Here is a 53,623-nt window from a genome sequence, read left to right as displayed (position 1 = left end):
ATCAGCAGCCCGCCGGCGGCCTGGCGGGCCAGCAGCGGCAGGCGTTCGAGCAGCGCCGGCAGGCGTTCCAGCAGGCGCCGCGCCTGTTCCGCCGCCTCGCCCTGCAACGGCCGCGGCGGCTCGCCCAGGCGTTTGCCGGCTTCGCGCAACTGTTCGGCGATGCGCAGCGCCCAGCCCTGGGTGCTGGCTTCGTCGCTCTCGCGGCTGCCGAAGGCCGGATCGTCCGACTCGGCGGCCAGTACGCTGTGCATCTCGCCGAGCCGGGCGCCGAGGTTGGCGGCGAAGCCGCGCAGTTCGGCGAGGCTGTCGTATTGCCCTTCGAGCGCCTCGCTGGCCGCGGATATCTCGTCGCGCACGGCGCGCTCCAGGTTGTCCAGGGTCCAGTTCCAGGCGTCGCCCTGGTTGTTCAGGTAGCCCTGCAGGATCATCAGCGTGCGCGGCTCGCCATCCGCGCCGACCCGCCGTACCTCGCCGAGCAACGGGGCGATGCCGGGGTAGCCGTGGCGGGTCAGGTAGCCGCCGACCTCGATTTCCGGGTGCAGCCCCGGAAGGATCTTGCGCAGCACCTTGAGGACCATGCGCTCGCCGAAGCGGATCGAGCTGTTGGACTGCTCCACCGAGAACGGCAGGACGTCTTCGTCGGCGATGTCGTCCAGTTCCGCCAGTCCCGCCGCCGGGACGAACTGGATCTCGCCGTCGCCGTGGGCGATCACCGCCTCGGCGCGGAGTTGCGCGAGGACCCTGCGGGCGAACAGCGGCAGGCTGGCGGCGTCGGTCAGCAGGCCGACCTTGCGCCCGCGTCGCAGGCGCGCCAGGGCCAGCAACTGCGGCAGGCTGTCGCCGCGCTGGTCGGCGTCGAGGAAGCCCAGCGGCAACTGGTAGCGCAGCCCGTCGATCTCCACTTCGCACAGCGCACAGCGCGGCTCCGCCTCGTCCAGCGGAACGATGTAGCAGAGCCGTGGCTGGCCTTTCTCGCCGGCGAACCAGCGGCGCTTCGGCAGGTAGGCCGGCAGCGTCTCGCCTTCCAGGATGTTCCGCGATGCGCCCTGCAGCAGCTCGCCGAGGCGCTGCTTGACCACCAGGGTCGGCAGCTCCGGCAGGCGCTCGTCGGCGGCCACGTGCCAGCTCGGCATCTGTGTCGCGTCGGCCAGGTAGAACCAGTAGAAGCCATAGGGCGGCAGGGTCAGCAGGTAGGTCAGCTCGCCGATCGGCGGGAACGACATGCCGCCGATCATCTCCACCGGCACCTTGCCGGCATGGCTGGCGAGGTCCAGTTCCACCGCCTGGGCCGCGCGCGACAGGTTGGCCACGCAGAGGATGCTGTCCTGCCGTTCGCCCTCGGCGTATTCGCGCAGGTAGGCGAGGATCCGTCGGTTGCTCGGCGCGAGCATCTTCAGGCTGCCGCGGCCGAAGGCCTTCTGCTGGCTGCGCACGGCGAGCAGGCGGCGCATCCAGTTGAGCAGCGAATGCGGGTCGCGCGCCTGCGCCTCGACGTTGATCGTCTGGTAGCCGTACAGCGGGTCGAGGATCGGCGGCAGCACCAGCTTCGCCGGGTCGGCGCGGGAGAAGCCGCCGTTGCGGTCCACCGACCACTGCATCGGGGTCCGCACACCGTCGCGGTCGCCGAGGTAGATGTTGTCGCCCATGCCGATCTCGTCGCCGTAGTACAGAGTCGGCGTGCCCGGCATCGACAACAGCAGGCTGTGCAGCAGCTCGATGCGCCGCCGGTCACGCTCCACCAGCGGCGCCAGGCGCCGGCGGATGCCCAGGTTGAGGCGCGCGCGGCGGTCGGCGGCATAGTGGTTCCAGAGATAGTCGCGCTCGTCGTCGGTGACCATCTCCAGGGTCAGCTCGTCGTGGTTGCGCAGGAAGATCGCCCACTGGCAATTGGCCGGGATGTCCGGGGTCTGGCGCAGGATGTCGGTGATCGGATAGCGATCCTCCTGGGCGATGGCCATGTACATGCGCGGCATCAGCGGGAAGTGGAAGGCCATGTGGCATTCGTCGCCCTCGCCGCCATCCTCGCCGCCGAAGTATGGCCGGGTGTCTTCCGGCCACTGGTTGGCCTCGGCCAGCAGCATGCGGTCGGGATAGTGCGCGTCCAGCTCGGCACGGATGCGCTTGAGCACCTGGTGGGTTTCCGGCAGGTTCTCGCTGCTGGTGCCGTCGCGTTCGATCAGGTAGGGAATCGCGTCCAGGCGCAGGCCGTCGACGCCCATGTCCAGCCAGTAGCGCATCACCCCGAGCACCTCGCGCAGGACCTGCGGGTTGTCGAAGTTCAGGTCCGGCTGGTGGGAATAGAAGCGGTGCCAGTAGTACTGCTGGGCGACCGGGTCCCAGGTCCAGTTGGACTGCTCGGTGTCGATAAAGATGATCCGCGTACCCTGGTATTTCTCGTCGCTGTCCGACCAGACGTAGTAGTCGCGGGCGCGCGACCCCTTCTTCGCGTGGCGGGCGCGGATGAACCAGGGATGCTGGTCGGAGGTGTGGTTGATCACCAGCTCGGTGATCACCCGCAGGCCGCGTCGATGGGCCTCGGCGATGAACCGGCGGGCGTCGGCGAGGCTGCCGTAGTCGCTGTGCACGCCACGGTACTGGGCGATGTCGTAGCCGTCGTCGCGGCGTGGCGACGGGTAGAACGGTAGCAGCCAGAGAGTGTTCACGCCGAGGTCGGCGATGTAGTCGAGCTTCTCGATCAGCCCGGCGAAGTCGCCGATGCCATCGTTGTTGGCGTCGTAGAAGGATTTCACGTGGACCTGGTAGATCACCGCGTCCTTGTACCACTGCGGGTCGTTGAGAAAGACCGGTTTCTCGCGTCTGGCCATGGGCTTCTCCTTATGCGTCGACGCGCCGCACGCGCCAGATGCCGAACGGCAGGTGCCAGGGTTCGATGCGCATCCACTGGACCTTGCCGTGCCAGACCCAGCGATGCCCGTTCATCAGATCCTCGCCCTGGAGGCTGGCGTCGTCGGGCAGGCCGAACTCCCACAGCGGCAGTTCGAAATGCGCCTCCTGGGCTTCGTGCGGGTCCAGGCAGACCGCCACCAGGATGAAGTTGGCGAGGTCCGCGGTGCGCTTGCCGAAATACAGGATGCGGTCGTTCCAGGCGTTGTAGGCCTGGAATCCGAGGTGCGTCTGCAACGCAGGGTTTTCCCGGCGGATGCGGTTGAGCCGGGCGATCTCGGCGACGATGTTGCCCGGCGCCTGGTAGTCGCGCGGACGCAACTGGTATTTCTCCGAGTCGAGGTACTCCTCCTTGCCCGGCAAGGCCGCCGCCTCGCACAGCTCGAAGCCGGAGTACATGCCCCACAGCCCCGAACCCATGGTCGCCAGGGCGGCGCGGATGAGGAAGCCGGGGCGGCCGGAGCGTTGCAGGAACCAGGGATTGATGTCCGGGGTGTTGACGAAGAAGTTCGGCCGGTAGCAGTCGCGCCAGGGTGGCTGGTTGAGTTCGGCGAAATACTCCGCCAGTTCCTGCTTGTCGTTGCGCCAGGTGAAATAGGTGTAGCTCTGGCTGAAGCCGACCTTGCCCAGGCGCGCCATCATCGCCGGACGGGTGAACGCCTCGGAAAGGAAGATCACCTGCGGATGGCGGCCGCGCACCTCGGCGATCAGCCACTCCCAGAATGGCAGTGGCTTGGTGTGCGGGTTGTCGACGCGAAACAGCGTCACGCCCTGCTCCACCCAGCCCAGCACCACGTCGCGCAAGGCTTCCCACAGGCTCGGCAGGGCCTGTTCGGCGTAGAAGTCGACGTTGACGATGTCCTCGTACTTTTTCGGCGGGTTCTCCGCGTAGCGCAGGCTGCCGTCCGGGCGCCAGGCGAACCAGCCGGGATGCTCGCGCAGCCAGGGGTGGTCGGGGGAGCACTGGATGGCGAAGTCCAGCGCCAGTTCCATGCCGTGCTCGCGCACCGCAACGAGCAGCCGGCGGAAATCCTCGCGGTCGCCCAGTTCGGGATGGATCGCCTCGTGGCCGCCCTCCTCGCTGCCGATCGCATACGGGCTGCCGGGGTCGCCGGCCTCGGCACGCAAGGAATTGTTGCGGCCCTTGCGATGGGTGCGGCCGATGGGATGGATCGGCGGGAAATAGAGAACGTCGAAGCCCATCGCGGCGATCTGCGGCAGGCGCCGGATCACGTCGTCGAAGGTACCGTGGCGTGTCGGATCGCCGCTTTCCGAGCGAGGGAACAACTCGTACCAGCTGGCGAAGCGCGCCAGCGGTCGCTCCACCTCCACCGGGTATTCGCGGCTGCGCACCAGGTGCTCGCGCGGGCCGACCAGACGCAACAGCTCGCCGGTCTGCGCCGCCAGCCATAGCGCCACCCGCTCCTCGACGCTCTGGCAGGCCTGCAGGCGTTCGGCCAGCGGCGCACAGGCGGCGGCGATCTCCGGACCGCCGCGCTCGGCGCAGCGCCGTAGCAGTTCGTCGCCCTCGCGCAGCTCCAGGTCCAATGGCAGGCGTGCGCCATGCTTGGCGCGCAATTCGCGGCGGTAGCCGGCGAAACGGTCGAGCCAGGCCTCGATACGGAAGTACAGGCGGCCGCAGGGCGGCGTGCGCAACTGCGCACTCCAGAAATCGTTGCCTTCGGGCAGCAGCGGCAGGCGCCGCTCCGCGGTTTCCCCGACACGCCGCCAGACCACCTCGGCACCGAGTACCTCATGGCCATCGGCGAAGATTCGCGCGGCCAGGCGCAGGTCGCGGTCGCTCTCGGTCTTCGCGGGATAGGCGCCCTCTTCCACCACCGGGCTGACCGACTCGATGGCGATACGGGGCTGCTGGATGGCGATGACCAGCGGATCATCGTCGCTGTTGCGGACAATCGAACTCATCGAGGCGCGCTCCTCCGGGACGTGGGTTCGGCGATGGGTCGCGAGGCTTCCGCCGGCCTCGAATGGCCGGCGGCGCGGACGGTCATTGGTTCCGAGCCCGCCGGCGACCGATTGGTTCAGGTTGATTTACCCAGCGGTTCGCCTCAGGCCTTGCGCCGCGAACGCGAGGCAGCGGGCTTGGCCCGACCCTTCGCGGCGACCGCGGCCTTTTCGCGGCCCTTGTCCTTGCCGCCGCCGGCGCGGGAACGCAGGCTGCGCTTGAGCAGGTCGGTGAGATCGATGATGTCGGCGCCCTTGCCGGCCACCTCCTCCTCTTCCTCCACCGCGTGCAGCTGGCCCTTGGCGGCCTTTTCCTCGACCAGCTTCATGATCTTGTCGCTGAAGCTGTCCTTGTATTCGTCCGGCTCCCAGTGGGAGGCCATGTCCTCCACCAGGCGCTTGGCCATCTCCAGCTCGCGCTTGTCGAGTTTCGCCTCGGTGACGCTTTCGTCCAGCTCCAGGCCATCCAGGCTGCGCACCTGCGACGGCCAGCGCAGGGTGATCAGCACCAGGGCATCCTCCAGCGGCCGCAGTAGCGCCAGGTGCTGGCGGGTGTGCAGGACGACGTTGGCCAGGGCGACCTTGCCGGTGCGCTCCAGGGTCTCCCGGAGCAACGCGTAGACCTTGCCTCCGCGCCGGTCGGGGGCCAGGTAGTACGGGGTATCGAAGTGCTGCAAGGGAATTTCCTGGCTGTCGACGAAAGCGAAGATCTCGATGGTCTGGGTCGACTTGGGATGCGCCGCGCGGATTTCTTCTTCGCTCAGCACCACGTAGCGGCCCTTTTCGTACTCCACGCCCTTGACGATATTCTCGCGCTCGATCTCCTTGCCGGTGACCTTGTTCACTCGCTTGTAGCCGACCGGCTCCATGCTGCGCTGGTCGAGCCAGTCGAAATCGATGCCCTGCGACGAGGTCGCCGCCGACAGGCTCACCGGGATATGCACCAGGCCGAAGCTGATCGCGCCTTTCCAGATCGCACGGGCCATGCCGGTTTCCTCCTCTTGTTGGTTACAGCGTGCCGCCGTCCGCGTAACGCACGCGGCCGTCGGCGGCGATGTCGGTGATGCGCTGGAGCAGGTTGTCGGCGGCGGTCTCGGCGTCGCTCAGGCAACTGCAACCCGGGGTCACTACCCACAGCACGCGTACCGCCGCGCCGCGCCGCTTGGGCTGATAGAGGATCAGGCCGACCGGCTGGCGGCGCTCCTGCATCGCGTCGGTCCAGGCGATACAGGCGTCGAAGTCCTTGAACATGACGGAACTCTCCTCAATGGCTATCGGAGGATGGCGGCGAACGGTTCAGGCAGGCCAGGACATGCAGCACCAGTAGCGCCAGGATCGTCCCGAGCACCGCGGTACCCTGGTGACCGAGTCCGACCGCGACGCCTATGGCGGTGCTGGCCCAGAGTCCCGCCGCGGTGGTCAGGCCCCTGACCCGGCTTTCCCGTCCGGCCTTGAGGATGGTGCCGGCGCAGAGGAAGCCGATGCCGGCGACGGTGCCCTGGATCACCCGGCTCAGCGCGTCCGCCCCGCCCCCCTGCAATTGCAGCGGCATGACGAACAGCGCCGCGCCGAGGGTTACCAGCATGTGCGTGCGCAGGCCGGCGGCCTTGCCGCTCTGCTCGCGCTCGTAGCCGAGTACCGCACCGAGCGCCGCCGCCAGCAGCAGGCGCAACGCGGCGCGGGCGGTCTGCTCGAAGTCGGCGAGATCGGCGAACTCCTCGCCGAGGATCTTCCACAGCGTCTCCCAGGCGCTCATCGGCGTGGTATCCCGCTGTAGCGCAGGGCACCGCAACGCAGGCAGCGCTCGCAGTCGAAGGTTTCCTCACCCAGTCGCAACGCCGGTTGCCGGCACCAGTCGCAACCGCCGATCAGGCAACGCAAGGTCATCCGGGTCCTCCCGCCGAATCGCTCGGCCAGCCGCCCTTTCCAGCTGTGACCGACGAGACGACGGGAAGGTGCGATCGGATTCGCCAGCGGCGCTCCTCAGGCGGGGATCGCCTTGGTCGCCGCCTCGCGCTGCCAGATCCGGTGCTGCATCAATGCCTGGCGCAGGCCGGGGAAGACATCGGTGGCCGTGGCGCCGAGCACCACGCCGGGGTCGCCAGGCAACGAAAGCTGGCTGGCCAGCGCCTGGGCATCGCCGGCGAAGGCCACTGGCTTCAGGTGCTTGTAGGCTTCCAGCAGGTAGTGCAGGCCGCGTCCGTCAGCGCCGATGGCCTGGCTGCTGGCCGCGCCGCCAGGCACGAAGACCGCGTCGAAGGCTACCGACGGCAGGCCGTCCCAGGTTCCCTCCGGGTTCAGTTCGGCGCCGTTTTCAGCCTGCACCGGCGAAGCGCTGGGCGCGATCAGCTTGGCGTCCGCGCCCTCCTGGCGGAGGGCGTCGCGCAGGTCGCTGACGTCGCTCTCGGCGACGCCATCGGCGATCAGGATCGCCACCTTGCGCGAACGGATGTCGCCGGACAGCAGGTTCATCTGACTCAGCGCCGGCGACGGCTTCGGCTGCGGTGCCGGGTTGGCCGGTGCGGCGAGCTGCACGCCGACGTTCGCCGCGACCCTGGCGGCCAGTTGCGGATCGATGTTGAGGAGTATCTGGTTGACCTCGCGCTCCCGGATCGATTGCCGCTCGACCTTGGACAGTTCGAAGCTGTAGGCGGCGACGATATGCGCCTGCTCGGCCTCGCTCATGCTGTGCCAGAACAATGCGGCCTGGCTGAAATGATCGGCGAAGGAGTCGGCACGCTTGCGCAGCTTGCTGCCGCTGACCGCCTCGTGGTAGGTGGAGAAGCCGCCGTTGCGCGCCGCCGGCGGGGTTTCCTTCGGCCAGCCGCCGTCGATCGAGTTCGGTTCGTAGGAAGCCCGGCCGCGGTTGATGGTCTGCCGGTGCGGCGCGTCGCGCTGGTTGTTGTGGAACGGACACAGCGGGCGGTTGATCGGGATCTCGTTGAAGTTCGGCCCGCTCAGGCGCAGCAGTTGGGTGTCGGTATAGGAGAACAGCCGACCCTGCAACAGCGGGTCGTTGGTGAAGTCGATTCCGGGGACCACGTGGCCGACGTGGAACGCCACCTGCTCGGTCTCGGCGAAGAAATTGTCGGGGTTGCGGTTGAGTACCATCCGCCCCACCACCCTTACCGGCACCAACTCCTCGGGCACCAGCTTGGTGGGGTCGAGCAGGTCGAAGTCGAAGCTGTCCTGCTGGTTCTCCGGGATCACCTGCAGGCCCAGCTCCCATTCGGGATAGTCGCCCTTCTCGATGTCCTCCCAGAGGGTCCGCCGGTTGAAGTCGGGGTCCTTGCCGGCGAGCTTCTGCGCCTCGTCCCAGACCAGTGAGCAGGTCCCGGACTTCGGTCGCCAGTGGAACTTGACCAGCACACTCTCGCCGGCCGCGTTGACCAGGCGGAAGGTGTGCACGCCGAACCCCTGCATGTTGCGGTAGGCGATCGGAATGGCGCGATCGGACATCAGCCACATGACCATGTGCGCCGACTCCGGGGTCAGCGAAACGAAGTCCCAGAAGGTGTCGTGGGCGGACGCTCCGGTAGGAATCTCGTTGTGCGGTTCGGGTTTCACCGCATGGACGAAGTCGGGGAACTTGATCGCATCCTGGATGAAGAACACCGGCATGTTGTTGCCGACCAGGTCGAAGTTGCCTTCGTCGGTATAGAACTTCACGGCGAAGCCGCGTACGTCACGCACCGTATCCGCGGACCCGCGCGGACCCTGCACGGTGGAGAACCGCACGAAGACCGGGGTACGCTTGCCCGCCTCGGCGAGAAAGCCGGCCTTGGTCAGGTCGCTGAGGTCCTCGTAGGCCTCGAAGTAGCCATGCGCCGCCGAGCCACGGGCGTGGACCACGCGCTCGGGAATGCGCTCGTGGTCGAAGTGGGTGATCTTCTCGCGCATGATGAAGTCTTCGAGCAACGACGGTCCGCGCTCGCCGGCCTTCAGGGTGTTCTGGTTATCGGCGATGCGGGTGCCGGTATTGGTGCTCAGGGCCTCTCCGGTGGCGTCCTCGCGATAGGCCTCCAGCTGTTCCAGCTTGGCGTTGCTGTTGCCACGGTCGACGGTGTCGGTGCCGGCCGCCTGGCTGCGCTGCTCGTTGTTCTGCTCGCTCATCGGTTTCCTCTCCTCATCCTGGGCATGAAAATGGGGCGGATGCCTCCCTGCTCCGCCCCATTCACTTCACTGCGCGGTTATCAGTTCCCGCCGTGGCTGCGCTGGCCACCTTTCTTGCCAGCCTCGGAGGCCCGCTGCGGATCGTTCTTGAAGTTGCCGCCGCTGGCCTGGCCGCCCTTCTTGCCGGCCTCCGAAGCACGTTTCGGGTCTTCCGCGAAGTTGCCTTTACCGCCTTGATGCTGTGCCATTTCTATTTCCTCCGAATAATCTCTTCAGAACAGATTTCATGGACGCATGCGTTGCGCATGCCCTAACTCTGAGAGGCTGTTTCGCCAGTGGTTCAGATTATTTTCAACGAATGAAAGCGAAGCGTTTTGCCAGCATGTTTCGGGGGCAATCCATAGGATTCCAAGATTCTTGCCTTATTCCATTGCCAGCATTGACAGGAATCCCCGAATTGCGTCAGATGAAAGCCCGCACATCTCGGAGGAGCACCATGAAACCCTACGAGCATCCGGCCTACAGCGATCCCGTGGTAAGCAACGAAGAGCCCGATCGCGATTGCCATGAATGGAATTTCGAACCGGGAGACAGCGATCAGGAACCCTACCCCGAATATCATGGAGCGAATACCGAAGAAGGCCCAGGTGGAGGCACTTAATTATTCTTTTCTATTGCAGTACCTGATATTCCGATAGACCCATTCAATAATTAATCGTCGAACTTTAAAACAAATGGAACTCGCCATGGAAAACAGTGACGAAGTGCGATTCCAGCACTATTTCATTTCTCTCGTCGAACAGGTGGCGAAACCGCTTTTCGTCGATTCCTGCGAAGAGGCGCGCAGCTACGGCCTGGACTGCAACGTGGACCTCGACCTCGACGAGGATGGCCATCCTCGCCTGCGCCTGGAAGCCGGCGAGCCGGGAGGCGAGAAAAGCCACTACAGCCTGCTGGCGATTCCCGGCGAGCGGGTCATCCATCGCCAGTACCTGGCCGGGGCCCAGGAATGGCACAGCCTGCCGGCCGAGCTGGCGTCGATCAACCCGATGGTCCTGGACAGCGAGCTGGCGGTATTCTTCCGCCGCGCCTTCGACCTTCGCCTGGAGGGCCCCGAACGCCGTCACCCGGCCGGCTTCTGGTAAGGCCCTTCATAGCTTCCAGATATCCCGGGCGTATTCACTGATCGTCCGGTCGGCGCTGAACCAGCCGATCCGCGCCACGTTGAGCAACGCCGAGCGCCACCAGCGATCGGGCTCGCGCCAGACTTCCTCGACCCGGCACTGCGCATGCCAGTAGGCCTCGAAGTCGGCGCAGAGCATGAAGCGGTCGTCGTGCACCAGGCCGTCCACCAGCCCTTCGTAGCGGCTGCGGTCGTCGGCCGAGAACAGCCCGCTGCGGATCGCCTCCAGGGCTTCCTCCAGCCGCGGCGAGGCCGCGATCACCCCGCCCATCTCCAGCTCCCCGGCTTGCCGGCGCTGCTCCACCTGCTGGGCGCTGAGGCCGAAGATGAACATGTGTTCCAGGCCGATCCGCTGGCTCATCTCGACGTTGGCGCCGTCCAGGGTGCCGATGGTCAGCGCGCCGTTGAGGGCGAACTTCATGTTGCTGGTCCCGGAGGCCTCGAGCCCGGCGGTGGAAATCTGCTCGGAGAGGTCCGCCGCGGGAATGATCGCCTCGGCCAGGCTGACGTTGTAGTTGGGCAGGAACACCAGCTTGAGCAGGCCGCGCACGGTGGGGTCGTCGTTGATGGTGCGGGCGATGTCGTTGGCCAGCTTGATGATCAGCTTGGCCTGGTGGTAGCTGGCGGCAGCCTTGCCGGCGAAGATCTTCACCCGCGGCACGCGGTCGGCGGTCGGGTCGTTGCGGATCTCCTGGTACAGCGCCACGGTGTGCAGCAGGTTGAGCAACTGCCGCTTGTATTCGTGGATACGCTTGATATGCACGTCGAACAGCGCTTCCGGTTCGATCGCCACGCCGAGGCTGTCCAGCACCAGGCGCGCCAGGGCGGTCTTGTTCTGCCGGCGCTGCTCGGCGAAGCGCGCCCGCAGGCGGGCGTCCTCGACGTGCGCCTCGAGGTCCGGCAGGCGCCGTTCCGGGGTGTCCAGCAGGTCGGCGCCGAGGGTCTCCACCAGCAGCTCGGTCAACCCCGGGTTGGCCTGGAACAGCCAGCGGCGGAACGACACGCCGTTGGTCTTGTTGCTGATGCGCTGCGGGTAGAGACGATGCAGGTCATGGAACACGGTTTCGCGCATCAGCTCGGTGTGCAATGCCGATACCCCGTTGATCTGGTGCGAACCGAGGAACGCCAGGTTGCCCATGCGCACCCGTCGGCCGTGGCCCTCCTCGATCAGGCTGACCGAACGCAACAGGTCGAAGTCGTGGATGTCCTGGGCACGCAGCGCGTCTATATGGAAGGCATTGATCAGGTAGATGATCTGCATGTGGCGCGGCAGCAGGCGCTCCATCAGCGCCACCGGCCAGGATTCCAGGGCTTCCGGGAGCAGCGTGTGGTTGGTGTAGGACAAGGTCGCCACGCTCAGCGCCCAGGCGTCCGGCCAGGCCAGTTGGTGCACGTCCACCAGTTGCCGCATCAGCTCGGCGACGGCGATCGCCGGGTGGGTGTCGTTGAGCTGGATCGCCACCTGTTCCGGCAGGCTACGCAGGTCGTGATGATGGCGCAGGTGGCGGTCGAGCAAGTCCTGCAGCGAGGCGGAGACGAAGAAGTACTCCTGGCGCAGGCGCAGTTCCTGGCCGGCCTCGGTGCTGTCGGCCGGATACAGCACCCGCGAGATGCTCTCCGCCTTGACCACGTCGACCACCGCGCCGATGTGGTCGCCGGCGTTGAAACGGTCCAGTTGCAGGTCTTCCTCGGCGCGGGCGCGCCACAGGCGCAGGGTATTCACGCTGGCACGCCGCCAGCCGACGATCGGCGTGTCGTAGGCGATCGCCCGGATCCGCTCGTCCGGCCGCCAGATGGCTCGGCCACTGTGCTCGTTGTCGACCTGCACGCTGCCGCCGAAGTCGATGTAGTAGCTGACCTCAGGTCGTTCGAACTCCCAGGGGTTGCCGAAATCCAGCCAGGTCTCGGTCTGCTCCTGCTGCCAGCCGTCGGTCAGCACCTGGCGGAACAGGCCATGCTCGTAGCGGATGCCATAGCCATGCGCGGGAATGTCGAGGCTGGCCATGCTTTCCATGAAGCATGCCGCCAGGCGTCCGAGGCCGCCGTTGCCGAGCGCCGCGTCCGGCTCCAGGGCGACGATCCGCTGCAGGTCGACGCCCAGCTCGGCCAGGGCCTGGCGGGTTTCCTCGAGCAGCCCGAGGTTGCCGAGGTTGTCCAGCAACAGGCGACCGATGAGGAACTCCAGGGACAGGTAGTAGACCCGCTTGCGCGCGGGCGCTTCGCCTTGCGGGGTGGCCTCCTCCCAGTGGTCGATGATGTGGTCGCGTACCGCCAGGGCCACCGCTTCGAACCAGTCGTGCGGGCAGGCGGTGGATGGGTCGCGGCCGACGCTGTAGCGCAGTTTGGCGAGGATGCTGGCTTTCAGGGTCTGGACCGCACTTGGGGTCTGGTCTTGGCTGTCGGGCATCGCCGGGCTTCCTTCCGGCCCGCCGCTGCTGGCCGGTGCTTGCGGGGTTTTCTCAGGCGCTCTTGCGTACCGGCACGGCGGCGGCCGCGCTTTCCTGGCGCAGGCGGTCGAGCAGGTCGTGGCCGGCCAGGGTCAGGTGGTGGACCACCCATTGCTCCTGGCCGGTCCAGGAATGCTGGACGCTGCCGCAGAGCAGCTGCGCCTGGTTGAGCAACTGCAAGTGGTAGGCCACCGCCTCGCGGCAATGACCGGGTAGCTCGCGTGCTTCCCAGTGCTGGCCGAAGCCAAGGCTTTCCAAATGCTCCAGCAGATCCCTGATCAACCCCCAGTCGCGTTTCATCGGCATGCTCCTTGTCTGCGTCGCGGCCGGCCGTTCCGGCTACCTAGAAGCGGAGTCGCGGGCGCGGCGATGGTTCATTCTTTTTCGCCGGCGGCTGGGGGCCGCTCGTCCACGAAAGGGAACCCCTGGCCGATATCGGCTTCTGTAACCCGTACAGAGTCGTTACAGATTCGTTGCCAGAAACCGATGCGAGCCCGTCATGACCATGCTTCCCCTGCGCCAGATCGAACGCATCCTCAACGCCAGCACCTGTTCCTCGCGTTTCCGCTGCCGCAGGGCCGCCGACGGCAGCCTCACGGTGACCGTTGCCAGCGCGCGGCGGCCAGCCGCCGCGGCCACCACGGTCGCCGGCGTCAGCCAGGAGGAGTGCCGTTGCGAACGGTCGGTGCGCGAACTGGCGCGAGAGCTGGAGCGCAGCTTCACTGAGCAGTGACCTTTCCCGTATCCCGGCAGGAGCGCTCCGATGCAGGCTTTCATGGTTCATTTCTCAGACGCCGGACAACCCGGCCGGACCGTGCTCACCACTTTCGCGCCAACCCTCAGCACCAGCGAGGCGCACGTTCGCCTGCAACTCTGCTATCCCCTGCTGTTCCCGCAGCGTCTGAGCGCGGTGCGGGTCTACCCCCTGCTGCCGGCGGCGGCACGCGAGTGAACGCGGCCGCCGCGGCGCCTCAGCCGTTGACCACGGTACCGCCGTTGACGTGCAGCACCTGGCCGCTGACGTAGGACGAGTCGTTGCAGGCCAGGTAGACGTAGCTGGCGGCCAGTTCCTCCGGCTGGCCGGGCCGGCCCATCGGCGTCTCCGCGCCGAAGTGGGCGACCTTCTCGTCGCTGAAGGTGGACGGGATCAGCGGCGTCCAGATCGGGCCCGGGGCCACGGCGTTGACGCGGATGCCGCGGTTGACCAGGTTCATCGACAGCGAGCGGGTGAACGAGGTGATCGCGCCCTTGGTCGAGGAATAGTCGATCAACTGGGGGTTGCCCTTGTAGGCGGTGATCGAGGTGGTGTTGATGATCGCCCCGCCCTTGCCCATCAGCGGCAGGGCCGCCTTGGTCAACTGGAACATGCCGAAGATGTTGGTGCGGAAGGTCTTCTCCCACTGCTCTTCGCTGATGTCCTCCAGGCGCGCCTGCGGATGCTGCTCGCCGGCGTTGTTGACCAGCACGTCGAGGCGCCCCCATTTCTGCCTTAGCGTGTCCACCACCTGGCGGCAGAAGCCGGCGTCGGCGACGTCGCCGGCGAACGCCAGGCACTGGCGGCCGAGCGACTCGATGATCTCGCGGGTCTTCGCCGCGTCTTCGTTCTCATCCAGGTAGACCAGCACCACATCCGCCTTCTCGCGGGCGAAAGCCACCGCCACCGCGCGGCCGATGCCACTGTCGCCGCCGGTGACCAGGGCCACCTTGCCCTCCAGCTTGGCCGCCGGACGGTAATCGGCGGAAACGAACTCCGGCTTCGGCTGCATCTCGCTTTCGTGGCCGGGGCGCTGGTCCTGGTGCTGCGCCGGCAGGGTCTGTCGCTGTTCGCTCATGGTGGTTTCCTCTCTGTCGGGCGCCTCAGGCGCGTTCGCCGCGCAAGGCGCGTTGATGGAATTCGGGCAGGCGCCGCAGCGCCCAGCGGGTGGCTTCCCGGCGCATCCGCGCGGGGTCGCCGTGGAAGCGCTCGCGGCGCGAGAACAGGGCGAGGCCGGCGGGTAGCTGGAAGGCCCAGGCGAAGCACACGGTGCCGGGCGGGATGCCGTCCTTCGCTTCGCTGCCGAGCAATCCCGTGACCGCCAGCGCGGCGCTCGCCGGACTGCGTTGCAGGGCCGCCCTGGCCATGGCCTCGGCGACCTCCACGCTGGTCAGGTTGAAACGCTCCAGCCAGTTCGGGTCGAGCCCCAGCAGGGCGAGCTTGGCCGCCGGCGAATAGACGACGAAGCCGCCTTCCATCACCTTGCCGCTGCCGGCCACCGCCGACAGTTCGGCGCTGATCTGTCCGGCGGTACAGGATTCCGCGGTGATCAGGCTGAGGTCGGCGCTGCGCAGGTAGGCCACCAGGCGGGAAGCTTCGTCCGCGAGCAGCACGTCGGGCATGGCACGCTCCTCAGGGCGAGATCGGGTCGCTGGCGGGAAAGGTCTCCTTCAGCGCGTCGTCCAGCTGGCGATCCTCCGCCACCTGGGGCCGGGTGGTGCCGCCACAGGGGCAATCGGCGTCGCGACACGGCTCGCCCTGGGGGTGGCCGCTGGCGCAGGCCGCGCAGCAGTAATGCTGGCCGTCGCGTTCGACGGCATCGGCGCCGGGCCGGCAGGTGCATTTGGGACAGGCACAGGTTTCGCTGTTCATGGGCAGTCTCCAGTCGGGTTCACTTGCTGTGTTCCGGCGAGGTCACCGGGCGCAGGCCACGGGGGCCGGTCCAGCCCCAGAGGACCAGGCCGAGCACGGGCAGGAGCAGGATCAGCAGCGACCAGCCGAGCTTGCGACTGGCGGAGCTGTCGCTGCGGAGCACGCTGTTGATGGCCCAGGCATCCACCAGGAGCAACAGGACCAGCAGCGCGAGGATCAGGTAGGCGGTATCCATCGGGGGCCTCCTCGGCATCTCGTTGCACGGTGGAGGGCCTGTGCGCCGGGGGAGTTCCGCCTTTTTCGCGGACGGTCAGCCGCGCCCGAGCTGGCGTCGCATGGCCGCGCTGATGCGCTGGCGGGTGCCGGCGTAGTCGGCCCAGGGATCGTCGCCGGCGAGTTCGTCGAGGCGCTGCGGCAGACTGCGCAGGTTCCATTGGTTGGCACCCTGCAGCGAGTCGAGTTCCTCGCGGAACACCGGTACCGACACCGGCAACCCTTCGCGGGCGCGCACCGAGTAGGCGGCCACGGTGCTGGCGCCGCGGCTGTTGCGCAGGTAGTCGACGAAGATCTTGCCGACCCGGTTGCGCGGCCCGGAAACCGCCGAGAAACGGTCCGGCATCAGGCGCGCCAAGTGCTGGGAGATGGCCTGGGCGAAATCCTTGACCTCGTCCCAGCCATGCCGGCGCTCCAGCGGCACCAGCAGGTGCATGCCCTTGCCGCCGCTGGTCTTGAGGAAGGCGCGCAGGCCCAGCTCGTCGAGCAGCGTCAGGCTCAGCTGGGTCGCTTCGAGCATGCGCTTCCACGGCAGCGCCGGGTCCGGGTCGAGGTCGAGGACGAAACGGTCGGGCCGCTCCAGGTTGGCCAGGCTGGCGTTCCAGGTATGGAACTCGATGCTGCCCATCTGCACCGCGCCGACCAGCGCCTCGGCGCTGCGGATCTGCAACAGCGGCGGATGACCGGGATCGAGCGCCGGGTCGAGCTGGACGATGCCGGGGATCTTCAGGCGCGCCGCGTGCTTCTGGAAGAACAGTTCGCCGCCGATTCCGTCGGGGCCGCGCACCAGCGACACCGGGCGCTCGCGCAGGTCGCGCAGGAGCAGGTCGGCGTAGCGCGCATGGAACTCGGCGAGTTCCAGCTTGCTGGCCTGGATCGACGGGTCGATCAGCCGCTGCGGGTGGCTGATGCGCACGCCGGCGGTGGCCGCCCGCGACGCACCGGCGCCGGCCTTGCGCGCGCCGCGCAGCGGCGGCGGGCCGGCGGGACGCTCGCCGGTCACCTCGCGCGCCGGCTTGTCTTCGCGCAAACCGTGGAACACTGCCTGGCGGATGATCCCGCCACGGGTCATCTGCGCATAGGAAACCTCGCACAGTTGTTGCGGGCGCACCCACTGCACCGACCCGGTCTCGCGCGCCGGCGGCACCTTCGCCAATGGGCTGGAGCGCACCGCGAGGGGTTCCAGGCGCTCACGGACCTTCTTCAGGCTGGCCGCGGTGAAGCCGCTGCCGACCTTGCCGGCATAGCGCAGCCGGCGCTCCTCGTCAGGGCTGTAGAGGCCGAGCAGCAAGGCGCCGATATGCCGGCGAGAGCCCTTCGGCTCGGTATAGCCGACGATCACGAACTCCTGGCGCAACTGGCACTTCAGCTTGATCCAGTCGTTGCTGCGGCGCGAACGGTAGGCGCTGCCCAGGCGCTTGCCGATCACGCCTTCGAGGCCGAGCTTGCAGGCGCTGGCCAGCAGGTCGCGGGGGTCTTCCGCGAGCGTCGCGGAGAACCGCAGCGGGTCTTCGTCGCGCCCTTCCAGCAGCGCCTCCAGGCGCGCGCGGCGCTGCTCCAGGGCGACATCGCGCAGATCCTCGCCTTCGTGGTACGGCAGGTCGAAGAGGAAGTACAGGATATTCTCGCCGCGACCTTCCTCGAAGGCGTTCTGCAGGGCCTGGAAGTCCGGTCGACCCTCCTCGTCGAGGACGACCAGTTCGCCGTCCAGCCAACTGCGCTGCAGACCGAGCCCGGCCAAGGCCTTCTCCAGGTGCGGCAGGCGTTCGGTCCAGTCATGGCCGTTGCGGGTCAGCAGGCGCACGCGGCCGTCTTCGATGCGGCTCATCAGCCGATAGCCGTCCAGCTTGAGTTCGTAGGCCCACTCCCCTCGCGGAGGCTGCTCGACCAGGCTGGCCAGCTCGGGGGCGATCCATTCGGGCATCGGCGTCTTCCCCCCGCTCTTGCCGCGTCGCGCCGGCCTGGCCGCGGGCGTGGCGGCTTCGCCATGGCGGGGCAGCAGCGTACGCTCGCTGAGCACGCTGTCGGGACGCTCCTTCAGCACGTCGAAGCGATCCAGGCTGCGCGCCTCGCCGTCCTTGGCCTTGACCAGGAACCACTGGGGCTGCTTGCCGCGCAGGTTGGTGCGGATCAGGTGCCAACGCCCGGAGAGTTTCTCGCCATCCAGGACGAAGCTGAGATGGCCCTTTTCCAGGCCCTCGCGCGGATCGTCCAGAGGCGTCCAGGCGCCTCGGTCCCAGACGATGACATCGCCGGCGCCGTAGTGCCCCTGGGGGATGCTGCCTTCGAAATCGGCATAGTCCAGCGGATGGTCCTCGACCTGCACCGCGAGCCGCTTCACCGCCGGGTCGAGGCACGGCCCCTTGGGCACCGCCCAGCTCTTCAGGGTGCCATCCAGCTCCAGGCGGAAGTCGTAGTGCAGGCGGCTGGCGTCGTGTTTCTGGATGCAATAGCGGAGTAGCCCGCTGCTGTCTTTGCGAGGCTTGCGGCCGCTGGGCTCCGGGGTCTGGCGGAAATCGCGCTTGCGGGCGTACTCGGCGAGCGGCTTGCTGCTGGGCATGGCGGGCTCCTCGGTGGTCAGACGCCGGGGCAGACCGGCGCGCTGTGCAGGACCATGTCGATGGCTTTCCCCAGTTCCTCCAGGGTCACCGGTTTGAGCAGCACCGGATAGGGTGCCGCCGGGTCGATGCCGACGCGAGCGCTGTCGCTGAGCAGGATCACCCGCATCCGTGGGCGCACCGGCAGGCTGGTTTCGATGAGCATGCTGCCGCTCAGAGGACCTTCGAGCTGCTCGCTGAGCAGGAACAGGTCGATCACCGCGTCCGAGGCCAGGTGGTCGAGGGCTTCGTCGCGACTCGCCGCGCTGAGCACCGCGTAGCCTCGATCGAGGAGGAACTCCTCGATCCGCCAGAGCTGGTCGGCGTGTTCTTCGAGGACCAGGACGATCTTGTTTTCTCCGTTCACCATGGTTCTCCCTGTCGGATTGTCGGGAAGGCTTCGCTGCAAGGTTCGCGCCGTCCGCCCCGCTTGCGCCGGAGCAGCATGGGCACGGCGATCGGGCGCGGATTGATCGCAAAGTGCGATCAGCAGAGTGCCCGGAAGACGCCTGCCCATCGTGCAGATTGCCCGACCCGCGCGGACCGCTGGTAAGCCCGCCGGCACCAACCGCCTCGAACGGGGTCCAGCCTGAGAGACCGCGAGCGAAGGAGCCAGCCATGCGCCCTGCCCCGGAAGACGCCGCAGACGATGCGTTCGTCCAGCGCGAGTACCCGATCCCGGAGCGCCTGGAAAGCCAGCGCCGCGCCTGGCGTTTCGAACGGGCGGGCCTGTGGGTCCTGCTCGGGGTGATCCTCCTGGCGCTGACCGGGGTGTTCGCCGGCGGACCTCTGAGTTCGCGGACGCTGGTCAGCGACAGCGGCAGGCTGACCCTGGCCTACGAGCGTTTCGAACGCAGCGGCGCCGCCAGCCGCCTGCGCATCGATCTGCGCGGCGCGCCGGGCGCCGAGGTCGGCGTGCGCCTGGGCGGCGGTCTGCTACAGGCGCACAGCATCCAGAGCCTGCAACCGCAACCGCTGCGCAGTCACAGCTGGCGGGGCGGCCTGGAACTGGAGGCAAGGCTCGACGAAGACGGTCGCCTGAGCCTGTTCCTGACGTTGTTGCCGAACCGGCTCGGCGAAGTCGCCAGTCGACTGGAGTTCGCCGGCGAGAGCCTGGCCTTCGACCAGTTCATCTACCCCTGAGTCATCCGTTCCGAGGAGGCGCACGATGGATTCCGTACTGCGAGCCGCCGCGCTCTACCTGGTCCTGCTGGTACTCTTCCGCATCGCCGGGCGGCGTTCCCTGACCGACATCACCACCTTCGACCTGCTGCTGCTGATGATCATCGGCGAAGCCACCCAGCAGGCGCTGCTGGGCGACGACTTCTCGCTGGTCAACGCGGTACTGGTGATCATCACCCTGATCCTCATCGACGTCGGCCTGTCCCTGCTCAAGCTGCGCCATCCGAAGCTCGACACCCTGATCGAGGGCTCGCCGACGCTCATCGTCGAGTACGGCAGGCCATTGCACGCGCGCCTGGCCGAGGCCCGCCTGCGCGAGGAAGACATTCTCCTGGCCGCCCGCGAGACCCAGGGCCTGGAACGCATGGAGCAGATCCGCTTCGCCATCCTCGAGAAGAACGGCAAGATCTCGATCATTCCCGATCGCGGCGACTGACGCTGCGCGCGTGGCGCATCAGCAGCGGCTGGATGCTCAGGCCGTGCACGCAGATGCTCAGGGCGACGAGGCTCAGCACCAGGTCGCTGGCGGTATGCGCGAGCGCCGTAGGCAGCCCCTGGTTCAGCGCGTAGCTGAGGTAGTACAGGCTGCCGATGCCGCGGATGCCGAACCAGCCGAGCAGGCGCCGCTGCGTCGGGTGCATCAGCCGCCGGCCGACCAGCAGCCAGACCATCGCCGGCCGGCACACGCAGAACAGCAGCAGCGCCAGCGGCAGCGCGCGCCAGTCCCAGTGCTGGTAGAGCATGGCGCCGAGCAGGGTCACCAGCAGCACTTCCAGCGAACGCTCCAGCAGGTTGCCGAAGGAGAGCACGTCGAGCATCACCGCGCCGGCGGCCACCTTCGGGTGTTCGCTGCGGTCGGCGCCATATTCGATGGCGCCGCTGGCCTGCCCTGCTTCGCGCACGTCGGCGGCGGCCGCCTGCGCCTCGGCCGGTGCCGAGGCGCGCCCCAGCGTCGCCACCTCGGCGTGGCGCAGGCCGATCCCGGCGGCGAAGCTGGCGAGGAAGCCCCAGCCGCCCAGTGCGTCGGCGCCGACATAGGACAGCGCGATCAGCGCCAGGGCGAGGAAATCGTTGGCCGACACCGAGGTGTCGGTGTGCCGCGCCCGCAGGTGGATGGCCAGGCGGCCGAGACCATGGCCCAGGCAATAGCCCACCAGCAGGCCGAGCGGAATCGCCCAGAGCACGTCGCGCAGCAGCCAGTCCAGGCCGCTGCGGTCGAACTCCCCGGGCAGGCCGCCGCCCTGACCGATCAGCAGCAGGGCGGCGATGACGAAGGGGAAGGCGATGCCATCGTTGAGTCCCGCCTCGCCGGATACGGCGTAGCGCAGGCGGTCGTCGTCGCCGGCGTGGTTGACCTGGATGTCGCTGGCCAGGACCGGGTCGGTGGGCGCGAGGATCGCCGCGACCAGCAAGGCCAGCCCCCAGTCCAGGCCGAACAGGAAATGCGCGCCCAGGGTAAGGCCGAGGATACAGCCGAGCAGGACCGGTCCGGCCAACAGCCAGGCAGCGGTCCAGGCCGGCGAGCGCAACGGCAGGCGCAGCTTGAGGCCGCCGATGAACAGCGAGATCAGCAACGCCGCCTCGCTGAGGTGTTCGAACCAGCCGCTGATGTCCGCCAGGCCGCTGCGCCAGGCGTGCAGCCCGGCCGGGCCGATGGCCAGGCCGAACAGCAGGTAGATGAACGAGGTGCTGACCGGCAGCAGGCGCAGGTAGGCCGAGGCCAGGCCGAGCGTCAGCAGGATGCAGCCCAGTACCAGCAACCACAGGCTGAAACTCATGCCTGGCCAGGCTCCGCCCGCGGGGGCGTTACTTGGATGGGTGCGCCTTGGCCAGCGCGCGGGCCATCTCCAGGTGGTGCTTCAGGGCCGGCAGATGGGTCTTGGCGAATGCCTGCAGTTCCGGGTCGGTCAGGTTGTCCGCGGCCTGGGTGAACAGTTCCACGGCTTTTTCGTGGGCCGCCACCTGGTTATTGGCGTAGGCCGGGTCGAAGGAGGCGTCGCGCAGGTCGAGCAGGGTCGCCTTGGCCTTGTCGGTCAGGCTGGCGTCGTCTTCGACCTCCAGTTTCTTGCGCTCGGCCAGGCTGCGCAGTTCGGCGTTGACCTTGCCGTGGTCGTCGATCATCTGCTTGGCGAATACCTTCACATCGGCGGCGGTGCTCTTTTCCAGCGCCATCTTGCCGGCTTCGATTTCCGCCACGCCGGCCGCCGAGGCCTCGCTGACGAAGGTCTGTGGCGCGGTCTTGTTCATGTCCTGGGCGTTGGCGAAAGGCAGGGCCAGGACCAGCAGGAGCCAGGCGGCTCCCTTGAGGGGAAGGCTGATTGCTCTGTTCATGGTCGACTCCGTTGGCGTGACAGGGAAAAAATGCCGGGACTTCGGCACAACGCACCTCGGCATCGTCGCTGCTGTGACGGCGCCGCCGGCCGACCGTTCAGATTTTTCGCCGACCGTGCCAGGCCGGGCGCCCTCCCCGGTCAGCCCTGGCGGCTCGCCAGCGCCTCGATCCGCGCCCGGCTCTTCGGCCGGCGTACGGACAGCGGCGGTTCGACCCGCATCGGCGGCGCGACCGCGTTGCCCTGGAGATAGACGTCCCCGGTCGGCAGCCGGGCGAACGCATCGTCCTCCTCGAGACCTTCCAGGACCACGCAGGGCGCCAGTTCGCGGCACAGGGCCAGCAGATGGCGCAGCACTTCGGCGCCCTTCGCCGAGCGACGTGCTTCGCGGGTATACCGGCAATCGATCTTGATCACATCGGGACGGGCATCGAGAACGAAGTCCAGGTTGTTGTGCGCCGCGCCGAAGTCGTCTATCGCGATGCGCACGCCGTGTTCGCGCAGGCGTCGGATGAACTCCCGGGTCGCGGCTCTCTCGCCCGCGGCGGTCTCGGTCAGCTCCAGCGTCAGCCTCCGTGCCACCTGCGGACGGGCGGCCAGCCACCGGCAGACGGCTTCCCACCAGGCATCCATCGCCGCGCTCTGGCGCGACAGGTTGCAGGCCAGGCGCAAGGTAGGCTCGGCGTTCAGCCGGTCGAGGACCGTGCCCAGCACGCAGCGATCGAGCAGGCGTACCAGGCCGAGCCGCTCCAGCGCCAGAACCAGTTCCTGGGTCGGCAACGGCGGTTCGCCGCTGGCGGCCGTGACCCTGAGCAGGGTTTCCCGGTAGAGCGGCTCCCATTCCGGATGCCCGGCATGCCGAACCGCCTGCCAGTCCAGGCGCACCCGGCCGCGCGCCAGGGCGGCCTGGAAACGCCGGGCCAGGCGCAGGTCGCCGGCCAGGGAGGCGGCAACGGCCGGCGGGTGCTCGTGCTGGCGAGCCTGTGGGGAACTGTTCACTGTAGAGCTTTCCTTTCCTGGCGGCTGACGCCGTTGTCGTCGATCCAGTCGAACGCCACCTCGCCGCGCGTCCCCCCTTCCACCCGCCGCGGCAGGCCGAGGCGTCGTTGCGAGCGCGGAGCCAGCAGCGTTCCGGGCAGCTCCAGGCGCGTCTCCCCTATCTCCAGCACCAGCCCCGCCAGGGACACGAAGTACGGCGTCGGGTTGTCCACCCGCAGGGTCTCGTCGCGCAGCGCGAAGCCCAGTTCGGCGGCCGCGTCCTCGGCGTGCGGATGCAGGCCGTGCGGGCGGTACAGCACCTTCATCTGGGTTCGCAGGGTGAGCGTGAGGCGGGGCCGGCCAGCGGCCTCGGCGGTGGCTTGCGGGGGGATCTCGTAGATGTTCAGCCAGTACAGCGATTCGCGATCCCGTGCCTGGGCCTGGCCGGTAGCCAGCAGGCGCAGGCTGCGCTGGCGTCCCGGCTCCAGGCGGAATACGGGCGGCAGCGGCAGGAACGGAGCCAGCGCGGTATCCGGTTCGCCGTCGAGGGCGCCGTCATCGACCCACGCCTGCACCAGCACCGGGTAGGGATTCTGGTTGACCAGCAACAACGAGGCCTCGCGCTGGCCCTCCACGAACACCAGGCGGGTGCGCTCCGCGGTCACTCCGGCCTCGCTCGTCGGCGCGAGGCAAAGCATGGCCAGCAGCGCGAGCGCGCGCCTACTGGACACGGATCACCACCTGCGCCGTGGCCGAGACGCGCCCCGCCGTGACGCCGGGCTGGCTGCCGAGCGCGAGCTTCTCCAGGCGCGCGCGGAAGGTTTCGCGGTACAGGTCGATGCCGCCGCTACCGCCGTTGGCCTGGGTCGCGCCACCGATGGCCGGGTACCAGCCGGTGGCCTCGGCGTTGCTGCCGCCGGCGGAGTTCTCGTTGGCCAGGAGCGTCATCGGCGTGCCGTCGCGGTAGATGCGGATGCCGACCCCACGGGCAATGCCCGGCTCCCCGTAACGGTCGGAGAGCAGGTAGGACAGTCCGCCACTGGCGTTGACCAGGCCCAGCGCCGGGCTGGCCGCCAGGGCCCCGCTGGACACGCGGATGCCCAGCGCCGTGGCGCCGGCCCCGGTGCCGTTGGTCATGCCGCTCTGGCACTTGAAGGTGAGTTCGAAGGGCGCCTCGCGCACGCCGCCGCTATCGATCTCGGCCAGGGTGATGGGCGGGAACTGCACGTGCGGGGTGACCGTCATCACCGCGCAGGTGGGATAGCGTTTCAGGGTCACGTAGCGGTACAGGCCGATGGCACCCGGCCAGTTGCTGTACCAGCCGCCCCAGTTGCCGCCCACGTGCGCCTGGCCGACGGTCGGCGCGGTCAGGCCCGGCCCCTTGATGGCGATGTAGGCCGCCGGCTGGGTGTAGGAATAGGGCTGCGAGAGGATCGTCGGCGAGTAGTAGCGGATCGCCTCCAGCGGCGCGCTGTACAGCTCGGCGCGTACCGCGGCGAGGTCCTTCGCCTTGACCAGCTGGAAGCCGCGCGAGTCGATGTCCAGCCCGGAGAGCTGGCGCTCCTTCCAGATCGGCGTGATGGTTTCCCCCGTCTCGACGTTGGTCAGGCGCAGCAGCACGTTGGGCCAGGCGGTCCGGTAGGCGTCCTGCAGGCCGATGTCGTTGCCCACCGTGTCGGCGCCGGTGTAGTAGCCGCTATAGAGGTCGTCGCCGTTGGTAGAAAACATCTCGTAGACGGCATCCCCGGCGCTACAGCGGAAGAACACCCGTTCGGGGTCGTAGCCGCCGGTGGCGCCGTACTGGGTCAGCGGCGCCACCGCGCTGGCGATGAGCGTCGGATAGGGCTGGAAACTCTCGTCGCTGACGTTGACCACGCTGGGCAGGCCGAGCGAGCCGTTGCAGGTATCGCAGGCGCCGGTCCAGCTGCCGGCGGTACCTTCGCCCGGGCGGATCTGGGTGTTCGAGGTGGTCGTCTCGCTGCCTACCGAGGTGACCCGGTAGCAGGTCGCCTGGCCACTGGCGGGAAACCCCAGCAACACGCCGAAGGCCAGCGCGGGCAGCAGGGAAATCGTGCGGTTCATCTGGCGTTCTCCGGGTTGGAGTCGGTGGTGGCTGCCCGGCAGGTGCCGCGCAGGCGGATCAGCGCCTGGTCGCGAGGCACTCCGGAGAGGTCGTAGGGCAACTCGCAACGCTCCTTGCGCGCCGTCCCCCATTGCACCAGCAACCTGCCCCGCTGGTTTTCCGCGCGCGCATAGACCTGGCCGCCCTGCCCGACCATGCCGATGGCCGCCCCGCCGTCGTCGACCACCACGGCGCCGAGCGGCAGCACACTGCCGTCCTCGCGCCGCGCCTGGATCAGCAGCGGATGGCCGGTCAGCGTCCTGAACGTCACGCGCACGCTGGCACCGGCGTAGGGCGCGACCTTGCGCTCGGTTTCCAGCAGTTCGGCGTCGGGATCGATGCCGACGGGGTCGAGGGAGATCGGGTTGTAGCGATAGGGCGACAGCGAGGGGGCCAGCGCATAGCCGTTGCCGTCGATGCGCGCGCCCTGCCCGCCGCGTATCGCGGCACCGCTGGCGCCCTTGGCCTCGACCAGGGCGAAGGTGTCGCCGACGCTGGGGCCCAGGGTCAGCCCGTCGCGGTGGGCGACCAGCGCGCCACGGATGCCGCCGTTGTATTGCCGGTAGCGATCGCCCTGGGCATAGCCGGCATTCACGGTGGCCAGCGCCGCCTGCTTCTGCAACGTGCCGTTCCAGGTGGTGTCGGCGACCTCGCTGTCGCGGTTGGCGGACAGCGCGTAGCTCCAGGTACGCTCGTCGCCCAGCGTACCGTTCAGCCCGGTTTGCAGGCTGCCGCCACGGCTGTCGCCGGAGCGCCGGGTAGCCATGGCGCTGAGCGTCGGCGCCCGACTGGAAGAACCCAGCGGCATGGAGACGCTGAGGGTCAGGGTGTCGTTGCGCTGGCCGCTACGCCGGTCGCGCCGGAGCAGCTCGACGCCAGGGTCCTGGTCGCCCTGCTCCTGGTAGTAGGTGGTGGTCTGCCGCGACCAGGCGAGGTTGTAGCTCAACTGCCCCCAGGTATTGGAGTAGCCGAACTGCAATTGGGTGTCGCGGCTCTTGCCGTCGTAGAAATCGCTGGAGGAGCCGGAAAGATAGAGGTTGCCGTAGCCGCCGAGGGCCTGGCTCACCAGCAGGTTGAACTGGTTGCGCTGCTTGTAGCTGCCGGAATCCCAGGTGTCGCCGTGGCGCAGTGCGTCGCGCGAGCCGAGCACGTCGCCGAGTTCGCGGTAGCCTTCGGTGGAGTAGCGGTAGCCGGCCAGGGTCAGGGTAGTGCCGGTGGGCTGGAAGGTCCGGCTGTAGTCGAGCCCGATGCGCCAGCCCTGCTTGCGCGCGCCATCCTCGACGCGTGCGCTGGAATAGGTGCTGTTCAGGCCGAAGGCGCCGAAGCGGGTGGCGAGGACGCCGCCGCCCAGCATGGCCAGGTAGTCGTCGGCGACACGCAGTCCCAGGTTGGCGGTCAGGGCGTTGCTCATGCCGCGCTGGTAGGTGAAGTCGGCGAACAGGTCGTCGCCGTCGCCGTACTGGCGCGCCTGGCCCAGGGTGAAGCTGTAGCGCGACAGGCCCGGACGCATGGACTCCGGGACCGAGGCGAACGGTACGCTGAAGCTCGATACGCTGCCATCGGCTTCGAGCACCTGGACATCCAGATCGCCGGCGTAGGCGCTGTCGTAGAGATCGTCGATGACGAAAGGACCGGGAGCGACATTCACCTCGCGGATCTTCCTGCCGTTCTGGCTGATCACCACACGCGCCGCGGTGGCCGCGGTGCCGCGCACCTGCGGCGCATACCGGCGCAGGGACTCGGGCAGCATGCGGTCGTCGGTGGCCAGGCTCAGGCCGCGGTAGCCGATGCTGCCGAGCAGGTTGCCGGCGGTGTAGCTCTCCCCCGCCGTCAGTTCGCTGCGCCAGGCCGGCAAGGCGCGCTGGGCATAGGTGCGGATGCTGTTCCACTTGCGCCTGGCCTGCCCGTTGTAGCGGGAATAGGTGTAGTTGGACTGGTGGCGCAAACGCCACAGGCCGAGGTTGATGCCGCTGTTCAGGCCGACATAGGCGTAGTCCGATCGTCCCGATTCGCCGCCGCGGTAGTCGGAGCGATAGAGGTTGGTGTCGTAGTTGACGAAGCCCATGCTGTCGCCGGCGTCCCACTCCTCGGGGCTGACGTAGCCGCGCGGCTTGAGGTCGAGCAAGGCTTGCGGCACCGAGAGATCCAGGCGCAGGCGGGCGACGTCCAGGCTGAACCGCGAGCCGGGCAGGCGCGCACCGAGAAAGGCGCAGTGGCGCCCTTCGCCGCTCTTGCGCGGATCCTCGCCAGGCTTGGCGCCGAGGCGCTGGCGCAGGAAGTCTTCGTCGAGGCAGGGCTCCACCGCGCCGCTGGCGGGGTTGGCGCGGAAACTCACTTCGCTGCGGCTGGCGAAGCGCTCGTTGAGGTAGACATCGACGTGATAGCGGCCCGGATCGATCCGACCGTCCTGGTTGAAGCGCGACAGGTCGCCGCCGCCCAGGGAAGAGCCGAGCAACAGGCGATCGTCGAATTCGTAGCCGGGCTGGGCATGAGCGAAGGCGCTCGCCGCCAGTGCCATGCCGCCCGCCATCAGGGCCGTGCCGGTGCGGCAGCGGCGTTCATGGCGATAGGTCATGACGGATATCCATATGGGCGCCGTAGTCGTTGATCAGCAGCGCGTGCAGGCGCACGCGTCCCGGCGGCAGGGCTTCTCGGGTTTCGGCCTGCCATTCGGCATGGCTGCGCGGCTCCAGCATGCCGCTGCGCAAGCGCCAGCGGCGCTGGCCGACGCTGAGCGTGGCGCTGGCGAACGAGGCGTAGTAGCCGCTCGGGTTCTCCACCCGCACCGCCCAGCCGGCGCTGCGCCGGACTAGTGCGAAACGCAGTTGCCCGGGCAGGTCCTCGGGACGGCCCTGGATGCCCGCCGGGCGGTAGAACAGCTTCAGGCGATTGCGCAGCATCAGCAGCATCTGGTTCCGCTCCGCATGGCTGCTGTTGCGTGGAGGGATCTGCAGGACGTTGAGATGGAACAGCGATTCGCGATCGCCCGGCAGGCCCTGCCCGGTGTAGACGATGCGCAGCGTCTGGCCGCTGTCCGGGGCCATGCGGAATACCGCCGGGTTGACCAGGAACGGCGCGTCCGCCTGGTCCGGCGGCACGTCCGGGGCGTCGATGTCGACCCAGGCCTGGACGACGTTGGGAAACGCATCGCGATTGCTCAGCTGCACGGTCTTCTCCCGTGCCTCGCCGGGATAGATCACCCGGGTCCCGGTCACCACCACGCTTGCCCGCGCCTGGGCGATGCTCACCAGCAGGACGAGCAGAAGCGCCGATGTCCTGCCGGATCGGTACGAATGTCTGGGCATGCGGCTTACCTGGCCGGGCACGGTCCAGCGACCGGGCCCGGCTTGAGTGCTGGGAAAAGGAAGGGCGGCGCATGCGCCGCCGGCATTCACTCGTAACGCAGCGTGTAGGTCACGGCGCCGAGTACCGGACCGGGCGTCACGGTCGCCGCTTCGGAGACGTACTGCACCGCGTAGTCGTAGCTGGTGCTGGTGGCTCCGTTGGCGAGCACGATGTCGCCGGCGGGCACCGCCGCGCCACCGGCCAGGTCGACCGGGTTGCCGCCGACGCTATCGAGCAATTGCAGCGCCACGCCCGTCGCGCCGCTGGCGGCGGTGTTCACCAGGTTCCCGGCGGCGCTGGGATTGGTCGCCTGGAACAGGGTGGTGAAGTGCTCGTCGGCTGTCGGCGCGACGCAATCGGTGAGTTGCAGGGTGAACGCGGTTTCACCGGCGCTGCGGCCCACTGCGCCATCGAGGGCGCTCACCGGTACGCTGTCGAGGATCACCGTGGGGTCGGTGAAGCCGTTGACCGCGACCTGGCAGGTCTGGTCGGTCACTTCGCCGCTGAATGTGATAGTGTTTGCCGCCATCGCGGTTCCCGAAGCGGCAATTGCCGCAAAGGCCAATACCACTGCGCATGGGTTCGAAGTTCTGGTCATGCCTATGTTCCTTGTGTGAGGCAATAATCGTCCACCCGCCTTTAATTTCGGCCGGGAACGCGGTAAAGACTCGAACGAGTTCAAATCGATAATCAGTGGTGCGAACCACCGATATAAGTATCCCGTGCACGGGCATCGAGGTGAACGCCGAACGGCGGACTTATAAATCCGTTCGAGTGCCCGTCATTCGGGGAACTGCCTCGTTTCGCGGGGTACCGCCGCCTCTTCGCGCTATCCGTCGACATTGCAACGCTTGTATTTCCGACTATGGAACTCTGGCTTCCCGGCCTCTCTTGCTTGGCTTCGCCAGTTTGGACTTATAATAAAAACCGTCATCCGTGTAATGCATGGATGGTGCCATGCAGTTAACTTCCAAGTTGGAAGTATGCACTTCCCCGTTATTCAACGAATAATCATCGTCGACGTTTCCCGGGCAATTTCCATGTTCACCCGCAGGCGCTTCTCCTTGCGCAGCAAGCTTTTTCCGCCGCCGCTCAGAAGTCCGGTCAACGGCGGCGTGCGCACTCTCGTTGCAAGTGGGCGCTGCGCCGATGCTGTTCGGAGAATCCGTCTTGCGACAAGTCAACAACTCGAACCACGGCTTCGCCTAGCATTGAAAAAGTTCCTGCACGACAGTTGTCGGGCCTGTTGGTCGTCGCTCTGCCAAGTGCCTGGACATATTTCCGTTATCCACTGACTCGGAGTCCAACGTCGCCGAACGTGCCGGCTGCCGCGACTCTCGAAAAAATAGCCTGGAGAAACTCCGAAACAAACATTGCACATGGACCGTCGTCGCAACGGTCTCCCTCAATAGTTATTAGAAGAAGAGGTTCGCACCCATGGCAGGCAAGCATTACCAGGATGCCGATGTGCATGCCGCAACCCTATCCCGCCTCCGACTGGTATTCCGGAACTTCGAGCGCGTCTGCGTCGCCTTCTCCGGTGGCAAGGACAGCTCGGTCACCCTGCAATTGGCGCTGGACGTGGCACGCGAGCTGGGACGCGGCCCGGTGGACGTACTGTTCATCGACCTGGAGGGGCAGTACCAGGCCACCATCGATCACGTCAGCGAGATGCTCGGGCGTCCCGACGTACGCCCCTGGTGGGTCTGCCTGCCACTCAACCTGCGCAACGCCTCCAGCCTGGAGGAACCCTACTGGTGCTGCTGGGAGCCCGGCGCCGAGGCCGACTGGGTGCGCCCGCTACCGAAGCAGCGAGGGGTGATCAGCGACCCGGCGTTCTTCCCCTTCTACCGCTACCGCATGGAGTTCGAGGAGTTCGTCGCCGGCTTCAACGCCTGGCTGGCCAGGGAGGAGCCTACCGCGTTCCTGGTCGGCATTCGTTCGGACGAATCGCTCAATCGCTACCTGGCGGTCAAGCGCAGGAGCCGGGCGAAACAATGCGCCTGGACGCCGCCGGGCGGCTCCGCGCCGCTGGCCTGGAGCGCGCGCGACCGGGCCAACCCGCAGGCGGTGAGCTTCTTCCCGATCTACGACTGGCGTTTCGAGGATCTCTGGCGTTGCGTCGCCGACCACGGCTACGCCTATAACCGCCTCTACGACCAGATGTACCGCGCCGGCGTGCCGTTCTCGCAGATGCGCATCTGCCAGCCCTATGGCGACGACCAGCGCAAGGGCCTCGACCTGTTCCACCGGATCGAGCCACGCACCTGGTTCAAGGTAGTCCGGCGCGTCGCCGGCGCCAACTACGGGGCGCGCTATTGTCGCCAGCGCTTCCTCGGCTACCGTGGCGGCCTTGGCCTGCCGCCCTCCTTCGGCACCTGGCGCGAGTACAGCCAGTTCCTCCTGCGCAGCATGCCGCCGCCTCTGCGCGGCATCTACCAGCGGCGCATCGAGCGTTTCATCCTCTGGTGGAAGCAGCACGACTATCCCCTTGCCATCTGGCCGGACGCGGGGATCCCTGCCCTGGAGAATCGTCGCAAGCAGCCGTCCTGGCGGCGTATCGCGCTATCCCTGCTGAAGCAGGACATGGCCCGCTCGCTGTCCTTCGGCTTCTCCCAGGCCGATATCGACAGACTGGTCCCCGGTCGGGAGAAGCGCTCGTGATCCGCCCGCAAGACTGCGAGATCCTGCAGTGGCGCTCGTTCGACGACGAGGCCGCCTTCTTCGCCAGCATGGGCCGCTTCTTCGCCAGCGCCCGGGTGCGCCGCGAATGCGGCGGCTACCCGCTGAGCGACGGTCCCTACCACCGCTGGTTCGTGCTCCGCCGCCAGGGGGACACGCGGATACTGGGGTTCGTCAGCCTGGAGCAACATCCCGACGTGATTCGCCTGCGCGATGCCTACCTGCGTGCGGAAGCGCGCGGTCGCGGGCTGTTCCGGACGCTGCGCGAGCGGGTCCTCGGGCATGTCGACCAACTCGGGCTGGCCTGTACCACCCGCGCGCCCCAGGCCTGCGCGCACCTTCTCGAACCGCACGGGTTCGCCGTGCATTCCACCCGGGGTAGCTGGGTGACGCTCATGAGGAAAGCCCATGGCACAGACAAAGACACTGACGGAGCGAGCCGAGGCGCTGTTCGGCGAACTGCACGGGTTGCCGCTTGCCGAGCGGATTGAAGCCATCAACCGGATCCGCCGGCTGCTCCACGCGCACAGCCCGTTCGCCGAAGAGCCGGTCGATTGCGTGCAGTGGGTGCGTGCCGAGCGCGTCGCCGGCAACGACTACAACCCCAATACCGTCGCGCCGCCGGAGATGCGACTGCTGAGGCTGTCCATCGAGTCCGACGGATTCACCCAGCCCATCGTCGCCTATCCGCAGGCCGACGGGCGCTACGAGGTGGTCGACGGCTTCCACCGCCTGCGCGTGGGCAGCGCCAAGGGCGCGCTGCGCCAGCGTCTGCACGGCTACCTGCCGATCGCCGCGATACGCGCCGGGCGCGAAGGCGACAGCGAGCGCATCGCCGCCACCATCCGCCACAACCGCGCACGCGGCGTGCACGGCGTGTTGCCGATGACGGCGATCGTGGTGACCCTGCTCAAGGCCGGCTGGAGCGAGGCCGACGTGGCCCGCGAACTGGGCATGGACAATGACGAGGTGCTGCGCTTCAAGCAGGTTTCCGGATTGCCCGAGCTGTTCCGCGAACACGTGTATTCCCGCTCCTGGGAGTAGCGGGCGGGGCCGTCGGCCGCCCCGCTCGTCCAGGCTCAGGCCGCGCCGGTGGTCAGGCTGATGTGCTTGTACTCGACGAAGTCGTCCAGGGCGGCGACCCCGTTCAGCCGGCCGAGGCCGGACTGGCGGTAGCCGCCCTCCTCGAATTCGTCGTAGACCTTGGCCCAGTCGTTGATCCATACGGTGCCGGCGCGAATCTTCCGCGCCACCCGGAAGGCACGCGCGACATCGCGGGTCCAGACCCCGGCCGCCAGCCCGTACTCGCTGCGGTTGGCCAGGGCGACGCCCTCCTCCTCGCGGTCGAATACCTGGAGGGTCAGCACAGGTCCGAAGGTTTCCTGTTGCACGATGTCCAGGTCCGGATCATCGACCTCCAGCAGGGTCGGACGGTAGAAGGCGCCGGCCGCCAGCTCGCCCTCGGTTACCGGGCCGCCGCGGACCACCACCCGCGCCCCGGCGGCGATGGCCTGGCGTACGGCTCGCTCGACGCGCTCGACGTTGGCCTTGTCGATCAGCGGCCCCATGTCGCTGCGCGGGTCCGCCGCCGGCCCCACGCGCACGTTTTCCAGGCGCTGCGCCAGGCGTTCGCGTAGCCGTTCGGCGACGCCGCGCTGCACCAGCAGGCGCGAACCGGTCATGCAGAACTGCCCGGCGAACACCGTCAGCGACTTCTCCAGCACGGGCAAGGCGGCGTCCAGGTCGGCGTCGTCGAACACCAGGTGCGGTGTCTTGCCGCCCAGTTCCAGGCCGAAGCGCTTCAGGTGCCGCGCGCCGGCGGCGGAAATCGCTCGGCCGGTGGCGCTCGAGCCGGTGAAGCTGATCACCGGCACCTCGGCCGCGTCGATCAATCGCCGGGCGCCTTCGGAACCCGATTCGCTGAAGATGTTCACCGCCCCGGCAGGCAGCGACGGCGCTTCGGCGATGATCCGCGCGACCAGGGCGTTGGTCTGCGCGGTCTGCCCCGGCATCTTCACCACCGTGGTGGTACCGGCGGCCAGCGCCGGCGCCAGGGAACGGATCATCAGCACCACCGGTGAATTCCACGGCACGATGATGCCGGCGACGCCCATCGGCTCGCGCAGCACCAGCGACACCACGTCGGGGCGCGGCGTGCCGCTGGCGCCCCGTTCGCTGCGCGCCAGGCCGGCGTAGTAGCGCAGCTTGCCCGGCACCATGCCGACCTCGAAGGCGGCCTCGGGCTTGATCTTGCCGTTCTCCAGGGCGAGCAGGTCGATGAGCGCATCGGCATGCCGCTCGAAGGCCGCGGCGATTTCCTCCAGGGCTGTCGCGCGCAGCGCGTGGTCGTCCTTCCAGGGGCCATCTTCGAAGGCGCGCACAGCGGCGGCGATCGCCGCGTCGGCCTCGGCCCGCCCGCCGTCGGCGTAGGTGCCGATCGGCTGGCCGCTGGCCGGGTCGAAGGATTGTCCCCGCTGCGCGGAATCGAGCCATGCGCCGTCGATCCAGTGTCTGGCGTGTCCGTTCATCTGCAAGTTCTCCTGGGTCGATCAGGCGATGCGCTGCGCGAGGTGCTCGGCAACGGCGATGGTGGTGATGTTGGTGGCCACCGAAATGGCATCGGGGAAGATCGAGGCGTCGATCACCCGCAATCCTTGCAGGCCGTGCACCCTGCCCTCCAGGTCGACCACCGCCCAGCGCTCGCCGGCACGGCCCATCGGCGCGCTGGAGGTCGGGTGGTGGTAGGTATCGAGGGTGGCGCGGATCGCCGCTTCGATCTGCGCATCGCTGCGTGCCTCGGGCCCCGGCCCGAGTTCGGCGTGGATCAGCCCGGCGAGCGGTTCGCTGCGGCCTATCCGGCGCGCCAGCTTGACCCCTTCCAGCAACCGCGCGCGGTCTTCGGCCTCGGCGAGGAAGTTCAGGTCGATCAGCGGCGCGACGGCCGGGTCGCGGCTGGCCAGGCGCACGCTGCCCAGCGATTGCGGCCGGGTCAGGGCCACGGCGAGGACGAAGCCGACCCCGGTCGGGCTCATCTCGGCGGGGAACAGGTGGGTGGCGGTGATGTGCAGGTCCAGCTCGCCGTTCTGCGCCCGCGAGCTATGGGTCCAGAGCTTGGCGCCGATCACCGGCGACTGCGCGCCGATGCGCTCCGGCCGGGCGGCATAGGCGTTGTAGTAGAACGGATGGTCCTTCAGCCGGCGGCCCACCGGCAAGTCGGCAAGCAACGGGATCGACAGCGCCTTCAGCTCGTCGGCCGGGCCGACACCGGAGCGCAGCAGGATCGCCGGGCTGCCGTAGGCGCCGGCGCTGAGGATCACTTCGCCGGCGTGGATTTCCTCGCCGGAGGCCAGGCGCACGCCCACCGCACGCTTGCCTTCGAAGAGTACCCGGTCGACCAGCGCGTCGCCGCGGATCGACAGGTTGGCGCGACCGCGCACGGCGTTGTCGAGATAGGCCATGCCGGTGTTGACGCGCACACCGTTGACGACATTCATCGGGTACGGCCCGACGCCGTTGGCGTCGGCGCCGTCGAAATCGGCGATGGCCTTGAAACCGTTGGCCAGGGTGGCGTCGACGAAGGCCCTCTGCATCGGCGAGAGATCGGCGCGGCTCAGTTGCCGCACCGGCAGCGGTCCGTCCCCGCCGTGCAGGGCCGGGTCGCCGCCCTGGCGGGTCTCCAGGCGGCGGAACGCCGGCAGCAGGTCGTCGTAGGACCAGCCCGGCAGGTTCCAGCGGGCGAAGTCTTCGCGCCGCGCGCGGATCGCCACCGCGCCGTTGATCGCCGAGCTGCCGCCGAGGACCTTGCCGCGGATCGCATGGATCGGATGCCCGATCGCCCCCGGTTGGGACTGGTAGCCCCAGTCGCTGGAGGGGTCGCCGCCGACGCTGTCGCTGCTGGCGATGATCCTGGGGTAGTCCCAGGCCGGATAGGCCTGGCCGGCTTCCAGCAACAGTACCCGGCGGTCGCCGCGCTCGCTCAGACGCCGGGCGAGGACCGCGCCGGCTGAGCCGCCGCCGACGATCAGCACATCGATCCTGCCGCCATCGAAGGCCTTGCGCGGCGTTTCCGCCGTGGCGCTGGCCACGCCGGGCGCGCCGCCGAGCAGCGAGCCCAGGGCGAGCGCGGCGGAGCCGGCAACGGTCTGCGCCAGCAAGGTGCGGCGCGCCGGGTTTTCGGGTTGGTGCATGGGGTTCTCCCGTATCCAGAACGATTGACGGGAGCAACGCTATGCCCGGCGCGCCTTCGGCGACAGACAGCGGAAGGCGAACCGCTGGTTCGGTTTTTCCGAACTCAGCCCGGCGGCAACAGGCCACGCTCGATGAGCGCACGGTCCCAGGGCGCCGGATCGCCGATTTCCTCTTCGAGGAACTGGCCGAGGACGAGGATCTTCCGGGGCGTCCGTTGGGTCTTGCGGTAGACCACGGAAACCTGCCCGCCGTCCGGCGAGTAGCCAGGCAGGACCGGCAACAGCTCGCCGGCCAGCAAGGCATCGGCGGCCAGGAAGCTCGGCAGGATCGCCAGGCCGAGCCCGGCGCGCGCACCTTCGAGCAACTGGTGCCCGGAGTCCGTGCGCATCCTCACCCGGATGCGGAACGAGGCCGGTTCGCCGTCCACCGGCAGACAGAGCATGCCGCCGGGCTCGCGGTTGTAGTAGACCAGCCCGTCATGCGCCTGCAATTCCTCGGGATGCTGCGGCACGCCATGTCGCGCCAGGTAGGCGGGACTGGCGCAGAGCAGGTGGCGGTTGGCGGTGATCGGCCGTGCCACCAGGCAGGAGTCGTCCAGCCGGCCCATGCGCAGGGCCATGTCGAAGCGCGGTTCCTGGAGGTTGACGAAACGATCGTCGGCCTGCACGTCCACCCGCAATTGCGGATGGCGCTCGGCGAAGCGCGCCAGCAGCGGCGCCAGGTAGCGCGGAGTGAAGGCCAGCGGCGCGGAGAGACGCAACTGGCCGCGCAGGTCGGCGTCGGCGTCGAGCACCGAGGCTTCCGCCTGCTCCAGCTCCTGTAGCAGGCGGCAGGCGTGTTCGTAGTAGGTGCGTCCGGGGTCGGTGAGGCTCAGCGGCCGGGTGCGGTTCAGCAACACCCGGCCCAGGCGCCTCTCCAGTTGCTGGATACGCTGGCTGACTTGCGACTTGGTGGTGCCCAGGCGGCGGGCAGCCTCGGAGAAGCTACGGGCGTCGACCACGCTGACGAAGGTGGTCATTTCGGTAAACTTGTTCATCGGTGTCCTTCTGCGATCCGCCCCCGCGGACCCCGATCATACGCTTTCCGCCGCCGCTATCCGCGCCTCGGCGACCCGGCGCAGGCGGTGCATGGACTCCTCAGACTCGCGTTCGATGCGCCGGCGCAGCAGGAACAGGTTGGCCAGGCGCATCGACCAGCCGTCGAAGCGGTACTCCAGGGTGCGCACGAAGCGGGTGCCGGCCGCGCTCGGCTGGCATTCGTAGCTCAGGCGCAGGTGCAGCCCCCGGTCGCCCCGGGCGTTGGCGCGCCACAGGTGCCCCGGCTGGTACTCGACCACCGTCCAGGACAAGTGCCCGGCGCGGCCGCCGGCGTGGATGTCCTCCTCGAAGCGCGCGCCGGCCGGCAGCGGGCCAGAGGCGCCGTCGACCCGCAACGACGAAGGATGCCATTCCGGCCAGAGCCCCGGGCTGGCGGCGTAGGCCAGGGTCGCCTCGGGCGCGCGGGCGATCTCGATCCGGTGCTGCATGCGGGTCATGGCGTGCTCCTCGGCGGTTTCCGCTTCCCAGTGGAGGGTGCCGTAGCACCAGTCCATCAACGGGAAGACCAGGTTGAAGTTGTGCGTCTGCATCAGCTCGCGACGGTGATGCAGTTCGTGCAGGCGGCGCATGTGGCGGATCCACGGCAGGCGGCTGAGCGGATGCTCCGGCGGCAGGTGTTCGCAGGCGTGGAAGATCTCGTAGCTGAGGTAGCCCAGCAGCAGGGTCGCGGCGAACAGCGCGGCGAGGTTGTCGTTCAGCAGGCCGAGCAGGCTCCAGGCGAGCAGCGCGCCGAGGCTGAAGACCACCACCAGCCAGGCCGGGAACAGGATCACCCGCCAGTCGCGGGCCTGTTCGTAGCGCATCTGGCCGGCGACGAAGAAGCTGTGGTGGTCGCCGGTATGGCGCTTGTAGAACATCCGCCCCAGCGGGTGCTTGTGGTGGCCGAGGGACTTGTGGATGCGGTACTCGCCCCAGTTGAAGAACACCAGCGCGGCCGGCACCGTCAGCCATTCCAGCAGGCTCGGCTGCTCGAGCCGGGAGAGGAAGAAGACGATCCAGGCGCCGCCGTAGGCGAGGACGAAGCCGGCGTGCAGCCAGGGGTTGTAGCCGGGCCGGATGGCCGCGCGGTACTGCTGGCGAAAGGGTTGGGGATCGAAGGACATGGTCGGCATCTCGCGTGTGATTGTTATTGGCTGGGCCGCGAACCGGGCCGATCCGCCGGGGCGGAAGGGCTTGCATTCGAGTGTAGCGATGCCAGTCTTATCATGGTAATGGATAAATAGAATGAAGATTATTCATGAAGCTGAATTTGCAGCAGCTCGACCTCAACCTGCTGCTGGTCTTCGATGCCCTGATGCGCGAACGCAACCTGTCGCGCGCAGCGATGCGCCTGCATCGCAGCCAGCCGGCGGTGAGCAACGCCCTCGCCCGCCTGCGCGAACAGCTCGACCAGCCGCTGTTCCGGCGCACCGCCAAGGGCCTGGAACCCACCGCCGCCGCCCTCGCCCTGTACGTGCCGGTGCGCCAGGCCCTGCATTTGCTGCAGGCCGGGCTGGGCTCCCAGGAAAGCTTCGATCCGCACACTGCGCGGACCTTTCGCCTGACGATGAACGACTATGCCCAGTTGCGCCTGCTGCCTGGCCTGGTGACCCGCTTGAAGACCCTGGCCCCGCGGGTGACGCTGGAGGTACGTCCCGACGAAGGCGCCTCGATCCCGGCACAACTGGCCAGCGGCGAACTGGACCTGGCGATCGACTACCTGTACTTCGACGAGCCCGAGCTGGCCTACCGGCCGGTCGGCGAGGAACGCCTGGCGGTGATCGGTCGGCAGGGCCATCCGGCCTTCCGCGGCGGCCTCGACCGCGCGGCCTACGAGGCCGCGCAGCACGTCTCGATCCTGCCGCGGGTCGGTCGCGGCAGTCCGCTGGAGATCGTCCTCGGCTCGGCCAGGGTACAGCGCCAGGTGCAATTGCTGGTGCCTCACTACCTGACCATCCCGGCCATCGTCGCCAGCACCGAGCTGCTCGGCACCGTGCCACGCCGCCTGGCCGAGCGCTTCGCCGGCAGCCATGGCTTGCAACTGGCGGACGTCCCCTTCGAGATGGCCCCGGTGCAGGTCAACCTGATCTGGCATCGCCAGCAGGAAGCGACGCCCGGCCTGCAATGGCTGCGCGAGCAGATCGTGCAGATCGAACAGGGCTGAGTCGCAGGTTGCGCACGAGGATCAGTCTTCCGTCACTTTCGATCATTGAGCGAGGCCTTTCCCGCGACCTATGGTGAGGCTCCGCCCCGCAGCCGGTCCCAGGCCGCCCAGGGGATACAGTCCAGCACCCGCCAGAGGAGCCACCGTATGACCAGCCTGCCGCTCGAAGCCAACGCCGCCGCCACCCTCGCCGAATGGCACGGGCTGATCGCCCGCCGCGACCTCTCCGGGTTGCCGCGCCTGCTGCACCCCGACGCCGTGTTCCGCTCGCCGATGGCGCACAAGCCGTATGCCGGCGCACCGGTGGTCTCGATGATCCTGAATACCGTGCTCACGGTCTTCGAGGATTTCGCCTATCACCGCCAGTTGGCCAGCGCCGACGGCCGCAGCGTGGTGCTGGAATTCAGCGCACGGGTCGGCGAACGCGAACTGAAAGGCATCGACATGATCCGCTTCGACGACGACGGCCGGATCGTCGACTTCGAAGTGATGGTCCGTCCCATGAGCGGCCTCCAGGCCCTCGGCGAGGAGATGGGCCGGCGCCTGGCCTCCTATCTGGCCGCGAGCAAGGCCTGAGGCGATAGCCTTTGGGCCAGGGCCCGACGCTGCCTTTGCCAAGAGCGCAGCGTCGGCCCGCCGGGGCGAACTCCCGACATGGGTGCAACGCCCCGCCCTCCCGCGTGCCGCGTCGACCCAGGCCACAGCGGAGGGGCTTGGGTAGTTCCGCAGCGAACCGGGCGAGGACATTTCCCAGGAAAACGCCAGGTCGGTACTTCACGAACCCGCGTCCATCGCGGCCATGACCCATATCAAGGACATCGGACGGCAATTCCGCCACTGTCCTGGCATCCGTCCGTTCTTTCCCGCCCCGTGCCGCCCCCAGGGCCTCCACCCGTGAGGATGCTCCATGAGCAAGATGATGAAAGCCGCCGTATTCATCCAGCCCGGCCGTATCGAGCTGGTCGACAAGCCGATTCCCGACGTGGGGCCGAACGATGCATTGGTGCGCATCACCACCACCACGCTCTGCGGCACCGACGTGCACATCCTCAAGGGCGAGTATCCGGTCGCGCCCGGCCTGACGGTGGGCCACGAGCCGGTCGGGATCATCGAAAAGCTCGGCAGCGCGGTGGTCGGCTACCGCGAAGGCCAGCGCGTGATCGCCGGTGCCATCTGCCCCAACTTCAACTCCTATGCCGCCCAGGACGGCGTACCGTCGCAGGACGGCAGCTACCTGGTGGAATCCGGCCGTTGCGCCTGCCATGGCTACAAGGCGACCGCCGGTTGGCGCTTCGGCAACCTGATCGACGGCACCCAGGCCGAGTATGTGCTGGTTCCCGACGCTCAGGCCAACCTTGCCCCCATACCCGATGGTCTCAGCGACGAACAGGTGCTGATGTGTCCGGACATCATGTCCACGGGCTTCAAGGGCGCGGAGAACGCCAACATCCGCATCGGCGATAGCGTGGCGATCTTCGCCCAGGGTCCCATAGGCCTGTGCGCCACCGCCGGCGCCCGGCTGCTGGGCGCCAGCACGATCATCGCCATCGACGGCAACGCCCATCGCCTCGATATCGCCCGTGGAATGGGCGCCGACGTCACGCTGAACTTCAGGGAGTGCGACGTGATCGAGGAGATTCTCAAACTCACCGGCGGGCGCGGCGTGGATGCTTCGATCGAGGCGCTCGGTACGCAATCGACCTTCGAGACCGCCCTGAGGGTGCTCAAGCCCGGCGGCACCCTTTCCAGCCTAGGGGTCTATTCGGAAGACCTGACGATTCCGTTGTCGGCCTTCGCCGCCGGCCTCGGCGACCACCGGATCAATACCGCGCTGTGCCCCGGCGGCAAGGAGCGCATGCGCCGACTGCTCAATATCGTGGCTTCGGGCCGGGTCGACCTCGGGCCGTTGGTCAGCCACGAATACCGCCTCGACGACATCGTCGCCGCTTACGACCTGTTCGCCAACCAGCGTGACAACGTACTGAAGGTGGCGATCAAGCCGCACTGAGACCGTCATCCTATACTGCTGGACGGAGGTGGCGAACCCGTCGCGAACGACGAAGCGGGTTCCACCCATGGCGTCGGCGGCGTCCTTGCGCCGTCGCTTCGCGGGGGATGGAGAGAAACCGTCCATGAACCGAGCCAAGCTCTACCTCTGCTGCGTCACGCTGCTGGCGCCGGTCATCGCCGGCGCGGCGACTGCCGACTACGTCTACGGCATGCCGCTGGACGTGGCCAGGGTGCTGAGCGTCGACGAGGCGCCCAGCGATACCTGCCAGGTGGTGCGCGCCACCCTGGTGTACCTGGACTCCCACGGCGAGCGCCAGGTGTTGCACTACCTGAAGCAGGCGCGTGCGTGCAGCAACGAATGAAACCACGATAGGAAAGGACGAACGGTCAGGGTTGTCGTTTCATTTCACGAAATTTTCACCCCTGACATGGATACTGGAACCAGCTGAAGGACCAGCGCCCCATTGCATAGAGCCCACCATCGAGTGGGCTTTTTGCATTGTGGGCCGCGTATCGCCTGCCTTGGGTTCAATCCCGCTCTTCCCTGCGCAGCAGTTCGCGCTTGCGCTCCACGCCCCAGCGGTAGCCGGAAATGTCGCCGTCGCGACGTACCACCCGGTGGCAGGGAATCGCCACCGCGATCCGGTTCGCCGCGCAGGCCTGCGCCACCGCGCGCACCGCTCGCGGCGCGCCGATCCGTTCGGCGACCTGCGCATAGCTCGCCGTGCTGCCCGGCGGTATTTCCCGCAGTGCCTGCCAGACCCGTTCCTGGAACGCCGTACCGCGTACGTCCAGCGGCAGGTCCAGTCCCAGTTGAGGCGACTCGACGAAGCCCACCACCTGCGCCACCAGCCGTTCGAAGTCGGCGTCGCCGCCGAGCAGCTGGGCGCGCGGGAACTGGTCCTGCAACTCGCGCAGCAATGGCTCCGGCTCCTCGCCGAGGAGGATCGCGCAGATGCCGTGCCGGCTCTGCGCCACCAGGATCGCGCCCAGCGAGCACTGGCCGATGGCGAAACGGATCGCCGCGCCGGCGCCGCCATCGCGGTAATCGCGCGGGCGCATGCCGAGGCGTTGCGACGAGGACTCGTAGAAGCGGCTGTTGGAGTTGAAACCGGACCCGTAGATCGCCTCGGTCACCGAAGCGGATGCCTGGCCCAGGCGCTCGCGCAGGCGCCGGGCACGATAGGCCGAGGCGTAGGCCTTGGGCGTCAGGCCGGTTTCGGCCTTGAACAGGCGATGGAAGTGGAACGCACTCATGCCCAGTCGGGCGGCCAGCGCCTCCAGTGCCGGCGGCGTCTCCGCCGTTTCGATCATCCGGCAGGCCTGCGCCACCCGCTCGGCGCGCTGCTCCGCTGCCAGGCTGCGGTCGCCGGCGGCGCGCCGGCTGGGCCGATAGCCGGCGGCCTCGGCCGCCTCGGCAGTGGCGAAGAACTCGACGTTCTCGCGCCTGGGCCGACGCGCCGATGAACTCGGGCGGCAATAGACCCCGGTGGTCTTCACCGCATAGACGAACGCCCCGTCCGCCGCCGCGTCGCGCGCCAGCACGGCGGCCCAGCGCTGTTCGTCGGTGTGGTAGGCGTTGCAAGGATCGAGCTGCTGGCTCATGGCGTTTCCCCTGTGGGAGCGGATGATGCCCGCAGACTAATTCGCCATTCAAGCGCAAGAACTCCGGTTCTTGCGCTTGAATTCGAGCAAGGCCGTGCGCCCGGCTTCGGCAGGCGCGGAAGGCCGCCGGCTTGCCTGGCCATCGCCAGGCGCCATAATGGCCCGCTCGAACCGGCGGAAGGACTGGGAACATGGCGTTCAAACGGATAGCACTGGCCTACTGCATGCAACTGGATCGGGTGATCTCCATCGCCAGCGCCCGCCGCGAATACTTCTCCCAGGCCGAGCCGCGCAAACGCTTCGATTTCCTCTGTTCCAGCGAAGGGTGCCGTGCACAGGGAATCAAGGTGTCGGCGAGCAACTACGACAAGCTGCCGCAGGACACCCGCAAGGCCGCGCACTTCAGCAAGTTCCCGCATTCCACCCACCTGCCGGATTGCGAATGGTTCGTCGAGGAGGACGAGGACGCTCTGCGCCCGGGCGAGTCCGCCGAGGATGCCGGCCAGCGGCGCATCCGCGACAAGCTGGATGCCTACGTCGAGGAGTTCGACCCGGCCATTGCCGAGGAAGCCGCGCCGACGCAAGCGGACCCGGAGGCCGAGGAACAGCCGCCGGCCTCCGCCGCAATGCGCGCCGACGCTCCCGCCGGGCCTCGGCAGAGAACGCAACGGCCACGGCGCACCCGCGATTTCGAACGGCTCGTCGACACCTTCCGCCAGGCCCGCGCCGAGCTGCCGGCGGAAGAGTTCAAGCAACTGGACATCCGCATCAGCGGCCTCGGCCGGATACCGCTGCGCGCCTATTTCCAGCACATCGGCTATGCCACACCGGGCAGCGCCGGCAAGGTGTTCTACGGCGGCGCCGACCTGGTCCGGCGCTACGGTGCGCCGAGCCGGCCGCAGGGCTTTCGCTTCAAGTTCCGCGACCGCATCGACGGCAAGCCGGTATTCCTCTACGTCGCCCCGGAAACCTTGCAGGGCTATCCGCATCGGCGCTACCTCGAAGACATCCTCGGTTGCGCCGAAACGGTGCGCTACTTCACCCTCTACGCCCTCGGGCGGCTCGTCGAAGCGCCGAGCGGCAAGAGCTACAGCCTGGAGCCGGATACCCTGCGCCACCTGGCGATCATCCCCGGTCCGGCGAAGGACGTCGCCCCTCAGAGCTCGTCGTAGAGTCGGTCGCTGACCAGCATGTGCCCCGGCGCGTGACTGATGTACAGCTCCGGCTGAACCTCGGCGAGCACCGCCTGGGGCGTGACCCCGCAGGCCCAGAACAGCGGGATCTCGTCCGCCGCGAGCGGCACCGGGTCGCCGTAGTCGGGCCGTGCCAGGTCGCGGATGCCGATCAGCGCCGGATCGCCCAGGTGCAGCGGTGCGCCATGGGTCATCGGGAAGCGGCTGGTGACCTGGATCGCCCGGATCGCCTCGGCGGCCTTCAACGGCCGCATCGATACCACCGTGGGCCCGGCCAGGCGACCGCTCGGCCGGGTAGCGATGGAGCTGCGGTACATCGCCACGTTGCGCCCCAGCTCGAGGTGGCGCAGGCCGATGCCGGCGTCGAGCAACGCCTGTTCGAAGGAGAACGAGCAGCCGATGGCGAAGGCGACGAAATCCGCTTCCCAGAAGGTGCCGATGTCGCTCACCTCGACGGGCTCCCGGCCGCGTCGATGCACCCTGTAGCGCGGCAGGTCGCTGCGCACGTCGATATCCGCGCCGAGCCTGGCGAAGTGCGGCGAGCCGGGCTCGCTGACGTCGAGCAGCGGGCAGGCCCGGGGGTTCAGGGCGCAGAAGCGGAGGAATTCGTCGGCCCAGGATTTCTGCAGGATCACCAGGTTGGCCTGCAGGTGGCGCTGGCCGAGGCCACTGGTATGGCCGGCGTAGTCGCCGCGGCGGATCAACTGGCGCAGGGCCGGCGGCGGCAGTTGCGCGAGTTCGTGGAAGGTCGGTTCGGGCATGGCGGCTCCGTGCACTGGCGGACTTCATTGTCGACCGGTTTGTAGAAGCGGACGGCGGCCAGCGTCCAACAAGATTTTTCCGCCGGGGGTGATCGGAAAATCCGAATCAGCGCGAACGCAGCCGCCCCACTCCTTTCTTCAGCGGCGCCAGGACCATGCACTCCGGGCCGACGTTGCCCGCGTAGTCGGCCAGCACCGCCTTGCTCAGTTCCACCACTTCGTCCACCAGCTCCAGGCCGGTGCCGCCGCGCCAGGACACCACCAGCGGCAGGTTCGGCGGCGGCGGGCCGAGGCGCAGCAGGGTCAGTTCGCCGCGTTCCAGTTCCTGGCTGACCAGCGCCGGCGGCAAGGCGCCGACGCCGAAGCCGTCGCGCAGCAGGCGGGTCATCGCCGCCACCGAGTTCACGCAGTTCAGGCGCGGCGCCGCGACGCCGTTGGCGTGCAGCAGGCCGAGCACGTCCTGGTGCGGCCGCGAGTGCTTGGAGAAGGTCACCACCCGCTCCCGCGCCAGATCCGCCAGCGAGGCGTAGTCGCGGTGGTAGATCGAGCCGGTGGAGACGATCCAGCGCAGCGGATAGCTGCCCAGTTCGAGGTTCAGCACCGACTCGTGGCGCAGCGAGTCGGTCTGGAAGATCAGGTCCAGGTAGCCCTTCTGCAACTGCTCGGAGAGGTTGCGCGCGGTGTCCGCCATCAGCTCGATCTCCACCGCCGGGAAGGTTTCCGTGACCCTGGCCACCAACGGGCTCAGCCAGGTGTGGATGACCGTGTCCATGGCGCCGATGCGAATCCGTCCCTGGGTGCTGGCGCCGGTGTCGAGCGACTGCTTCAGCGCGTGCATGGTGTCCATCATCCGCTCGGCGTAGGCCAGTACCTTGTCGCCTTCCGGGGTCAGGGTCACGCCGCGCGAGTCGCGGACGAACAGTTTCACGCCGAGTTCGTCCTCCAGCACGGCGATCCGGCTGGAAATGGAAGCCTGGGTGCTGAACAGCTTCTCCGCGGTGAGGCGGAAGCTCTTCAGGCGCGCGACCCAGACGAAGGTCTCGAGGAATTTCAGGTTCATGTGGCGGGTACCGACGGGCAAGGGACACAAGGTGGCGGGAGCGAGCAGCTTCCATGCCAGCGCCCACCTTCCGGCGGCACATGATCGACGCATGACGGCCTGCTCCGCCATCGAAATTTCTTATCCCCGGCGGCCGCATAAATTAGTTGGACGCTCGCTGGCCAGCCTCGAAGAATGCGACCACCGGGTGCGACGGCGCCCACCGAATCTTCATAACACCAATAACGACGATCGGTGCCCCCATGGAAAAACACATGACCCTCGACGCCGGCCCGGACGCTTCCCGGGACGGTCATTTCGGCTGGTATCGCGCCCTCGACAAGCAGGAACGCCGGGCCTTCTGGAGCTGCAAGATCGGCTACGGCCTGGACGGCATGGACACCCAGATGCTCAGCTTCGTGATCCCTACCCTGATCGCCCTGTGGGGGATCGGCACCGGCGAAGCCGGCTTCATCCACACCATGACCCTGCTCGCCTCCGCCGCCGGCGGCTGGATCGCCGGGATCCTCTCCGACCGCATCGGCCGGGTGCTGACCCTGCAACTGACGGTGCTCTGGTTCGCCTTCTTCACCTTCCTCTGCGGCCTCGCGCAGAACTACGAGCAGTTGCTGGTCGCACGGACCCTGATGGGCTTCGGCTTCGGTGGCGAATGGACCGCCGGCGCGGTACTCATCGGCGAAGTGATCAAGGCCCGCGACCGCGGCAAGGCGGTCGGCCTGGTGCAGTCCGGCTGGGCCATCGGCTGGGGCCTCACCGCCATCCTCTACTCGCTGATGTTCAGCCTGCTGCCGCCGGAAGAGGCCTGGCGCGCGCTGTTCATGCTCGGCCTGTTGCCGGCGCTGTTCGTCCTGGTGGTACGCCGGCTGGTCAAGGAACCGGAGATCTACCGCGAGGCCAGGCAGCGCAACCAGGGCGCCGACAAGGTCAGCTTCTACGAGATCTTCGCCCCCGGGATGCTCAGCATCACCCTGCGCGCCTCGCTGCTGACCACCGGCGCGCTCGGCGGCTACTACGCCATCACCGCCTGGCTGCCGACCTTCCTCAAGACCGAACGCGGGCTGACCGTGCTCGGCACCAGCGGCTACCTGGCGATGGTGATCCTCGGCTCCTACGTTGGCTACGTGGTCAGTGCCTTCCTCACCGACCTGATCGGGCGCAAGAAGAACTTCGTCCTGTTCGCCGTCGGCTCCTTCACCGTGGTCCTGCTCTACACCCAGTTGCCGGTGAGCAACGGCGCCATGCTCTGGCTCGGCTTCCCGCTAGGCTTCTTCGCCTCGGGCATCTTCAGCGGCATGGGCTCGTTCCTCACCGAACTGTTCCCGACCCGCATCCGCGGCTCCGGCCAGGGCTTCTGCTACAACGCCGGGCGCGCCATCGCCGCGCTGTTCCCGATGCTGATCGGCATGCTCGGCCAGAAGCTCTCGCTGGGCCTGGGGATCGGCGCCTTCGCCGCGGTTTCCTACGGCGTAGTGATCCTCGCCGCCCTCAGCCTGCCGGAAACCCGCGGCAAGCAACTGGAACTCTGAGCCGTCGACCGAGGAAACCCCAGCATGCATCCGAATCCCCGCCTGGCTGCCGCGCTGCTCGCCGGCAGCGGGCTGGGCTGGCCGCTGCTCGCCCAGGCCGACCTGGTCGAGGACAGCCACGCCAGCCTCGAACTGCGCAACTTCTACTTCAACCGCGACTTCCACCAGAGCGGAGCGCGCGACAACGCCGACGAATGGGCGCAGGGCTTCCTCCTGCGCCTGGAGTCCGGCTTCAGCGAAGGCACCGTCGGCTTCGGCGTCGACGCCATCGGCCTGCTCGGCCTCAAGCTCGATTCCGGCGGCGGCAGCGGCGGAACCGGGCTGCTGCCGGCCGACGGCTCCGCCGGGGGGTCCCAGGACGACTACGCCAAGCTCGGCCTGACCGCCAAGGCGCGGGTTTCCAACAGCCTGCTCAAGGTCGGCGCGCTGCACTTCAAGAGCCCGCTGGTCTCGGCCAACGACACCCGCCTGCTGCCGGAACTGTTCCGCGGCGCGCTGCTCGACGTGCAGGAGATCGCCGGCCTGACCCTGCGCGGCGCGCACCTGGACCGCAACAAGCTGAACAGCTCCAGCGACTACCAGGTGTTCAGCGCCAACCGCATCGGCGGGCGCAGCGATGCCTTCGACTTCGCCGGCGGCGACTATCGCCTGACCCCGGCGCTGACCGCCAGCCTGCACCAGGGTCGGCTCAGGGAGATCTACCGGCAGACCTTCGCCGGCCTGGTACACACCCTCGACCTCGGCGGACAGCGCTCGCTCAAGAGCGACCTGCGCTTCGCCCGGGCCAGCGAGGACGGCGGCTTCCGCGAACTGGACAACCGCGCCTTCGGCGCCCTCTTCAGCCTGCGCCTGGGCGCCCACGCGGTGGCCGCCGGCTACCAGCGGATCAGCGGCGACGATCCCTATCCCTACATCGCCGGCAGCGACCCGTACCTGGTCAACTTCATCCAGATCGGCGACTTCGGCAGCGTTGACGAGCGCTCCTGGCAACTGCGCTACGACTACGATTTCGGCGCGCTCGGCCTGCCCGGCCTGAGCTTCATGAGCCGCTACGTCTCCGGCGACAACGTCGCCCGCGGCGCGGCCAACGACGGCAAGGAATGGGAACGCAACACCGACCTCGGCTACGTGGTGCAGAGCGGGCCGCTGAAGAACCTCGGGGTGAAATGGCGCAACGCCACGGTGCGTTCGAATTTCGCCAACGACCTCGACGAAAACCGCCTGATCCTCAGCTACAGCCTGGCGCTGTGGTGAGGTCCGGCGAGCAATGACCTGAAGGAACCAGCATGAACAGCCTGTTGTTGAACTGCGATATCGGCGAGAGCTTCGGCGCCTGGCGCATGGGCCTGGACGCCGAGGTGATGCCGCTGATCGATTGCGCCAACATCGCCTGCGGCTTCCACGCCGGCGATCCCGGCACCATGCGCCGCACCGTGGCCCTGGCGGTGGAGCATGGCGTGCGCATCGGCGCGCACCCCGGCTACCCCGACCTGGTCGGCTTCGGCCGGCGCTCGCTGGCCTGCTCGGCGCAGGAAGTGGAAGACCTGCTGCTCTACCAGATCGGCGCCCTCGACGGACTCTGCCGCGCCCAGGGCACGCGGGTACGCTACGTCAAGCCGCATGGCGCGCTGTACCAGGACATGATGCGCGACCCGGCGATCCTCGCCGCCGTGCTGCGCGCACTGGCGGCCTACGACCGCGCCCTGCCGCTGATGCTGATGAGCACCCGCGACAACACCGCGGCGCGCGCGCTGGGCGAGGCCCACGGCATCGAGCTGTGGTTCGAGGCGTTCGCCGACCGCGCCTACGACGGCGCCGGCTACCTGGTCTCGCGCAGCCAGCCCGGCGCGGTACACCACGACGCCGAGACGGTGCTCGCCCAGGCCCTCCTGCTGGCCCGTGGCGCGCCGCTGCGAGCCAGCGACGGCAGCGCCCTGGCGCTGGAGGCGCAGACCCTCTGCGTACACGGCGACAATCCCGCCTCGCTGGCTGCGGTGCGGCGCATCCGCGACGCCCTGGAGGCGGCATGAGCCAACCGCAACCGCGCATCGAGGTGGCCGCCATCGACAGCTTCGTCCTGCGCCTGTTCGAGCGCATCGACGAAGCCAACATGCCCTGGCTGCTGGCGGCGGAGGACAACCTGCGGGCGGCGTTCGGCGCCGCCCTGCTCGACCTGGTGCCGTCCTACACCACCCTGCTCCTGCAATACGACCTGCTCCAGCTCGACCCTGGCGAGGCCCGCGCGCGGATCGCCGCGGCGCTGTCCGACTTGCGCCCGAAGCGCCAGGACGGCGGCCGTTTGCACATCCTGCCGACCTGGTACGACCCGCGGGTCGGCCCCGACCTGGAACCCCTGGCGCGGCGCAAGCAGCTCGGCGTCGCCGAGCTGATCCGCCGCCACAGCCAGCGCGAGTACCGGGTCTTCGCCCTCGGCTTCAGCCCCGGCTTCGCCTTCATGGGGCTGGTCGAGGAAGCCCTGGCGGCACCCCGCCTGGCGACTCCCCGGCAACGCATCGCCGCCGGCAGCGTCGGCATCGCCGAGCGCCAGACGGCGGTCTATCCGCAGGCCTCGCCAGGCGGCTGGAACCTGCTCGGGCGCTGCCCGGTGCGCCTGTTCGACCTCGCCCTGGACGGCTACAGCCTGCTGCGCGCCGGCGACCGGGTGCGTTTCGAACCCATCGGACACGCCGAATTCGTCCGTCTCGGCGGCGACGACACGCCCCTGGAGGTCCAGGCATGAACGACTCCATCCACGGCGGCCTGCGGGTGTGCCAGAGCACCCCGCTGGTCCAGTTGCAGGATCGCGGCCGCTTCGGCTGCCGCCATCTCGGCGTGACCCAGGGCGGCGCCCTCGACTGGCTGTCCATGGGCTGGGCCAACTGGCTGCTGGGCAATCCCCTGGACGCCGCGGTGATCGAGATCGCCCTCGGCGGTTTCGTCGCCGAATGCCGTGCCGACGGCTGGTTGGCCCTGGCCGGCGGCGACCTCGGCGCGACCCTCGATGGCCAGCCGCTACCGGCCTGGGGCGCGTTCGCCGTGCGCGGCGGCCAGCGCCTGGCCTTCGCCCACCCACGCCAGGGCGCCCGCGCCTACCTGGCGGCGCCCGGCGGCTTCGCCGGCGAGCGCCAGTTGGGCAGCCTGGCCACGGTGGCCCGCGAAGGCCTGGGTGGCCCCCGCGCCGACGGCAAGGCCCTGGCCGCAGGCGACAGCCTCGGCTGGCTGGCCGATGGCGCGCGACCGCGCGCGCTGCCGCGGCCCAGTGAACGGATCATGGACTGCACCGGCGAAGCGCGCCTGGAGCTGATCCTTGGCGCGCAGATCGGCGACTTCCCGGCCATGAGCCTGTTCGATGCGTTCAACGGCGACTGGCAGGTGGATACCCGCGCCGACCGCATGGGCGTACGTCTGCTCGGCCCGCGCCTGGAATGCCGGCAGCAGTCGATGATTTCCGAAGGCATCGCCCTGGGTGCGGTGCAGGTGCCGCCGGACGGTCAGCCGATCGTCCTGCTCAACGACCGCCAGACCATCGGCGGCTACCCCCGTCTCGGCGCCCTCGCCCCGCTGGCGCTGGCGCGCCTGGCGCAATGCCTGCCAGGCCAGCGGGTGCGGCTGCTGCCGACGGTGCAGGAGGCGGCGCACCGCGAGCATCGACGCCTGCTGGCGGCCTGGGACGCATAGGCGGTTTTTTTGAACGGCGCCGTATGGCGAGCGTCCACCGCACACTCGTCCCGTCCGGAGGTTCGCCATGTCCAGTCGCCTGTCACTGATCGCCGCCCTGCTGTTGCCCCTGGCCGTCCAGGCCGAACCCGCTGATACCCGCGCCCTGCTCGCCGACAGCCTGGCCGACAGCCAGGCCCAGGTGGAGGCAGCCGAGCAAGCCATGCGCCGTTCCGAAAACAAGGCGGTGCAGCGCTATGCCAAGCGCGTACTCACCGAACAGCAGGAGTTCGACCACCAGTTGCGCGCCCTGGCCGGGGAAAAGGCCTTGGCGCTGCCCTCGCCGCGCCAGACCGAACGGCAGGCCGCCGCTCCCGGCGGCTTCGACGAGCGCGGTTTCCTCGACGCGCAGATTCGCCAGCAGGACCGTCTGGTCGCACGCTTCGAGGGAATCGCCCGGGACTCCGCCGATCCCGACCTGCGCCGCTTCGCCGACGAATGGCTGGCGCGCTTCTACCACCACCGCGAACTGGCCGACCAGTTGCGTAGCGGCCGCGCCGACTGAGCGCCGCGAGCGCCTTGCTCAGTGCCGCGCGAGGATCTGCCGGGCGCTCTGGCGAATCACTCCCCAGCGCTTGGGATCGTCCTGCAGCATGGCGCCAAGCAGGTGCTTGGCCTGCTCGAAACTGATGTGCGGCGGCAGCGGCGGCACGTTCGGATCGGTGACCACCTCCAGCAGCACCGGGCGGTCGGCGGCGAAGGCCTCGGCCCAGGCGGCGTCGATGTCCTCCGGGCGATCCACGCGGATGCCCTTGAAGCCGAGCATGTCCGCATAACGCGCGTAGGGGAAATCGATCACTTCCTGCGCCGGGCTGAACTCGGGGTCGCCGGCCAGGGCACGCTGCTCCCAGGTCACCTGGTTGAGATCGCCGTTGTTCAGCACCAGCACGATGAAGGTCGGCGAGTCCCAGCGCTGCCAGTACTGCTGCACGGTGACCAGTTCGGCGTTGCCGTTCATCTGCATGGCGCCGTCGCCGACCATCGCCACCACCGGCCGCTGCGGATAGGCGAGCTTGGCGGCGATAGCGTAGGGCACGCCGCTGCCCATGGTCGCCAGCTTGCCCGACAGCGAGCCGAGCATGCCCGGGCGCATGCGGATGTCGCGGGCGTACCAGTTGGTATGCGAGCCGCTGTCGCCGCAGAGAATCGCATCGTCCGGCAGTTGCTCCGACAAGGAACGGAATACCCGCTGCGGGTTGATCGGGTCGGCTGGCTCTTCGGCCTGGCGCCGGGCTTCCTCGCGACTGGCCGTCACCGCCCGCTCGACCCGGCGGCGCCAGGCGCCGTGCTTTTTCTGCTCGAGCAGCGGCAGCAGGCGCTCCAGGGCTTCCCCTGCATCGCCGAGCAAGGCCTGATCGATCGGATAGCGGATACCGATGTTGCGCGGATACAGGTCGATCTGCACCGCCCGCGCCTGGCCGGCCTTGGGTAGGAACTCGCTGTAGGGAAAAGTGCTGCCGACGATCAGCAGGGTGTCGCAATGCGCCATCAGCATGCTGCTGGCGCGGGTGCCGAGCAGGCCGATGGAACCGGTCACGTACGGCAGGTCGTCGGAAACCGCCGCCTTGCCCAGGAGCGCCTTGGCCACTCCGGCGGCCAGGCGCTCGGCAACCGCTTCCAGTTGCCGGTGCGCGCCCAGGGCACCGGCGCCGGCGAGGATCGCCACGCGCCGGCCGCGATTGAGGATCGCCGCGGCGGCTTCCAGGTCGGCGTCGCGCGCGTAGGGTCGCGGCTGGACGAAGCCCACCGCCGACATCACGTGGCCGTGCTCGTGGGGCTGGCGCTTCGGGGCCGCCATCTGTTGCACGTCGTTGGGCACGATCACCGTCGCCACCTGCCGCTCGCCGACCGCCACGCGCAGGGCTCGGTCCAGCACATGGAGCAGTTGTGCCGGGCTGACCACGGTCTCGACATAGGCGGAAACGTCCTTGAACAAGCTCTGCAGATCGACTTCCTGCTGGTAGTCGCTGCCCAGCGCGGTAGCCGCCTGCTGGCCGACGATGGCCAGCACCGGCTGATGATCCATGCGCGCGTCGTAGAGCCCGTTCAGCAGGTGGATCGCGCCCGGCCCCGAGGTGGCCAAGCACACCCCGACCTCTCCGGTGAACTTGGCGTGGGCGCCGGCCATGAAGGCCGCCATCTCCTCGTGGCGCACGCGGATATAGTCGAATGCCTCGGCGCGCCGGCCCATGGCGCCCATGATCCCGTTGATGCCATCGCCGGGGTAGCCGAAGACGCGCTTCACCCCCCACTGGCTCAAGCGTTCGAGCAATTGATCGGCAACCGTGCTGGACATTCTCGCCTCCTGGTCGTGTCTGGGGTCGTACCAGTGAGGACTGGCGCCGGGGGCGAGGGTTCAAGGCAATCGAGCGGCGGTGCCGACGGCGAAATCGACTGAACTGTCGGCATCGTCGACCGGCCCAAGGAACAGGGCCCGCATGGGCGCAATCGCCAGGAGGTGCCGCCATGACCCGCGCCATCAACGATCCCGGAAACGAAGACCCCGGCTCCCTGCTGGAAACCGACGCCGACGCCCTGCTCGGCGGTGCCGCCGTCCAGGCGCCGGAAGAGCGTTGCCGGCTCGCGGCCCAGGGTTGCATCCGCGCGTGCGAGCGCTACCTGGCGCTCTGCACCGAGTCCAGCAGGGAACAACGCCAGCACGCCGACGACTGCGCCGACCTCAGCCGCCTCGCTGCCCTGCTGCTGGAGCGCCGCAGCCCATGGGCGCCGGCCGCCTGCGAGCTGGCGGCGCGCTATGCCCTGGCATGCGCATCGCGTTGCGATGGCGACGAGCCGCTGGAGCGCGAATGTGCGGGTGCCTGCCGGCGCTTCGTCGAAGCCTGTCGGCCGTTGTTGCCGGCCTGAGGCTGGCAGTTTTCTGCCCTCGTGGTCTTGAGTCTGAATGTGCTGGGCAAGCTGATTTCCTTGCCTGCCTCGGCTTCTCGTTTCGCTCTCCCAGGCCAGTCCCTTTTGCAAGCGTCTGTACGGACCGGAGACGTGGCTGACAGGTGTGCGGAGTTGCCGGAGAGAGACCACGAGAGACGCTATGAGCCTGAGAGAAGAGTTCATTCCGAAGTCCTGATCCGTAGGGCGAATAACCGCTTGCGGTTATCCGCCGCTTTCCGTGACATCGGCGGATAACGCCCGTGGCGTTATCCGCCCTACGGGACTATATCGCTCGCGACTTCTTAGCTGCCTACACGGCAGTGAACAAAATTGAGGTAGATATCTACATACAGCGGGCTTTCTTAGCTGCCTACACGGCAGTGAACGCTGTGCCTACGAAGATCAGCGCGGACTACCATTTCTTAGCTGCCTACACGGCAGTGAACAGACCATCACCCGGCCATTGTACGTACCCAGCTTTCTTAGCTGCCTACACGGCAGTGAACGCCAGTTCGTCCATGGCTTGCTTGAGCTGATATTTCTTAGCTGCCTACACGGCAGTGAACTGCAGGATGGTGATCATGCGCGGGTCATTGTCTTTCTTAGCTGCCTACACGGCAGTGAACGAGACCTTTTCGGCGGTCTCTTGATTCGAACTTTTCTTAGCTGCCTACACGGCAGTGAACTAGC

At 68.2% G+C, this 53,623-nt stretch carries 52 protein-coding genes, 1 pseudogene and 1 CRISPR repeat array (1 of these 54 cut by a window edge); of the genes and pseudogenes, 21 read left to right on the top strand and 32 right to left on the bottom strand.

What is annotated here, in order from left to right:
* The 8 genes from treS to HMPREF2886_RS22535 form a co-directional block, all read right to left on the bottom strand.
* On the bottom strand, positions 1-2,825 hold the 5' portion of the coding sequence (treS, locus tag HMPREF2886_RS22565; protein ID WP_058173640.1) for a maltose alpha-D-glucosyltransferase. Its footprint begins 478 nt before the window's first position; the window shows 2,825 of its 3,303 coding nt (coding positions 1-2,825); its start codon is at positions 2,823-2,825; its stop codon lies beyond the left edge, outside the window.
* Between the two features lie 10 nt (positions 2,826-2,835).
* Positions 2,836-4,830, bottom strand: coding sequence for an alpha-1,4-glucan--maltose-1-phosphate maltosyltransferase (locus HMPREF2886_RS22560; RefSeq protein WP_033977650.1), 1,995 nt, complete (start codon positions 4,828-4,830; stop codon positions 2,836-2,838).
* A gap of 143 nt (positions 4,831-4,973) precedes the next feature.
* Complete coding sequence (locus HMPREF2886_RS22555; RefSeq protein ID WP_033968757.1) at positions 4,974-5,855, bottom strand: non-homologous end joining protein Ku; 882 nt, start codon at positions 5,853-5,855, stop codon at positions 4,974-4,976.
* Between the two features lie 22 nt (positions 5,856-5,877).
* Positions 5,878-6,120, bottom strand: coding sequence for a hypothetical protein (locus HMPREF2886_RS22550; RefSeq protein WP_033968752.1), 243 nt, complete (start codon positions 6,118-6,120; stop codon positions 5,878-5,880).
* A gap of 13 nt (positions 6,121-6,133) precedes the next feature.
* Positions 6,134-6,625, bottom strand: a complete 492-nt coding sequence (locus HMPREF2886_RS22545; RefSeq protein WP_058173639.1) for an MgtC/SapB family protein — start codon at positions 6,623-6,625, stop codon at positions 6,134-6,136.
* The gene (locus tag HMPREF2886_RS35080; RefSeq protein ID WP_071546800.1) at positions 6,622-6,756 is read right to left on the bottom strand and encodes a PSPA7_2676 family Cys-rich small protein; all 135 of its coding nucleotides are present in this window, start codon (positions 6,754-6,756) and stop codon (positions 6,622-6,624) included. The genes HMPREF2886_RS22545 and HMPREF2886_RS35080 overlap by 4 nt, the downstream gene beginning before the upstream one ends.
* A gap of 96 nt (positions 6,757-6,852) precedes the next feature.
* The gene (katE, locus tag HMPREF2886_RS22540) at positions 6,853-8,982 is read right to left on the bottom strand and encodes a catalase HPII (RefSeq protein ID WP_033968750.1); all 2,130 of its coding nucleotides are present in this window, start codon (positions 8,980-8,982) and stop codon (positions 6,853-6,855) included.
* Between the two features lie 80 nt (positions 8,983-9,062).
* Positions 9,063-9,230 (bottom strand): con-10 family general stress protein, encoded by a 168-nt coding sequence (locus HMPREF2886_RS22535; protein ID WP_003088912.1) that lies wholly within the window; start codon positions 9,228-9,230, stop codon positions 9,063-9,065.
* 248 nt (positions 9,231-9,478) lie between these two features.
* Here HMPREF2886_RS22535 and HMPREF2886_RS34640 point away from each other — a divergent pair, with 248 nt between their 5' ends.
* Together HMPREF2886_RS34640 and HMPREF2886_RS22530 are read left to right on the top strand one after the other, a co-directional pair.
* Positions 9,479-9,643 (top strand): hypothetical protein, encoded by a 165-nt coding sequence (locus tag HMPREF2886_RS34640; RefSeq protein ID WP_023107965.1) that lies wholly within the window; start codon positions 9,479-9,481, stop codon positions 9,641-9,643.
* Between the two features lie 85 nt (positions 9,644-9,728).
* On the top strand, positions 9,729-10,127 hold the full coding sequence (locus HMPREF2886_RS22530) for a hypothetical protein (protein WP_033968749.1): 399 nt from the start codon (positions 9,729-9,731) through the stop codon (positions 10,125-10,127).
* Between the two features lie 6 nt (positions 10,128-10,133).
* On the opposite strand, the gene HMPREF2886_RS22525 is transcribed toward HMPREF2886_RS22530, so the two are convergent.
* Positions 10,134-12,572, bottom strand: coding sequence for a glycogen/starch/alpha-glucan phosphorylase (locus HMPREF2886_RS22525; protein WP_070748414.1), 2,439 nt, complete (start codon positions 12,570-12,572; stop codon positions 10,134-10,136).
* 52 nt (positions 12,573-12,624) lie between these two features.
* Complete coding sequence (locus tag HMPREF2886_RS22520; protein WP_003100808.1) at positions 12,625-12,912, bottom strand: DUF2513 domain-containing protein; 288 nt, start codon at positions 12,910-12,912, stop codon at positions 12,625-12,627.
* Positions 12,913-13,111: 199 nt separating this feature from the next.
* Between HMPREF2886_RS22520 and HMPREF2886_RS22515 the strand changes: the two genes are divergently transcribed.
* Both HMPREF2886_RS22515 and HMPREF2886_RS22510 read left to right on the top strand, forming a co-directional pair.
* The gene (locus tag HMPREF2886_RS22515; protein WP_033968745.1) at positions 13,112-13,345 is read left to right on the top strand and encodes a hypothetical protein; all 234 of its coding nucleotides are present in this window, start codon (positions 13,112-13,114) and stop codon (positions 13,343-13,345) included.
* 30 nt (positions 13,346-13,375) lie between these two features.
* Complete coding sequence (locus HMPREF2886_RS22510) at positions 13,376-13,564, top strand: hypothetical protein (RefSeq protein WP_003088902.1); 189 nt, start codon at positions 13,376-13,378, stop codon at positions 13,562-13,564.
* Positions 13,565-13,583: 19 nt separating this feature from the next.
* On the opposite strand, the gene HMPREF2886_RS22505 is transcribed toward HMPREF2886_RS22510, so the two are convergent.
* The 6 genes and pseudogenes from HMPREF2886_RS22505 to HMPREF2886_RS22480 all read right to left on the bottom strand — a co-directional run bounded on the left by HMPREF2886_RS22505 (position 13,584) and on the right by HMPREF2886_RS22480 (position 18,478).
* Complete coding sequence (locus HMPREF2886_RS22505; protein ID WP_070748411.1) at positions 13,584-14,444, bottom strand: SDR family oxidoreductase; 861 nt, start codon at positions 14,442-14,444, stop codon at positions 13,584-13,586.
* Positions 14,441-14,988 (bottom strand): annotated as a pseudogene (locus tag HMPREF2886_RS22500) (CinA family protein). The gene HMPREF2886_RS22505 and the pseudogene HMPREF2886_RS22500 overlap by 4 nt, the downstream one beginning before the upstream one ends.
* A gap of 10 nt (positions 14,989-14,998) precedes the next feature.
* Entirely contained in the window at positions 14,999-15,238 is a 240-nt protein-coding gene (locus HMPREF2886_RS22495; protein ID WP_024916228.1) for a metallothionein, read from the bottom strand.
* 19 nt (positions 15,239-15,257) lie between these two features.
* Entirely contained in the window at positions 15,258-15,473 is a 216-nt protein-coding gene (locus tag HMPREF2886_RS22490; RefSeq protein ID WP_003088893.1) for a PLDc N-terminal domain-containing protein, read from the bottom strand.
* A 75-nt stretch (positions 15,474-15,548) separates the two neighbouring features.
* Positions 15,549-18,071 (bottom strand): DNA ligase D, encoded by a 2,523-nt coding sequence (gene ligD / locus HMPREF2886_RS22485; RefSeq protein ID WP_033977657.1) that lies wholly within the window; start codon positions 18,069-18,071, stop codon positions 15,549-15,551.
* Between the two features lie 17 nt (positions 18,072-18,088).
* Positions 18,089-18,478 (bottom strand): response regulator, encoded by a 390-nt coding sequence (locus tag HMPREF2886_RS22480; RefSeq protein ID WP_003102170.1) that lies wholly within the window; start codon positions 18,476-18,478, stop codon positions 18,089-18,091.
* Between the two features lie 248 nt (positions 18,479-18,726).
* On the opposite strand from HMPREF2886_RS22480, the gene HMPREF2886_RS22475 reads away from it, so the two are divergent.
* Together HMPREF2886_RS22475 and HMPREF2886_RS22470 are read left to right on the top strand one after the other, a co-directional pair.
* Positions 18,727-19,251: a hypothetical protein gene (locus tag HMPREF2886_RS22475; protein ID WP_033968738.1), complete on the top strand. Its 525-nt coding sequence runs from the start codon at positions 18,727-18,729 to the stop codon at positions 19,249-19,251.
* Positions 19,252-19,276: 25 nt separating this feature from the next.
* A complete protein-coding gene (locus HMPREF2886_RS22470; RefSeq protein WP_033968736.1) occupies positions 19,277-19,726 on the top strand; it encodes a DUF421 domain-containing protein in 450 nt (149 codons plus the stop codon).
* On the opposite strand, the gene HMPREF2886_RS22465 is transcribed toward HMPREF2886_RS22470, so the two are convergent.
* The 8 genes from HMPREF2886_RS22465 to HMPREF2886_RS22430 form a co-directional block, all read right to left on the bottom strand.
* A complete protein-coding gene (locus tag HMPREF2886_RS22465) occupies positions 19,704-21,068 on the bottom strand; it encodes a cation:proton antiporter (RefSeq protein WP_033968735.1) in 1,365 nt (454 codons plus the stop codon). The two genes, HMPREF2886_RS22470 and HMPREF2886_RS22465, sit on opposite strands and share 23 nt — an antisense overlap.
* Positions 21,069-21,096: 28 nt before the next feature.
* Positions 21,097-21,621, bottom strand: a complete 525-nt coding sequence (locus tag HMPREF2886_RS22460) for a DUF4142 domain-containing protein (RefSeq protein ID WP_003088871.1) — start codon at positions 21,619-21,621, stop codon at positions 21,097-21,099.
* 140 nt (positions 21,622-21,761) lie between these two features.
* On the bottom strand, positions 21,762-22,619 hold the full coding sequence (locus tag HMPREF2886_RS22455) for an EAL domain-containing protein (protein ID WP_033977659.1): 858 nt from the start codon (positions 22,617-22,619) through the stop codon (positions 21,762-21,764).
* Positions 22,616-23,329 carry a fimbrial biogenesis chaperone gene (locus HMPREF2886_RS22450; protein WP_039026785.1) on the bottom strand — a complete coding sequence of 238 codons (714 nt, stop codon included), beginning with the start codon at positions 23,327-23,329 and terminating at the stop codon, positions 22,616-22,618. The genes HMPREF2886_RS22455 and HMPREF2886_RS22450 overlap by 4 nt, the downstream gene beginning before the upstream one ends.
* On the bottom strand, positions 23,319-24,680 hold the full coding sequence (locus tag HMPREF2886_RS22445; protein WP_070748409.1) for a fimbrial protein: 1,362 nt from the start codon (positions 24,678-24,680) through the stop codon (positions 23,319-23,321). Before HMPREF2886_RS22445 ends, HMPREF2886_RS22450 begins: the two co-directional genes overlap by 11 nt.
* Positions 24,677-27,295, bottom strand: coding sequence for a fimbria/pilus outer membrane usher protein (locus HMPREF2886_RS22440; protein ID WP_070748407.1), 2,619 nt, complete (start codon positions 27,293-27,295; stop codon positions 24,677-24,679). The genes HMPREF2886_RS22445 and HMPREF2886_RS22440 overlap by 4 nt, the downstream gene beginning before the upstream one ends.
* Positions 27,279-28,025, bottom strand: a complete 747-nt coding sequence (locus HMPREF2886_RS22435) for a fimbrial biogenesis chaperone (RefSeq protein ID WP_033977665.1) — start codon at positions 28,023-28,025, stop codon at positions 27,279-27,281. The genes HMPREF2886_RS22440 and HMPREF2886_RS22435 overlap by 17 nt, the downstream gene beginning before the upstream one ends.
* Before the next feature lie 86 nt (positions 28,026-28,111).
* A complete protein-coding gene (locus tag HMPREF2886_RS22430; protein ID WP_003120281.1) occupies positions 28,112-28,663 on the bottom strand; it encodes a fimbrial protein in 552 nt (183 codons plus the stop codon).
* A gap of 839 nt (positions 28,664-29,502) precedes the next feature.
* Between HMPREF2886_RS22430 and HMPREF2886_RS22425 the strand changes: the two genes are divergently transcribed.
* The 3 genes from HMPREF2886_RS22425 to HMPREF2886_RS22415 are packed head-to-tail and all read left to right on the top strand — an operon-like array spanning position 29,503 to position 31,791.
* The gene (locus HMPREF2886_RS22425; RefSeq protein WP_033968719.1) at positions 29,503-30,729 is read left to right on the top strand and encodes a phosphoadenosine phosphosulfate reductase; all 1,227 of its coding nucleotides are present in this window, start codon (positions 29,503-29,505) and stop codon (positions 30,727-30,729) included.
* Entirely contained in the window at positions 30,726-31,238 is a 513-nt protein-coding gene (locus HMPREF2886_RS22420; RefSeq protein ID WP_057389061.1) for a GNAT family N-acetyltransferase, read from the top strand. Before HMPREF2886_RS22425 ends, HMPREF2886_RS22420 begins: the two co-directional genes overlap by 4 nt.
* On the top strand, positions 31,156-31,791 hold the full coding sequence (locus tag HMPREF2886_RS22415) for an IbrB-like domain-containing protein (protein ID WP_003088853.1): 636 nt from the start codon (positions 31,156-31,158) through the stop codon (positions 31,789-31,791). Before HMPREF2886_RS22420 ends, HMPREF2886_RS22415 begins: the two co-directional genes overlap by 83 nt.
* 35 nt (positions 31,792-31,826) lie before the next feature.
* Here the strand turns inward: HMPREF2886_RS22415 and HMPREF2886_RS22410 are convergent, their stop codons facing one another.
* From HMPREF2886_RS22410 to HMPREF2886_RS22395, 4 genes are all read right to left on the bottom strand, one after another.
* Positions 31,827-33,275: an aldehyde dehydrogenase family protein gene (locus HMPREF2886_RS22410; RefSeq protein WP_070748406.1), complete on the bottom strand. Its 1,449-nt coding sequence runs from the start codon at positions 33,273-33,275 to the stop codon at positions 31,827-31,829.
* A 21-nt stretch (positions 33,276-33,296) separates the two neighbouring features.
* Positions 33,297-34,934, bottom strand: a complete 1,638-nt coding sequence (locus HMPREF2886_RS22405) for a GMC family oxidoreductase (RefSeq protein ID WP_023091347.1) — start codon at positions 34,932-34,934, stop codon at positions 33,297-33,299.
* A gap of 104 nt (positions 34,935-35,038) precedes the next feature.
* Positions 35,039-35,971, bottom strand: a complete 933-nt coding sequence (locus HMPREF2886_RS22400) for a LysR family transcriptional regulator (protein WP_070748404.1) — start codon at positions 35,969-35,971, stop codon at positions 35,039-35,041.
* Between the two features lie 36 nt (positions 35,972-36,007).
* Positions 36,008-37,144 (bottom strand): SRPBCC family protein, encoded by a 1,137-nt coding sequence (locus tag HMPREF2886_RS22395; RefSeq protein WP_079387306.1) that lies wholly within the window; start codon positions 37,142-37,144, stop codon positions 36,008-36,010.
* A 125-nt stretch (positions 37,145-37,269) separates the two neighbouring features.
* On the opposite strand from HMPREF2886_RS22395, the gene HMPREF2886_RS22390 reads away from it, so the two are divergent.
* The 4 genes from HMPREF2886_RS22390 to HMPREF2886_RS22375 all read left to right on the top strand — a co-directional run bounded on the left by HMPREF2886_RS22390 (position 37,270) and on the right by HMPREF2886_RS22375 (position 40,547).
* Positions 37,270-38,175, top strand: coding sequence for a LysR family transcriptional regulator BsrA (locus HMPREF2886_RS22390; RefSeq protein WP_033968709.1), 906 nt, complete (start codon positions 37,270-37,272; stop codon positions 38,173-38,175).
* Between the two features lie 147 nt (positions 38,176-38,322).
* Positions 38,323-38,751: a nuclear transport factor 2 family protein gene (locus HMPREF2886_RS22385; protein ID WP_003102139.1), complete on the top strand. Its 429-nt coding sequence runs from the start codon at positions 38,323-38,325 to the stop codon at positions 38,749-38,751.
* A gap of 331 nt (positions 38,752-39,082) precedes the next feature.
* A complete protein-coding gene (locus tag HMPREF2886_RS22380) occupies positions 39,083-40,183 on the top strand; it encodes an NAD(P)-dependent alcohol dehydrogenase (protein ID WP_033970888.1) in 1,101 nt (366 codons plus the stop codon).
* A gap of 124 nt (positions 40,184-40,307) precedes the next feature.
* A complete protein-coding gene (locus HMPREF2886_RS22375; protein ID WP_033970887.1) occupies positions 40,308-40,547 on the top strand; it encodes a DUF2790 domain-containing protein in 240 nt (79 codons plus the stop codon).
* A gap of 166 nt (positions 40,548-40,713) precedes the next feature.
* Here HMPREF2886_RS22375 and ada read toward each other — a convergent pair whose 3' ends face one another.
* The gene (ada, locus tag HMPREF2886_RS22370; protein WP_070748402.1) at positions 40,714-41,790 is read right to left on the bottom strand and encodes a bifunctional DNA-binding transcriptional regulator/O6-methylguanine-DNA methyltransferase Ada; all 1,077 of its coding nucleotides are present in this window, start codon (positions 41,788-41,790) and stop codon (positions 40,714-40,716) included.
* A gap of 191 nt (positions 41,791-41,981) precedes the next feature.
* Between ada and HMPREF2886_RS22365 the strand changes: the two genes are divergently transcribed.
* On the top strand, positions 41,982-42,962 hold the full coding sequence (locus HMPREF2886_RS22365; protein ID WP_039026790.1) for a hypothetical protein: 981 nt from the start codon (positions 41,982-41,984) through the stop codon (positions 42,960-42,962).
* On the opposite strand, the gene HMPREF2886_RS22360 is transcribed toward HMPREF2886_RS22365, so the two are convergent.
* Together HMPREF2886_RS22360 and HMPREF2886_RS22355 are read right to left on the bottom strand one after the other, a co-directional pair.
* A complete protein-coding gene (locus tag HMPREF2886_RS22360; protein ID WP_033970881.1) occupies positions 42,947-43,744 on the bottom strand; it encodes a putative hydro-lyase in 798 nt (265 codons plus the stop codon). The genes HMPREF2886_RS22365 and HMPREF2886_RS22360 overlap by 16 nt on opposite strands.
* A 106-nt stretch (positions 43,745-43,850) precedes the next feature.
* A complete protein-coding gene (locus HMPREF2886_RS22355) occupies positions 43,851-44,804 on the bottom strand; it encodes a LysR family transcriptional regulator (RefSeq protein WP_033977919.1) in 954 nt (317 codons plus the stop codon).
* Positions 44,805-45,058: 254 nt separating this feature from the next.
* Here HMPREF2886_RS22355 and HMPREF2886_RS22350 point away from each other — a divergent pair, with 254 nt between their 5' ends.
* The 6 genes from HMPREF2886_RS22350 to HMPREF2886_RS22325 all read left to right on the top strand — a co-directional run bounded on the left by HMPREF2886_RS22350 (position 45,059) and on the right by HMPREF2886_RS22325 (position 50,552).
* Positions 45,059-46,330 carry an MFS transporter gene (locus HMPREF2886_RS22350; protein ID WP_003102111.1) on the top strand — a complete coding sequence of 424 codons (1,272 nt, stop codon included), beginning with the start codon at positions 45,059-45,061 and terminating at the stop codon, positions 46,328-46,330.
* A gap of 24 nt (positions 46,331-46,354) precedes the next feature.
* Entirely contained in the window at positions 46,355-47,584 is a 1,230-nt protein-coding gene (locus tag HMPREF2886_RS22345) for an OprD family porin (protein ID WP_033977901.1), read from the top strand.
* A 32-nt stretch (positions 47,585-47,616) separates the two neighbouring features.
* A complete protein-coding gene (locus HMPREF2886_RS22340) occupies positions 47,617-48,360 on the top strand; it encodes a 5-oxoprolinase subunit PxpA (RefSeq protein ID WP_033977899.1) in 744 nt (247 codons plus the stop codon).
* Entirely contained in the window at positions 48,357-49,070 is a 714-nt protein-coding gene (locus HMPREF2886_RS22335) for a 5-oxoprolinase subunit B family protein (protein WP_033977896.1), read from the top strand. The genes HMPREF2886_RS22340 and HMPREF2886_RS22335 overlap by 4 nt, the downstream gene beginning before the upstream one ends.
* The gene (locus HMPREF2886_RS22330; protein ID WP_033977894.1) at positions 49,067-50,008 is read left to right on the top strand and encodes a 5-oxoprolinase subunit C family protein; all 942 of its coding nucleotides are present in this window, start codon (positions 49,067-49,069) and stop codon (positions 50,006-50,008) included. The genes HMPREF2886_RS22335 and HMPREF2886_RS22330 overlap by 4 nt, the downstream gene beginning before the upstream one ends.
* A gap of 67 nt (positions 50,009-50,075) precedes the next feature.
* On the top strand, positions 50,076-50,552 hold the full coding sequence (locus HMPREF2886_RS22325) for a DUF4142 domain-containing protein (RefSeq protein ID WP_033970874.1): 477 nt from the start codon (positions 50,076-50,078) through the stop codon (positions 50,550-50,552).
* Positions 50,553-50,570: 18 nt separating this feature from the next.
* Here the strand turns inward: HMPREF2886_RS22325 and HMPREF2886_RS22320 are convergent, their stop codons facing one another.
* Positions 50,571-52,343, bottom strand: coding sequence for a thiamine pyrophosphate-requiring protein (locus HMPREF2886_RS22320; RefSeq protein ID WP_070748400.1), 1,773 nt, complete (start codon positions 52,341-52,343; stop codon positions 50,571-50,573).
* 170 nt (positions 52,344-52,513) lie between these two features.
* On the opposite strand from HMPREF2886_RS22320, the gene HMPREF2886_RS22315 reads away from it, so the two are divergent.
* Complete coding sequence (locus HMPREF2886_RS22315) at positions 52,514-52,912, top strand: four-helix bundle copper-binding protein (RefSeq protein WP_033977890.1); 399 nt, start codon at positions 52,514-52,516, stop codon at positions 52,910-52,912.
* A gap of 319 nt (positions 52,913-53,231) precedes the next feature.
* A CRISPR array of direct repeats spans positions 53,232-53,619; the repeat unit is 28 nt; unit sequence TTTCTTAGCTGCCTACACGGCAGTGAAC.
* Between the last annotated feature and the right edge of the window lie 4 nt (positions 53,620-53,623).

This window comes from Pseudomonas sp. HMSC066A08 (genome assembly GCF_001813025.1).
GTDB lineage: Bacteria > Pseudomonadota > Gammaproteobacteria > Pseudomonadales > Pseudomonadaceae > Pseudomonas > Pseudomonas aeruginosa.
The sequence above is the reverse complement of the archived record's forward strand: the minus strand, read 5'-3'. Positions and strand labels throughout refer to the sequence as shown.

Excerpts from the sequence above, each read along its gene's own strand:
- HMPREF2886_RS22340 (WP_033977899.1), top strand. The coding sequence starts at position 47,617 with ATGAACAGCCTGTTGTTGAACTGCGATATCGGCGAGAGCTTCGGCGCC.
- ligD (WP_033977657.1), bottom strand. The coding sequence starts at position 18,071 with ATGCCCAGCAGCAAGCCGCTCGCCGAGTACGCCCGCAAGCGCGATTTC.
- HMPREF2886_RS22410 (WP_070748406.1), bottom strand. The coding sequence starts at position 33,275 with ATGAACGGACACGCCAGACACTGGATCGACGGCGCATGGCTCGATTCC.
- HMPREF2886_RS22355 (WP_033977919.1), bottom strand. The coding sequence starts at position 44,804 with ATGAACCTGAAATTCCTCGAGACCTTCGTCTGGGTCGCGCGCCTGAAG.
- HMPREF2886_RS22375 (WP_033970887.1), top strand. The coding sequence starts at position 40,308 with ATGAACCGAGCCAAGCTCTACCTCTGCTGCGTCACGCTGCTGGCGCCG.
- HMPREF2886_RS22535 (WP_003088912.1), bottom strand. The coding sequence starts at position 9,230 with ATGGCACAGCATCAAGGCGGTAAAGGCAACTTCGCGGAAGACCCGAAA.
- HMPREF2886_RS22315 (WP_033977890.1), top strand. The coding sequence starts at position 52,514 with ATGACCCGCGCCATCAACGATCCCGGAAACGAAGACCCCGGCTCCCTG.
- HMPREF2886_RS22460 (WP_003088871.1), bottom strand. The coding sequence starts at position 21,621 with ATGAACAGAGCAATCAGCCTTCCCCTCAAGGGAGCCGCCTGGCTCCTG.
- HMPREF2886_RS22515 (WP_033968745.1), top strand. The coding sequence starts at position 13,112 with ATGACCATGCTTCCCCTGCGCCAGATCGAACGCATCCTCAACGCCAGC.
- HMPREF2886_RS22415 (WP_003088853.1), top strand. The coding sequence starts at position 31,156 with ATGGCACAGACAAAGACACTGACGGAGCGAGCCGAGGCGCTGTTCGGC.
- HMPREF2886_RS22495 (WP_024916228.1), bottom strand. The coding sequence starts at position 15,238 with ATGAACAGCGAAACCTGTGCCTGTCCCAAATGCACCTGCCGGCCCGGC.
- katE (WP_033968750.1), bottom strand. The coding sequence starts at position 8,982 with ATGAGCGAGCAGAACAACGAGCAGCGCAGCCAGGCGGCCGGCACCGAC.
- HMPREF2886_RS22560 (WP_033977650.1), bottom strand. The coding sequence starts at position 4,830 with ATGAGTTCGATTGTCCGCAACAGCGACGATGATCCGCTGGTCATCGCC.
- HMPREF2886_RS22525 (WP_070748414.1), bottom strand. The coding sequence starts at position 12,572 with ATGCCCGACAGCCAAGACCAGACCCCAAGTGCGGTCCAGACCCTGAAA.
- HMPREF2886_RS35080 (WP_071546800.1), bottom strand. The coding sequence starts at position 6,756 with ATGACCTTGCGTTGCCTGATCGGCGGTTGCGACTGGTGCCGGCAACCG.
- HMPREF2886_RS22405 (WP_023091347.1), bottom strand. The coding sequence starts at position 34,934 with ATGCACCAACCCGAAAACCCGGCGCGCCGCACCTTGCTGGCGCAGACC.
- HMPREF2886_RS22505 (WP_070748411.1), bottom strand. The coding sequence starts at position 14,444 with ATGAGCGAACAGCGACAGACCCTGCCGGCGCAGCACCAGGACCAGCGC.
- HMPREF2886_RS22360 (WP_033970881.1), bottom strand. The coding sequence starts at position 43,744 with ATGCCCGAACCGACCTTCCACGAACTCGCGCAACTGCCGCCGCCGGCC.
- HMPREF2886_RS22345 (WP_033977901.1), top strand. The coding sequence starts at position 46,355 with ATGCATCCGAATCCCCGCCTGGCTGCCGCGCTGCTCGCCGGCAGCGGG.
- HMPREF2886_RS22510 (WP_003088902.1), top strand. The coding sequence starts at position 13,376 with ATGCAGGCTTTCATGGTTCATTTCTCAGACGCCGGACAACCCGGCCGG.
- HMPREF2886_RS22440 (WP_070748407.1), bottom strand. The coding sequence starts at position 27,295 with ATGACCTATCGCCATGAACGCCGCTGCCGCACCGGCACGGCCCTGATG.
- HMPREF2886_RS22490 (WP_003088893.1), bottom strand. The coding sequence starts at position 15,473 with ATGGATACCGCCTACCTGATCCTCGCGCTGCTGGTCCTGTTGCTCCTG.
- HMPREF2886_RS22545 (WP_058173639.1), bottom strand. The coding sequence starts at position 6,625 with ATGAGCGCCTGGGAGACGCTGTGGAAGATCCTCGGCGAGGAGTTCGCC.
- HMPREF2886_RS22475 (WP_033968738.1), top strand. The coding sequence starts at position 18,727 with ATGCGCCCTGCCCCGGAAGACGCCGCAGACGATGCGTTCGTCCAGCGC.
- HMPREF2886_RS22430 (WP_003120281.1), bottom strand. The coding sequence starts at position 28,663 with ATGACCAGAACTTCGAACCCATGCGCAGTGGTATTGGCCTTTGCGGCA.
- HMPREF2886_RS22365 (WP_039026790.1), top strand. The coding sequence starts at position 41,982 with ATGGCGTTCAAACGGATAGCACTGGCCTACTGCATGCAACTGGATCGG.
- HMPREF2886_RS22465 (WP_033968735.1), bottom strand. The coding sequence starts at position 21,068 with ATGAGTTTCAGCCTGTGGTTGCTGGTACTGGGCTGCATCCTGCTGACG.
- HMPREF2886_RS34640 (WP_023107965.1), top strand. The coding sequence starts at position 9,479 with ATGAAACCCTACGAGCATCCGGCCTACAGCGATCCCGTGGTAAGCAAC.
- HMPREF2886_RS22380 (WP_033970888.1), top strand. The coding sequence starts at position 39,083 with ATGAGCAAGATGATGAAAGCCGCCGTATTCATCCAGCCCGGCCGTATC.
- HMPREF2886_RS22330 (WP_033977894.1), top strand. The coding sequence starts at position 49,067 with ATGAACGACTCCATCCACGGCGGCCTGCGGGTGTGCCAGAGCACCCCG.
- HMPREF2886_RS22335 (WP_033977896.1), top strand. The coding sequence starts at position 48,357 with ATGAGCCAACCGCAACCGCGCATCGAGGTGGCCGCCATCGACAGCTTC.
- HMPREF2886_RS22425 (WP_033968719.1), top strand. The coding sequence starts at position 29,503 with ATGGCAGGCAAGCATTACCAGGATGCCGATGTGCATGCCGCAACCCTA.
- HMPREF2886_RS22350 (WP_003102111.1), top strand. The coding sequence starts at position 45,059 with ATGACCCTCGACGCCGGCCCGGACGCTTCCCGGGACGGTCATTTCGGC.
- HMPREF2886_RS22445 (WP_070748409.1), bottom strand. The coding sequence starts at position 24,680 with ATGAACCGCACGATTTCCCTGCTGCCCGCGCTGGCCTTCGGCGTGTTG.
- HMPREF2886_RS22385 (WP_003102139.1), top strand. The coding sequence starts at position 38,323 with ATGACCAGCCTGCCGCTCGAAGCCAACGCCGCCGCCACCCTCGCCGAA.
- HMPREF2886_RS22395 (WP_079387306.1), bottom strand. The coding sequence starts at position 37,144 with ATGCCGACCATGTCCTTCGATCCCCAACCCTTTCGCCAGCAGTACCGC.
- HMPREF2886_RS22390 (WP_033968709.1), top strand. The coding sequence starts at position 37,270 with ATGAAGCTGAATTTGCAGCAGCTCGACCTCAACCTGCTGCTGGTCTTC.
- HMPREF2886_RS22325 (WP_033970874.1), top strand. The coding sequence starts at position 50,076 with ATGTCCAGTCGCCTGTCACTGATCGCCGCCCTGCTGTTGCCCCTGGCC.
- HMPREF2886_RS22530 (WP_033968749.1), top strand. The coding sequence starts at position 9,729 with ATGGAAAACAGTGACGAAGTGCGATTCCAGCACTATTTCATTTCTCTC.
- HMPREF2886_RS22320 (WP_070748400.1), bottom strand. The coding sequence starts at position 52,343 with ATGTCCAGCACGGTTGCCGATCAATTGCTCGAACGCTTGAGCCAGTGG.
- HMPREF2886_RS22550 (WP_033968752.1), bottom strand. The coding sequence starts at position 6,120 with ATGTTCAAGGACTTCGACGCCTGTATCGCCTGGACCGACGCGATGCAG.
- HMPREF2886_RS22480 (WP_003102170.1), bottom strand. The coding sequence starts at position 18,478 with ATGGTGAACGGAGAAAACAAGATCGTCCTGGTCCTCGAAGAACACGCC.
- HMPREF2886_RS22520 (WP_003100808.1), bottom strand. The coding sequence starts at position 12,912 with ATGAAACGCGACTGGGGGTTGATCAGGGATCTGCTGGAGCATTTGGAA.
- HMPREF2886_RS22400 (WP_070748404.1), bottom strand. The coding sequence starts at position 35,971 with ATGAACAAGTTTACCGAAATGACCACCTTCGTCAGCGTGGTCGACGCC.
- HMPREF2886_RS22470 (WP_033968736.1), top strand. The coding sequence starts at position 19,277 with ATGGATTCCGTACTGCGAGCCGCCGCGCTCTACCTGGTCCTGCTGGTA.
- HMPREF2886_RS22435 (WP_033977665.1), bottom strand. The coding sequence starts at position 28,025 with ATGCCCAGACATTCGTACCGATCCGGCAGGACATCGGCGCTTCTGCTC.
- ada (WP_070748402.1), bottom strand. The coding sequence starts at position 41,790 with ATGAGCCAGCAGCTCGATCCTTGCAACGCCTACCACACCGACGAACAG.
- HMPREF2886_RS22555 (WP_033968757.1), bottom strand. The coding sequence starts at position 5,855 with ATGGCCCGTGCGATCTGGAAAGGCGCGATCAGCTTCGGCCTGGTGCAT.